Source organism: Streptomyces sp. NPDC005811, from assembly GCF_040630405.1.
Classification (GTDB): Bacteria; Actinomycetota; Actinomycetes; order Streptomycetales; family Streptomycetaceae; genus Streptomyces.
This window is the reverse complement of sequence record NZ_JBEXXK010000011.1, coordinates 1-57,671: the sequence shown is the minus strand read 5'-3', so window position 1 is coordinate 57,671 and position 57,671 is coordinate 1. Positions and strand designations below refer to the sequence as shown.

The 57,671-nt window shown below is 70.9% G+C and carries 45 protein-coding genes and 4 pseudogenes (1 of these 49 running past the window's edge); 29 read left to right on the top strand and 20 right to left on the bottom strand.

The features are described 5' to 3' along the window. Both ABZ490_RS14010 and ABZ490_RS14005 read left to right on the top strand, forming a co-directional pair. Positions 1–128, top strand: partial view of a M56 family metallopeptidase gene (locus ABZ490_RS14010; RefSeq protein WP_358988939.1) — the 3' end only. Its footprint begins 790 nt before the window's first position; only the last 128 of its 918 coding nucleotides appear in the window; its start codon lies off the left edge, out of view; it ends in the stop codon at positions 126–128. 275 nt (positions 129–403) lie between these two features. Next, positions 404–1,531, top strand: a complete 1,128-nt coding sequence (locus tag ABZ490_RS14005) for a HoxN/HupN/NixA family nickel/cobalt transporter (protein ID WP_358988937.1) — start codon at positions 404–406, stop codon at positions 1,529–1,531. 432 nt (positions 1,532–1,963) lie between these two features. Here the strand turns inward: ABZ490_RS14005 and ABZ490_RS14000 are convergent, their stop codons facing one another. Both ABZ490_RS14000 and ABZ490_RS13995 read right to left on the bottom strand, forming a co-directional pair. Beyond that, positions 1,964–3,559: a multicopper oxidase family protein gene (locus ABZ490_RS14000; protein WP_358988936.1), complete on the bottom strand. Its 1,596-nt coding sequence runs from the start codon at positions 3,557–3,559 to the stop codon at positions 1,964–1,966. Positions 3,560–3,633: 74 nt separating this feature from the next. After that, positions 3,634–4,101, bottom strand: coding sequence for a hypothetical protein (locus tag ABZ490_RS13995; RefSeq protein ID WP_358988934.1), 468 nt, complete (start codon positions 4,099–4,101; stop codon positions 3,634–3,636). A gap of 223 nt (positions 4,102–4,324) precedes the next feature. Here ABZ490_RS13995 and ABZ490_RS13990 point away from each other — a divergent pair, with 223 nt between their 5' ends. After that, positions 4,325–5,209 (top strand): DUF5134 domain-containing protein, encoded by an 885-nt coding sequence (locus tag ABZ490_RS13990; protein ID WP_358989198.1) that lies wholly within the window; start codon positions 4,325–4,327, stop codon positions 5,207–5,209. An 85-nt stretch (positions 5,210–5,294) separates the two neighbouring features. On the opposite strand, the gene ABZ490_RS13985 is transcribed toward ABZ490_RS13990, so the two are convergent. The 4 genes from ABZ490_RS13985 to ABZ490_RS13970 form a co-directional block, all read right to left on the bottom strand. Then, positions 5,295–7,892: a SpoIIE family protein phosphatase gene (locus ABZ490_RS13985; protein ID WP_358988932.1), complete on the bottom strand. Its 2,598-nt coding sequence runs from the start codon at positions 7,890–7,892 to the stop codon at positions 5,295–5,297. Between the two features lie 242 nt (positions 7,893–8,134). Then, positions 8,135–10,021 (bottom strand): tetratricopeptide repeat protein, encoded by a 1,887-nt coding sequence (locus ABZ490_RS13980; protein ID WP_358988930.1) that lies wholly within the window; start codon positions 10,019–10,021, stop codon positions 8,135–8,137. A 64-nt stretch (positions 10,022–10,085) separates the two neighbouring features. Further along, positions 10,086–10,313, bottom strand: a complete 228-nt coding sequence (locus ABZ490_RS13975; protein WP_358988928.1) for a hypothetical protein — start codon at positions 10,311–10,313, stop codon at positions 10,086–10,088. 139 nt (positions 10,314–10,452) lie between these two features. Beyond that, positions 10,453–13,365: an AAA family ATPase gene (locus ABZ490_RS13970; RefSeq protein WP_358988926.1), complete on the bottom strand. Its 2,913-nt coding sequence runs from the start codon at positions 13,363–13,365 to the stop codon at positions 10,453–10,455. Between the two features lie 240 nt (positions 13,366–13,605). On the opposite strand from ABZ490_RS13970, the gene ABZ490_RS13965 reads away from it, so the two are divergent. After that, positions 13,606–16,473 carry a LuxR family transcriptional regulator gene (locus ABZ490_RS13965; protein ID WP_358988924.1) on the top strand — a complete coding sequence of 956 codons (2,868 nt, stop codon included), beginning with the start codon at positions 13,606–13,608 and terminating at the stop codon, positions 16,471–16,473. Positions 16,474–16,592: 119 nt separating this feature from the next. Here the strand turns inward: ABZ490_RS13965 and ABZ490_RS13960 are convergent, their stop codons facing one another. Beyond that, the gene (locus tag ABZ490_RS13960) at positions 16,593–17,198 is read right to left on the bottom strand and encodes a Fic family protein (RefSeq protein WP_358988922.1); all 606 of its coding nucleotides are present in this window, start codon (positions 17,196–17,198) and stop codon (positions 16,593–16,595) included. Further along, positions 17,185–17,928: a hypothetical protein gene (locus tag ABZ490_RS13955; protein WP_358988920.1), complete on the bottom strand. Its 744-nt coding sequence runs from the start codon at positions 17,926–17,928 to the stop codon at positions 17,185–17,187. The genes ABZ490_RS13960 and ABZ490_RS13955 overlap by 14 nt, the downstream gene beginning before the upstream one ends. Before the next feature lie 169 nt (positions 17,929–18,097). Between ABZ490_RS13955 and ABZ490_RS13950 the strand changes: the two genes are divergently transcribed. Next, on the top strand, positions 18,098–18,583 hold the full coding sequence (locus ABZ490_RS13950; RefSeq protein WP_358988918.1) for a hypothetical protein: 486 nt from the start codon (positions 18,098–18,100) through the stop codon (positions 18,581–18,583). 85 nt (positions 18,584–18,668) lie between these two features. Here ABZ490_RS13950 and ABZ490_RS13945 read toward each other — a convergent pair whose 3' ends face one another. The 4 genes and pseudogenes from ABZ490_RS13945 to ABZ490_RS13930 all read right to left on the bottom strand — a co-directional run bounded on the left by ABZ490_RS13945 (position 18,669) and on the right by ABZ490_RS13930 (position 21,711). Continuing rightward, the gene (locus tag ABZ490_RS13945) at positions 18,669–19,370 is read right to left on the bottom strand and encodes a FadR/GntR family transcriptional regulator (RefSeq protein WP_358988917.1); all 702 of its coding nucleotides are present in this window, start codon (positions 19,368–19,370) and stop codon (positions 18,669–18,671) included. After that, positions 19,361–19,660: pseudogene (locus ABZ490_RS13940) on the bottom strand (aldo/keto reductase); the annotation flags it as partial. The pseudogene ABZ490_RS13940 and the gene ABZ490_RS13945, both read right to left, overlap by 10 nt. A gap of 176 nt (positions 19,661–19,836) precedes the next feature. Further along, positions 19,837–20,607 (bottom strand): annotated as a pseudogene (locus tag ABZ490_RS13935) (ATP-binding cassette domain-containing protein); the annotation flags it as partial. A gap of 39 nt (positions 20,608–20,646) precedes the next feature. Next, positions 20,647–21,711: a sugar ABC transporter substrate-binding protein gene (locus tag ABZ490_RS13930; protein ID WP_358988914.1), complete on the bottom strand. Its 1,065-nt coding sequence runs from the start codon at positions 21,709–21,711 to the stop codon at positions 20,647–20,649. Positions 21,712–22,033: 322 nt separating this feature from the next. Here ABZ490_RS13930 and ABZ490_RS13925 point away from each other — a divergent pair, with 322 nt between their 5' ends. From ABZ490_RS13925 to ABZ490_RS13875, 11 genes are all read left to right on the top strand, one after another. Next, positions 22,034–24,259, top strand: a complete 2,226-nt coding sequence (locus ABZ490_RS13925) for an alpha-L-fucosidase (protein ID WP_358988912.1) — start codon at positions 22,034–22,036, stop codon at positions 24,257–24,259. Next, on the top strand, positions 24,238–24,492 hold the full coding sequence (locus tag ABZ490_RS13920; RefSeq protein ID WP_358988910.1) for a hypothetical protein: 255 nt from the start codon (positions 24,238–24,240) through the stop codon (positions 24,490–24,492). Before ABZ490_RS13925 ends, ABZ490_RS13920 begins: the two co-directional genes overlap by 22 nt. A gap of 216 nt (positions 24,493–24,708) precedes the next feature. Beyond that, positions 24,709–25,722, top strand: a complete 1,014-nt coding sequence (locus tag ABZ490_RS13915; protein ID WP_358988908.1) for a LacI family DNA-binding transcriptional regulator — start codon at positions 24,709–24,711, stop codon at positions 25,720–25,722. Then, a complete protein-coding gene (locus ABZ490_RS13910; RefSeq protein ID WP_358988906.1) occupies positions 25,719–26,717 on the top strand; it encodes a 2-hydroxyacid dehydrogenase in 999 nt (332 codons plus the stop codon). Before ABZ490_RS13915 ends, ABZ490_RS13910 begins: the two co-directional genes overlap by 4 nt. Continuing rightward, the gene (manD, locus tag ABZ490_RS13905; protein WP_358988904.1) at positions 26,714–27,937 is read left to right on the top strand and encodes a D-mannonate dehydratase ManD; all 1,224 of its coding nucleotides are present in this window, start codon (positions 26,714–26,716) and stop codon (positions 27,935–27,937) included. The genes ABZ490_RS13910 and manD overlap by 4 nt, the downstream gene beginning before the upstream one ends. Before the next feature lies 1 nt (position 27,938). Beyond that, complete coding sequence (locus ABZ490_RS13900) at positions 27,939–29,459, top strand: mannitol dehydrogenase family protein (protein WP_358988902.1); 1,521 nt, start codon at positions 27,939–27,941, stop codon at positions 29,457–29,459. A gap of 45 nt (positions 29,460–29,504) precedes the next feature. Beyond that, complete coding sequence (locus tag ABZ490_RS13895; protein ID WP_358988900.1) at positions 29,505–30,551, top strand: NAD(P)-dependent alcohol dehydrogenase; 1,047 nt, start codon at positions 29,505–29,507, stop codon at positions 30,549–30,551. A 139-nt stretch (positions 30,552–30,690) separates the two neighbouring features. Beyond that, a complete protein-coding gene (locus tag ABZ490_RS13890) occupies positions 30,691–32,091 on the top strand; it encodes an MFS transporter (protein WP_358988898.1) in 1,401 nt (466 codons plus the stop codon). Next, positions 32,088–32,744: a bifunctional 4-hydroxy-2-oxoglutarate aldolase/2-dehydro-3-deoxy-phosphogluconate aldolase gene (locus tag ABZ490_RS13885; protein ID WP_358988895.1), complete on the top strand. Its 657-nt coding sequence runs from the start codon at positions 32,088–32,090 to the stop codon at positions 32,742–32,744. Before ABZ490_RS13890 ends, ABZ490_RS13885 begins: the two co-directional genes overlap by 4 nt. Further along, complete coding sequence (locus ABZ490_RS13880) at positions 32,741–33,700, top strand: sugar kinase (protein ID WP_358988893.1); 960 nt, start codon at positions 32,741–32,743, stop codon at positions 33,698–33,700. The genes ABZ490_RS13885 and ABZ490_RS13880 overlap by 4 nt, the downstream gene beginning before the upstream one ends. A gap of 453 nt (positions 33,701–34,153) precedes the next feature. Then, on the top strand, positions 34,154–34,903 hold the full coding sequence (locus ABZ490_RS13875; protein ID WP_358988891.1) for a methyltransferase domain-containing protein: 750 nt from the start codon (positions 34,154–34,156) through the stop codon (positions 34,901–34,903). Positions 34,904–34,953: 50 nt separating this feature from the next. Here ABZ490_RS13875 and ABZ490_RS13870 read toward each other — a convergent pair whose 3' ends face one another. After that, positions 34,954–35,091, bottom strand: coding sequence for a hypothetical protein (locus ABZ490_RS13870; RefSeq protein ID WP_358988889.1), 138 nt, complete (start codon positions 35,089–35,091; stop codon positions 34,954–34,956). A gap of 671 nt (positions 35,092–35,762) precedes the next feature. Here ABZ490_RS13870 and ABZ490_RS13865 point away from each other — a divergent pair. Continuing rightward, a complete protein-coding gene (locus ABZ490_RS13865) occupies positions 35,763–37,106 on the top strand; it encodes an MFS transporter (protein ID WP_358988887.1) in 1,344 nt (447 codons plus the stop codon). A gap of 141 nt (positions 37,107–37,247) precedes the next feature. Further along, positions 37,248–37,781 carry an NUDIX domain-containing protein gene (locus ABZ490_RS13860; RefSeq protein WP_358988885.1) on the top strand — a complete coding sequence of 178 codons (534 nt, stop codon included), beginning with the start codon at positions 37,248–37,250 and terminating at the stop codon, positions 37,779–37,781. Between the two features lie 15 nt (positions 37,782–37,796). Here the strand turns inward: ABZ490_RS13860 and ABZ490_RS13855 are convergent, their stop codons facing one another. After that, entirely contained in the window at positions 37,797–38,576 is a 780-nt protein-coding gene (locus ABZ490_RS13855) for a 2-keto-4-pentenoate hydratase (protein WP_358988883.1), read from the bottom strand. Between the two features lie 399 nt (positions 38,577–38,975). On the opposite strand from ABZ490_RS13855, the gene ABZ490_RS13850 reads away from it, so the two are divergent. The 5 genes and pseudogenes from ABZ490_RS13850 (at position 38,976) to ABZ490_RS13830 (ending at position 43,393) form a co-directional block, all read left to right on the top strand. Continuing rightward, a complete protein-coding gene (locus ABZ490_RS13850; RefSeq protein ID WP_358988881.1) occupies positions 38,976–40,367 on the top strand; it encodes an LLM class flavin-dependent oxidoreductase in 1,392 nt (463 codons plus the stop codon). A gap of 55 nt (positions 40,368–40,422) precedes the next feature. Continuing rightward, positions 40,423–40,971, top strand: coding sequence for a flavin reductase family protein (locus tag ABZ490_RS13845; protein ID WP_358988880.1), 549 nt, complete (start codon positions 40,423–40,425; stop codon positions 40,969–40,971). A gap of 29 nt (positions 40,972–41,000) precedes the next feature. Next, positions 41,001–41,330 (top strand): annotated as a pseudogene (locus tag ABZ490_RS13840) (aldehyde dehydrogenase family protein); the annotation flags it as partial. Positions 41,331–41,416: 86 nt separating this feature from the next. Next, positions 41,417–42,481, top strand: a complete 1,065-nt coding sequence (locus ABZ490_RS13835) for an aldehyde dehydrogenase family protein (protein ID WP_358988878.1) — start codon at positions 41,417–41,419, stop codon at positions 42,479–42,481. Between the two features lie 117 nt (positions 42,482–42,598). Beyond that, positions 42,599–43,393 (top strand): IclR family transcriptional regulator, encoded by a 795-nt coding sequence (locus ABZ490_RS13830; protein ID WP_358988876.1) that lies wholly within the window; start codon positions 42,599–42,601, stop codon positions 43,391–43,393. A 314-nt stretch (positions 43,394–43,707) separates the two neighbouring features. Here ABZ490_RS13830 and ABZ490_RS13825 read toward each other — a convergent pair whose 3' ends face one another. The 4 genes from ABZ490_RS13825 to ABZ490_RS13810 form a co-directional block, all read right to left on the bottom strand. Further along, positions 43,708–44,448, bottom strand: coding sequence for a cache domain-containing protein (locus ABZ490_RS13825; RefSeq protein WP_358988874.1), 741 nt, complete (start codon positions 44,446–44,448; stop codon positions 43,708–43,710). 24 nt (positions 44,449–44,472) lie between these two features. Next, positions 44,473–45,372, bottom strand: a complete 900-nt coding sequence (locus ABZ490_RS13820) for a dihydrodipicolinate synthase family protein (RefSeq protein WP_358988872.1) — start codon at positions 45,370–45,372, stop codon at positions 44,473–44,475. A gap of 66 nt (positions 45,373–45,438) precedes the next feature. Beyond that, on the bottom strand, positions 45,439–46,848 hold the full coding sequence (locus tag ABZ490_RS13815) for an LLM class flavin-dependent oxidoreductase (RefSeq protein ID WP_358988870.1): 1,410 nt from the start codon (positions 46,846–46,848) through the stop codon (positions 45,439–45,441). A 35-nt stretch (positions 46,849–46,883) separates the two neighbouring features. After that, a complete protein-coding gene (locus tag ABZ490_RS13810; protein ID WP_358988868.1) occupies positions 46,884–47,381 on the bottom strand; it encodes a flavin reductase family protein in 498 nt (165 codons plus the stop codon). A 366-nt stretch (positions 47,382–47,747) separates the two neighbouring features. Between ABZ490_RS13810 and ABZ490_RS13805 the strand changes: the two genes are divergently transcribed. The 4 genes from ABZ490_RS13805 to ABZ490_RS13790 all read left to right on the top strand — a co-directional run bounded on the left by ABZ490_RS13805 (position 47,748) and on the right by ABZ490_RS13790 (position 51,879). Then, entirely contained in the window at positions 47,748–48,995 is a 1,248-nt protein-coding gene (locus tag ABZ490_RS13805; RefSeq protein ID WP_358988866.1) for a glycine betaine/L-proline ABC transporter ATP-binding protein, read from the top strand. Then, positions 48,992–49,993, top strand: a complete 1,002-nt coding sequence (locus tag ABZ490_RS13800) for a proline/glycine betaine ABC transporter permease (RefSeq protein ID WP_358988864.1) — start codon at positions 48,992–48,994, stop codon at positions 49,991–49,993. Before ABZ490_RS13805 ends, ABZ490_RS13800 begins: the two co-directional genes overlap by 4 nt. A 14-nt stretch (positions 49,994–50,007) precedes the next feature. After that, positions 50,008–50,919, top strand: coding sequence for a glycine betaine ABC transporter substrate-binding protein (locus tag ABZ490_RS13795; RefSeq protein WP_358988862.1), 912 nt, complete (start codon positions 50,008–50,010; stop codon positions 50,917–50,919). A 162-nt stretch (positions 50,920–51,081) separates the two neighbouring features. Beyond that, entirely contained in the window at positions 51,082–51,879 is a 798-nt protein-coding gene (locus ABZ490_RS13790) for an IclR family transcriptional regulator (RefSeq protein ID WP_358988860.1), read from the top strand. Between the two features lie 95 nt (positions 51,880–51,974). Here ABZ490_RS13790 and ABZ490_RS13785 read toward each other — a convergent pair whose 3' ends face one another. Next, positions 51,975–53,483: an aminobutyraldehyde dehydrogenase gene (locus ABZ490_RS13785; RefSeq protein WP_358988857.1), complete on the bottom strand. Its 1,509-nt coding sequence runs from the start codon at positions 53,481–53,483 to the stop codon at positions 51,975–51,977. 99 nt (positions 53,484–53,582) lie between these two features. On the opposite strand from ABZ490_RS13785, the gene ABZ490_RS13780 reads away from it, so the two are divergent. Beyond that, positions 53,583–54,377: an FCD domain-containing protein gene (locus ABZ490_RS13780; protein ID WP_358988855.1), complete on the top strand. Its 795-nt coding sequence runs from the start codon at positions 53,583–53,585 to the stop codon at positions 54,375–54,377. Between the two features lie 214 nt (positions 54,378–54,591). Here ABZ490_RS13780 and ABZ490_RS13775 read toward each other — a convergent pair whose 3' ends face one another. After that, positions 54,592–57,042 (bottom strand): FAD-dependent oxidoreductase, encoded by a 2,451-nt coding sequence (locus tag ABZ490_RS13775; RefSeq protein WP_358988853.1) that lies wholly within the window; start codon positions 57,040–57,042, stop codon positions 54,592–54,594. Between the two features lie 154 nt (positions 57,043–57,196). Between ABZ490_RS13775 and purU the strand changes: the two are divergent. After that, positions 57,197–57,671: pseudogene (purU, locus tag ABZ490_RS13770) on the top strand (formyltetrahydrofolate deformylase); the annotation flags it as partial.

The following is a 57,671-nucleotide window of genomic DNA, read 5'->3' as shown; positions in this document are numbered from 1 at the left end:
TCCGTCTGAAGCGAGTGCTCGGTCCGCCCGCGGCTCCGCATCCCGCTCTGTGGGGGGCCATGGCCGCCCTGGCCATGGCCGCTCCTCTGCTTCCGCTGCTCGTCGCCTGCCCGCCCGGCCTCGGCTGACCGGATCCGTGCCCCTGCGTGCCGCAGAGAACCGGGCGGGCGAGGCATGGCAACTGGCACTGCCACCTTGCCAAGAGGCGGCACTGAGCCACGGCTCCCGCAGTACAGCGGCAGCCTCGAATCCACGGAACACCTCAATTCCTCTGTCCGTTCCGGACCTCCGCCTCCCCGACAGCAGCATGCCGGAAGTTATTGCAATCCTTTTGCACCTGAGTATCGAATGCCGGGGAGGATGGATCACGACATCGAGCACGACCCCGATCAAGGACACCACCATGACCGTTGCCTCCCAGCCGAAGCCCGGCCTTGTCCGGCGGATACGGGGAGCCCTCACACCCCGCGAATGGGCCCGGGCGGGCGGCCTCGCAGCGGCGATCCTCGCTCTGCACGTCATCGGCTGGGGCACGCTGCTGCTGGTCGTGGTGCCGCAGCATTTCGACCTGGGCGGAGGGCAAGGCGCTTTCGGGGTCGGCCTCGGCGTCACCGCGTACGTGCTGGGCATGCGGCACGCCTTCGACGCGGACCACATCGCCGCGATCGACAACACCACCCGCAAGCTCATCGCCGACGGCCAGCGCCCGCTCTCCGTCGGCTTCTTCTTCTCGCTCGGTCACTCCTCGGTCGTCTTCCTGCTCGCCCTGTTCTTCGCGCTCGGCGTGCGCTCGCTCGCCGGGCCGGTGCAGGACGGCGGCTCCGCGCTGCACCAGACCCTGGGCTTCATCGGTACGTCCGTATCCGGTGTGTTCCTCTACCTCATCGCGGCCTTCAACCTCGTCGCCCTCGCGGGAATCCTGAAGGTCTTCCGCCGGATGCGGTCCGGCGGCCACACCGAGGCCGACCTCGAGGCCCAGCTCAACGCCGGCGGGGGTGTGATGACCCGGATCCTCGGCCGGGCCACCCGCGCCGTGGGCAAGCCCTGGCACATGTACCCACTGGGCTTCCTGTTCGGCCTCGGCTTCGACACGGCCACCGAGGTCTCGCTGCTGTTCCTGGCGGCGGGCGCGGCAGGCGCCGGGATTCCCTGGTACGCGATCCTGTGCCTGCCGGTACTGTTCGCAGCCGGGATGAGCCTGCTGGACACGATCGACGGCTCGTTCATGAACTTCGCGTACTCCTGGGCCTTCTCCAACCCGGTCCGCAAGGTCTACTACAACATCACCATCACCGGCCTGTCGGTCGCCGCCGCGCTGATCATCGGCACGGTCGAACTCCTGTCGATCGCAGCGGAGAAGCTCTCCCTGCACGGCGCCTTCTGGGACTGGGTCGGGGGCATCGACCTCAACAGCGTCGGCTACGCCGTCGTCCTGCTGTTCGTCGTCACCTGGGCAGCCGCCCTCCTGATCTGGCGGTACGGCCGGATCGAGGAGAAGTGGGCGCTCGCCCCACAGGTCGCGGGCGACTGATCCACTCGCACGGGAGAGCTGGTGAGCCGCAGCCACTCCAGATGGCCTCGGCCTGATGAGCGCCGAACCGCCGTGCTGCACCGTTTTTCGCAAGGACGGCTTCGGCACTACCGACGACGAGGACGGCGGGAGTCGACCCCTTCGGCGGGGTTCGCGAGACGGGCCGGCAGGTACGTCCAGCGCGCTCAGCCGCTTGTCCCCTGATCGCCGTGCCAGCAGCAGTACGTCCGTCCGGAGTGGCCCGCTGTCGCCGCGATGACTTCGCGGCCATTGGCGCCGATGACCTCCCACGCGCTGGGCGTGCCCGCAGAGTTGGGCAAGGCAGCGGCCCGCTCATCGGGTGCCGAACATGATCGGCCAGCCGGCCTGGGCGGGCCGACCGGCGGCCGCGGGGCGCAGAGGCCGCGGACGCCGGACGGCGACGAGCGGCACTCAGGCCTGGTAGGCGACGTTCGCCATCATCCCGGCCTCGCCGTGGTAGGCGTTGTGGCAGTGCAGCATCCACTGGCCGGGGTTGTCGGCGTCGAAGAAGACGGACAGCCTCTTCTTGGGAAGCACGATCGCGGTGTCCTTGCGCGGCCCGGAGTCGCCGATCTGGTACGTGTGGCCGTGCAGGTGCATCGGATGCCACATGGTGGTGTCGTTCACGAAGTCGAGCCGTACACGCCGGCCCTTCTCGATGAGGATGGGGTTCGCCTCGGGGTCCGCCATGTCGAACGGCTTGCCGTTGATGGCCCAGTTGTACTTGTCCATGCCGCCGGTCAGCTTGATCTGGTGGGTGACGTCGGTCTTGGCGGACTCCAGGCGCACGTCGGCCGCGGCGCGCAGCTGGGACGCCGTCATGATCATGCCGTTGAGTTCCTTCGGACGGACCGTCGCGGACGGCCTGCCTCCCGATCCCGTGCGGACCAGGGCGAGGCCGTTCGCGTCCTTGCCCTCGGCCAGGGCGACGAGGGGGTAGACACCGTCGCCGAGGGTGACGAGGACGTCGTAGCGCTCCCCCATGCCGACCAGGAGGGCGTCGACCTCCTGGTGCTGGACCGGGAATCCGTCGGTGTGGGTGATGGTCAGCCTGTGGCCGCCGAGCGCGACCCGGTAGGCGGTGTCCCCGCCCGCGTTGATGATGCGCAGGCGCACCTTCTTGCCGGGCTTGCCGGTGTACACGTCCGGGTCGGTCGCGATCCGGCCGTTGATCAGGTGATGCGGGTATTTCACGTCGCCGGCGTCTCCGCCGAGCAGCTCGCTCTCGGCGCCCATGAGAATGAACTTCGTCGACATGCCGCCCGGCGATGAGGCGGAGGGGGACGTGGAGCCGCTCCCCATGTCCATCCCGCCCATGTCCATCCCGCCCATGTCCATGTCCCCCATGTCGTGGCCGTCCATGCCGCCCATGCCCTGCTCGAGCTCGGCGAAGACCTCGTCGGGGGTGCCGGTGACGCCGTCGACCCAGTCGTCGAGGAGGACGACCCACTCGTCGTCGTAGGCGAGGGTCTCCTTGGGGTCCTCGACGATCAGTGGGGCGTACAGGGCGCGATCGAGCTGGACGCCGACGTGGGGGTGGAAGAAGTACGTGCCCGGGGCGTCGGCGATGAACCGGTAGGTGAAGGTGGAACCGGCCCGGACGGCGGTCTGGGTGGCGGGCGGCACTCCGTCCATGTCATTGCGCAGGGCGATGCCGTGCCAGTGAATCGACGTGGCCGTCTTGCCGGGGAGCTGGTTGGACAGCTCGGCCACCAGGGTGTCGCCGACGGAGAGCCGTACCTCCCTGCCCGGGGCGTTTCCGTCGAAGGCCCAGGTCTTCGGCATGATGCCGCCGCCCAGGTCGATCATCGCGGATGCGGCTGTCAGGGTGACCTTCTGCCGTCGGCCGGTGCTGGTCCGCCTCTTCTCTGTGGCGGCGACCGCGGACCCGGCCGGGTCGACGAGGGCGCTTCCGCTGCCGGAGCCCCCGCTACAGGCGGTGAGCGCGCCGGCCCCGGCGACTCCGAGACCTGCGAGCAGGACGGAACGGCGGTTGATGCTGTTCATGATGTGGGTGTCCTCTGTGTCGTACTGCCGATGCGGTCGCGAAGGGACGGCACATCGCGCGCCGTCCGGCGCGGCTATATGCGCAGTTGCGAGAGGACGGTCAGGTCCGGCGGAGCCCGCCCGACCGCGGCACGAGGTGCGCTCACGGCCACCGCCGACCGGAGGCTGGTCAGCGGCTCGAACACGCCATGACCGGGTACGGCGAGCTGGACGGAGGAGAGGCTCCCCGACGAGCAGTGCTGCATGCCGGGCATGCAGCACCCGCCCATCGCGGCGTTGTCCGGGACGGCGTCCGAGATGGACGGCGCTGTGGCGTCCGGCGTCATGCCGGTGTCCTGACGGGCCCCCGGCATGGCATGCCCGCCGTGAACCGAACCCGGCATCATGGGGCCGGCCTGGGCGGCACGGGGCATGGACGACGAGGCTCCCGTCGCGGACGTCTCATGGTGGACGAGCACGGCCAGCGCGACGCACAGGATGAGGAACACCCCGTACGCCCACCGGACGGCCGAGCCGCCCTGAGCTGTCCGTCGTATCGCCATGAGCTCCATCCGTGTGCCGTGGTGGCCGATCACCGGAGTACCGCATCTTACCCCCTGGGGGTACCTGACCGCTCTCTTTCCCCGCACCTGAACAGCCTCCGACCCAGCAACGTACTAAGGACCCTAGGAGATGGCGCCCACGCGTCGCACCAGAGGGCACACCCTGCGACAGGCGGAGTCCGCGGCGCGGATCGGGCGTGCTCGGACGTTCGGGAAGGTGAAGATGGGAACTCTCGCGCTCAGTTGGGCCATTGCGTCAGTCGCCGCCCTCGTGGCCGCAGTCAGCGCGGTCCGGGTCGCCACCACCAGCGGCGAGGACCGCTTCGCGGCGGGGGGCGATCTACTGATGGGCCTGTGCATGGCCGCCATGACACTGCCCGCGACAGTCGCGTGGTACGCGGGCTACGGCATCTGGTGGGCGGTGGCGTTCGGCACGCTCGGACTCGGCGGCGTGGCGATGGCGGTCAAGCGCACCCGCACGCACGGGTGGAAGCACGGCCGCCACTGGGTGCACCTCATCATCGGGAGCGCAGGCATGGTGATCATGACGCTCGCCATGACGAGCACGTCATCCGGACCGGTGCTGGCCCTGGGCGGCTCGTCCATGGCCCACATGCCGGGGATGGAGAACATGGCGAGCACGACGGCCTCCGACCAGATGGCGGGCATGGAGTCCACGCGTGGAATGGAGGGGATGGAGTCCATGGAGGGGATGGGCTCCATGCGCGGGATGGACATGCCCGGCATGACGAAAGCCGCGGCCGACACCGGCTCGTCCTCGGTGTGGCGGTTCGTGCTCGTGGCGCTTGCCGTGTACTTCCTGCTGTCGATCGGCGCATCCGTGTGGGCGAGGGTGCGGGGCACCGACCGGGCCGGACGAAGCTCCGACTCACGATTCAGCTGGGGGCGCTGGCTGCTCGCGATGCCGGACACGGTGTTCGTCTTCCTGGCGTCACTGACGATCTCGGTGTGGGACCGGACCAGGATGGCGCAGCGGTCGGGCCATGGCCGGCGCCGCAAGCTCGGAGCCGCTCCCGACGCGGCCCTTGCCGCCCATCTCGGCATGGGCGGGACCATGTCCGCGATGCTGCTGATGATGGTTGCGTGAGAGCCGGACACGCCTGGGGGTGAAATGTCGACCTCGCCGTCGATGTCGTGGACATCACGCACGAGAACCCCGTGTCGGCCAGTGCTCAGTGTTGCGGCAGGGTCTGCTCCGCCCAGATCACCTTGCCCTGAGGCGTGTACCGGGTTCCCCAGCGCTCGGTCAGTTGCGACACCAGGAACAGTCCCCGGCCGCCTTCGTCGGTCGTGGCGGCGTAGCGCAGGTGGGGCGAGGTGCTGCTGCCGTCGGTCACCTCGCAGATCAGCGTGCGATCGTAGATCAGTCGCATGTGGATCGGCTCGCAGCCGTAGCGCACGGCGTTGGTGACGAGCTCGCTCAGGACGAGTTCCATGGTGAAGCCCAGCTCGGACAGCCCCCATGCGTCGAGTTTGCCGGTCGCCGCGGTGCGTACCCCCGCGACGGCTGCCGGATCGGCGGGCACGTCCCACTCGGCGATCCGGTCCGGCCGCACCGCGTGGGTGCGGGCGATGAGCAGAGCGACGTCATCCGTGGGGCGTTCGGGCAGCAGCGCTCCCAGCACGGCCTCGCAGCTCTCCTCCGGCGCGCGCTCGGGGTGACCCGCCAGGGCCTTGCGCAGGAGTTCCATTCCCTCGTCGAGGTCGCGGGTCCGGTCCTCGATGAGGCCGTCGGTGTACAGCACGAGCTGGGATCCTTCGGCGATGTCCAGGTCAGCGGCCTGGAAGGGCATGCCGCCGAGACCCAGGGGTGGCCCTGGTGGGAGCTCGGGGAAGGTGACGTCCCCGTCGGGATGGACCACCGCGGGAGCCGGATGTCCCGCGCGGGCCATGGTGCAGCGGCGCGTGGTGGGGTCGTAGATCGCGTACAGACAGCTGGCGCCCACGACGGCGGCGGGGCTCTCCGTGCACGCCTCGTCCTGGTCGATGCGCCCGACCAGGTCGTCCAGATGACCCAGGAGTTCGTCGGGGGGCAGATCGAGCGTGGAGAAGTTGTGCACCGCGGTCCGCAGCCGCCCCATGGTCGCGGCGGCGTGCAGACCGTGGCCGACGACGTCACCGACGACGAGGGCCACGCGGCTGCCCGGCAGGGGAATCACATCGAACCAGTCCCCGCTCACACCCGACTGGGCCGGGAGGTACCGGTAGCCGACGTCGAGGGCGCTCTGCTCGGGCAGGCCTCGCGGCAGCAGGCTGCGCTGGAGCGTGACCGCGAGGGCGTGCTCCCGCGTGTACCGGCGGGCGTTGTCGATGCTGACCGCGGCACGCGCCACCAGCTCCTCCGCCAGCGAGAGCTCCTCCTGGTCGAAGGGGTCGTGCTCCTCGGCGCGCCAGAAGTTGACCATGCCCAGGACGACACCGCGGGCCTGGATCGGAGCCGCGATGAGGGAATGGATGCCGTAGTCCATGATGAGGCCGGTGCGCTCCGGGTCCTGCAGATGCCATCCCGTCGCGGTGGACAGGTCGGTCACCAGTTCCGAGCGGCCGGTGCCGTAGCCGCGCGCCTGGGGCGTGGACGGGACGAAGTCGATCAGCCGGCCCTTCTCGTAGAGCGGCTGGTCGTCGCGGACACCGCAGACCGCGACGCGTCTCATGCCCTTCGCCGTGCTCGCCGGTTCCTCGCCGTGCAATACGGCGTCGGCCAGGTCCACGGTGACGAAGTCGGCGAAACGGGGGACGGCGATACGGGCGAGTTCGTCGGCCGTCCGGACCACGTCCAGGGTGGTGCCGATGCCCAGTCCGGCGTCGTAGAGGAGCTTCAGCCGCTCCCCCGTGATCGCCGCCCGGCCGGCCGCGGCCCGCAGCTCCGTGGAGTCGCGCAGCGTCACCACGGTGCCCTTGGGTCCTCCGCCGCCGTCCGTGGGCCTCTGGTTGACCACCAGCAGCCGTGGTCCGGCCACCTGCACCTCGTCATTCGCCTCGCGGCCGGACCGGAGCAGCGACATCATCTCCGGTTCGAGGGCCGGCATCCGGGACACATGCTGGCCCTCCGCGTCCGGGGGCAGCTCCAGGAGCCGCCTGGCCTCGTCGTTCGCCAGCAGCAGCCGTCCCTCGTCGTTGACGATGAGTACCCCTTCGCGCACGGAGTGCAGCACGGCGTCGTGGTGCTCGTACATGCGGGTCATCTCGTTCGGGGCGAGGCTGTGGGTCTGCCGTCGCAGCCGCCGGCTCACCAGCACCGTGGCGGCGGTGGCCGCGGCGAGGGCGACCGCCCCGGCGGTGAGGATGATCGGTATCTGCCGCTCCACCAGACCGGTCACGTTCTTGACCTTCAGCCCGGCGGAGACGAGGGCCACCACGTGGCTCCGGGTGTCCCGGATCGGCACCGTCGCCTGGACTTCCTCACCGAGGGGGCCGTGCACGCTCTCGGTGTAGACCTTGCCCGCCAGCGACGGCTCGATCTTTCCCACGAACCGCTTCCCGATCCGGTCCGGCAGGGGGTGGGTGTAGCGGATCCCCTTCGTGTCCATCACGACGACGAAGTCGACGCCCGCGGCCTTGCGTCCGGCCTCGGTCAGCGGCTGCAGGATCTTCGAGGGATCGGGCGCTCGCAGTGCCGACAGCACACCCGGGGAGTGCGCGAACGTCTGCGCCACGGCGATGGATCTCCGTTTGGCCTCGGCGTTCGTGTGCCGCTGCGACTGCAGGACCAGGGCGAAGACGGCGAAGGCCACGAGCAGCACCACCAGCGCCACCTGCATGAGGAACATCTGCCCCGCGACACTCCGCGTGTTCTTCCGTATCGGTGCCCATAGCCGCGATATGCGCCGGAATCGGGCAAAGCGGTCATCCATCCGGCATTTCTAGCACTGGTTACCCCCCTCCGTCACGGGCCCGCCTCCGAACCGTCCCTGTCCGCACCGCCGCTTCACCGCCCCTGGCACCCCACGAACCACTTGAGGCAACAAACGCCACGGAAGCACCAAGGGCTCCGTGAGCGGTCCGCCCCGTTCTACGCCCGGGCATGGGTGGCCTCGTCGACGAGGCCCTGGAGGCAGGCCGATCGACGGCGGCCCAGTTCGGCGTGATCGGCGTCGTCGTATCCCGCCGCCTGCTGGTAGTCGGCGAGAGCCTGCTGCCAGGAGCCGCGTGACTGGTGCAGCTGCCCCCGGTGGAGAAACGCGGCCGCGTCGGTCCGGACGGTCAGGTATCGGTCGGCGTCCCGGAGCGCCTGGGCCACGTCCTCCATGGCGAACAGGGTGGTACTGCGGTTCTTCAGAGCGGCGGGATGGGACGGGTCGCGCACCAGTGCCCTGGAGAAGTCCGCCAGGGCGGCCTCCAGATCGCCCGAGGACAGGTTCACCAGCCCGCGTATGCAGAGCAGGTCGGGATGGTCGGGTTCGGTGCGCAGCGCCGCGTCGGCATCCTGAGCCGCCTCGGCCGGCCTGCCCGACCGGTAGTGCAGCGCCGCACGGTTCAGCCTGGCGCGGGCGTACGCCGGGTCGAGTTCCAGTGCGAGCGTGTACTCGTCCAGGGCCCGCTCGCTGTCGTGCCCGGCCGCGCAGGCCAGCCCGGCGTTGAAGTGCATCTCCGGGGTGGGCGGGCCGACTTGGATCGCCATGCGGTAGTCCGCCAGGGCCGCGCGGTGGTCGCCGCGTGCGCGGTGGGCGTTGCCGCGCTCCATGTACAGATCGGCGCTGAACGGTTCCAGGGCGATCGCCTCGGTGTACGAGGCGACGGCGAGGTCCGCGCGCTTCGACGCCAGGTGCGCCTTGGACAGGTTCTGCAGGAGGATCGGGGCCTCGGCCCGGAAGCGCTCCGGGCACAGCCGGCGCAGGTCGGCCAGCCCTTCCTGTTCCAGGCGGATCGCCTCGTCCGTGCGCCCGGCGCGGGCGGCGAGCAGCGCCCGAAAGTTCTTGTCGACGAAGATGCGGTTGCAGGTCTCGCCGGGACCTTGCGGCGCGCTGTCCAGGAACGCGATGGCCTGTGCCATGTGCTGCGCGGCCTTCGCCAGATCACGCTGCTCCGGCGGGCGTAGCCGGGCTTGGATGACACCCAGCGCATAGCTGCAGATCATGCCCATGCGGGGGTCGTCGGTGGTGGAGAGCCTGACCGTGCAGAACGCCTCGGCGTCATCGAGGCGTCCGAGGTGCATCAGCGAGTAGACGGTGGTCGAGCAGAGGGTGCGTGCCGTGGCGAGGTCGCCGTGCGTCGCGTACCGGGCGGCGGTGCGTGCGGTGTGCAGCGAGGCCTCGTAGAACCCGACCGTCAGGTAGTGCTCCGCCGCCGCGGTGAACGCGCGCGCGACGACGTCGGGGGATGCCGTGCTGTGCTCGAGATGGTGCAGCACGCTGCCGAGGTCGAGGGAGCGCTGCTTCCTGGCCGTCAACTCCTCGGCCCGGACGAGGTGTTCCTCGGGCGTCAGGTCTGCCGCCGCCCGTTCGGAGCGGGCTTCGGCACCGTCGTTCTCGTCGTCCCGTACCACCTCCAGCAGGTCCGGGTCCGCTCGCAGACTCAGGATGTCCAGGAATTCCCGCTGGAGCGGATCCGCCGATGCCGTGTTGGTGAACTCCAGCTTCAGCGGCGGGGCGCCGTCCAGCCGCGACCGCCAGCGCAGGACGAGACTGGCCAGGCCGTGTGCCAGCCATGTGGTGCGGTTGAGCATGAACGGGATCGCGGCCGGCTTGCCCAGAGCTTCGGCGAGGTCGGGGCAGAGGTCCAGGACGTCGGTGTGGGTGTCCGGAGCCAGAGTCACGACACAGAGGGCGAATTCCCGCACCAGGTCGGGGCTGTCCCGGCAGATGTCGGGCAGCAGCTGCCGCATCAGGTTGTTGCAGCCCACGTAGGGGTAGCGCCCGAAGGCGTGGCAGTCGACGGCGACGGTGCGCGCGGCGGGCATAACTGTCTCCTGGTGAGAGACGTGATGCCGCCCCGAGTACGGAGGCGGCATCACGTCGGCGGGGTCAGATGACGCAGATCGAGGGCGTGAGGGTGGCCTCACCGGTCTGCTCCGGGACCGCCACGGCCAGGGTGGTGGTGCTGGCGGAGACGGCCTGCCCGCTCGACACGGCGGTCGTGGTGTACGGCGCTGTGGGCGCGTCGGCGGCAGCGGCGGGGTGGGTCGCACCCACGACGGCGGCGACCGATGCTCCGATGACTCCGGCGATGGCAGGTGACTTGACGCGGTTCATGCCGTGTTCCTTACAAGTGAACTGATCTGTGATCAGGGGCAGTTGGCTGTGCTGAGATCGTGTCAGGAGTGATCGGCCGTTTCGGCTGCTGCGGCCGGTGAGCGGCTAAGTACAGGGAAACGGGACGCGAACCGTCGTGTCAGAGGGAGCCGGTGAGTGAGGCGGTGACGAGTTCGGTGCGGGAGCGTTTACCGGTGCGGGCGAGCAGCCGCGACAGTCGTCGGGCGGCCGCGTCCTCGGTGAGGCGCAGGACGGCGGCGATCTGGGGAGTGGTGAGTTGCTCGGCGAGCAGGGTGGCGAGCAGGCGGTCGTTCTCCGTGGTGGCCTGCTTGCGGCTGGGGACGGTGAGTCCGGCCTCGCGTAGCGCGGTCCTGGTGTGGAAGCGCCACAGGGCGGCGCCGGTCAGGTCGAACAGTTCGTAGGCCTCGTGCAGGAGCGTGGCCGGGACCGCGCCCGCCGTGGCTGCGGCCACCAGGGTGGTCGCCGTCTCGAACGGCAGGCCCCGCAGGCGGGCGAGGTCCACCGCCTCGTGCAGGTCGCGGCGGGCGGTGTCGGGTGCTTCTCGTCGGCGGACGCGGGCCGAGGCCAGCAGGTACAACAGGTGGGAGCGGTCGGTTCCCGTCCGGTGGGCGATGTGCTCCAGATGTCGCAGGCAGGCCGTCGCCTCGCGGTCGCGACCCGTTCGGGCTGTCACCTCTGCCAGCTGGGCCCACAGTTCGTCGGTGCCGTAGATCTGGTCGTGCGCCTGTGCGCTGTCCAGCCCGCTGCACAGGGTCCTCTCCGCCTGGTCCGCACGGCCGAGAGTCATGAGCAGTTCGGCCTCCGAGGCGTGCAATGCGCACTGCGGCGGGCTGCCGTCAGGGCCGCGCAGGTCCTGCACGAGGTGAAGGGCGCTGGTGACGCGTCCCTGGGCGAGGAGGATGGCCGCTGTCCGCGCGGGAAGCAGGGAACTGTCCGCCACCGGGGTGGACTGGATGTCGTGGGCGGCGAGGAGCCGGCGGGCTGATTCGAGTGCCAGGTCCCACCTGCCCGTGAGGTGATGGTGGAGGAACTGGCTGAGCGGTGGCAGCACGTGCACGGTCAGGCCGGTGGTCTTCAGCAGGGTGTCGGCCGTGGTGAGGTCGTAGCGGGTGAGCAGGTTGTCGAACATGCCGCTCGCCAGCGAGTACACCTTGCCCGGCGGGAGTCGGGAGGCGTCGGACATGGCCAGTGCGCGCCGGTAGCGTTGCGGTCGGCCCAGCGCGAGTTCGGCCATGGCGTGGAAGATGTCAGGTGCCGCTCGGGCGCGGGGACCGGTGTTCCACACCGTCTCGGTCCTCTTGAGCAGGTCCGCTGTCTCCTGCCACTGCGAGAGGTGGCACAGGGCCAGAGCCTGGCCGGTCACCTTGGCCAGGTCGGGTACCGGCAGTGCGTCCCACCAGTGGGTGGTCGCGAGCCGGGACATCGTGGGCCAGTCGCGTTGGTTGGCCGTGACCGCCACGATCAGACAGGCCGCCTCCTGAAGGTCGAGGTCGCTCAGCAGCGGTCCCGGGTCGCGCAACAGGGATTCGGCGGAGGCCCGTGCGGTGGGGTAGTCGCAGGCCAGGTAGGCGGCTGTGCCGTACTGCTGGAGGACGAGATCGCGGGCGTCGGCGTGTTCGGTCAGGTCACGAGCGGCCCGCAGCCACCGCAGGACCCGCCCGTCATCGGTGCCGGGCCGCATCTTCCGGGCGGCGGCCGTCAGTTCACCGACCGCGCGTTCCCGGTCGACCAAGCTGCCTGCGTCCGCGAGCCGGTCGGCGTGGTAGGCCAGGGCGTCCGTCTCGTCGAGGAGGCCCGGCGCTGGGGGGACCGCTGGTCCGGTGCGCTCCGCGTCCGCTTCCTTCCAGAGGACCTCGACCGCGGCGGCGGACAGCCGGCTGCGGCGCACGGGGCTCATCCGCTCCCGGACGGTGTGCGCGGTCAGCGCGAGCCGGAAGGTCCAGCCCCGCACCGTGGTGGCGTCCGGTCCGGGCACCTCGTCGACGACGCCTGCCTCGATCAGGCGGCGGGCGCTGTCGTGGACGAGGTCGGTGGACAGGCCGGTGCAGGCCGCGGTCATCCGAAGGGCCGGCCGGCCCAGGGGCCCCAGGATGCTCAGTGCGGCGGCCACCGCGCGCTCGGGCTCGCCGAGTCGGTCCAGGGCCGTGACGAAGCGGTCGTCGTCGGGCAGCGTCGGTACCTCCGCCCTCGCGGGTATGAAGGCCCGGCCGTCGGCGATCCGGATCACGCCACGCTGCGTCCAGCCGGTGAGCAGGGCCTCGACAGCCCCCGGAAGGCCGCGCGTCAGCTCGCCCACCCGCCGCGCCAGGCCGGTGTCCGCTTCGGCGTGCAGCCACCGCGCCACCAGGGCGGTGGTGTCGTGCGGGTGCAGCGGGAGCAGGACCACGGTGCGAGCCGTCGTGGCATCGGCCGGATCACGGCGCGCGTCCTCGCGGGCGGGCGCAAGGGTGCTCGTTCTCGCGCCGGTCGCGGTCGGCGCGGTGTGCCAGGGAACCGACACCACCATCCGTACACCAGGGACGTCGATCCGGCCGAGTGCGGCCAGGGAGCCGGGATCGGCATGCTGGGCATCATCGACGAGGACCATCACCGGCGCGCGCCGGGTGAGAGCCGTGCGCAGCACCGCCTCCATCGCCACCTGGTCCTGCCGGTCCGCGGCCGACAGCGCCTGGGCGACCAGCCCTGCCGCCGGCTGACGGCCTTCCGGCTCGGACCGGCGCTCCTGCACCGCCATGACCAGTCGCAGCGCCAGCAGCAGCGGCCGGTCACCTTCGCCGGTGGCGCAGTCCACAGCGTGTACGGCGATGCCTTTCGCCCGCAGTCGCTCTCCCGTCGCGCGCAGGAACGCGCTGCGGCCCACACCGCGTTCGCCTCGTACGAGGACAAGGCGCGGGCCGCCGGAGTCGCTCAGGAGGTCATCGATCCTTCCCGACTCCTGCTCGCGACCGAGCAGGACGTCGCCGGGACAGTCCATGCGGGCGTGCCTGCCCCAGCGGACCAGTTCGTTGGTGTGCGGCCCCACAGTCACCATCCGGTTTCCGAGAAATGCCTGGTGGGTGAGGAAATGCGGCCGTGTCCGGCTGCGTACCCGTGCCCAGGTCTACGTCAGCTCACCGACCCTACGAGCCGCTCCGTCCCGCCCTGAACCGCCACGGCCCCTGCGGCCGTCTCCCGTGGCAGGGAGAGCAGTTCACCTCCGCCCGGACCAGGGAACGGAAAGTGGTGGAGCGCCGTCTCACCTCGGGTTGAGCAGAACGAACGAGGTGGCACCGTGCGGGAACGGCGTGGAGTGGTCATCGGCAGAGTCGACGAGGTCCGCGCGCTGGCAGACACCCTTCGCGCTTCGGGTGACACGGCACGTGTCCTGCTCGTCACCGCCGGGGCCGGGATGGGCAAGACCACCGTCCTGGAGCAGGCACGGCGTACGGCGGCCCAGGACGGCGCGACAGTGGTGCGGCTCGGTTGGGAAGACGAAGCCGACGGCCCTCCGCACACTGCCGACCCGGCCGTCGGCGCCGCCGGATGCGGTCTGGTCCTCGCCGGGCCCACCAGCGGCCTGGCGGCTGTGTCCCCCGCCACGAGGTCACGGTTGCGGACCGCCGAGCGAACGGGCGGGGTGAGCGGGCTGTCCGCGTTCTCCCGGGCGCTGGCCACGGCAGCCCGCCAGGTTCCGCTCGCCTTGGTCGTCGACGGCATCGACCGTATGCCGCGGCCTGCCGCCGACGCGTTGGGGCTGCTCCTGCGGGTCTTCCGCCCGCACGGCGTACCCGTGGTGATGACCGGCCGGCCCTGGCCCGCCGGGGATCCCGCCCGCGCTCAACTGTCGGCCGCGGCCGACGAGGTCCTCGCACTGCCCCCGCTGCGCCCGGCCGACGTCGCCGGGCTCGTCGACCTCCACATCACCCGGCGGTTCGGCCGCCCGGCCGACCACGCTCTGGCGGACGCCGTGTCACGGGCCCTGGGCACGCTGGCGGGCAACCCGCGCGCCGTGCTGTCGGTCCTCGACACCCTGGACGAACGGGACCTGCTGGAACTCGACGGCCGGATGTGCCTCCTGCACGGGGCGAAACACCTACGACTGGCCACCGAGGACGCCTTCCTCCTCGGCTTCGGCCGGCCCCACGCCACCCCGTACCCCGGGATCGTCGAGGCCGCGATCGTCACCGCGCGCGTGCTGGACCATGCCGAGGTTCACATCGACGACGCGTTCAGGATGACGCCGTCGGCCGGCGCCCGGGCCCTCGAGCGCCGACTGGACCGGCTGATCACGGACAGGATCCTGACCGCGGACCCGCACGGCCGCCTGTCGTTCGCCGTACCGGCGCTCGCGTCGGCCTTACGGACCCTGCCCCTCCAGCGCGACGTCCAGGCCCACTCCGCCCGGTACATCACCTCGCTGACGGACAGAATCGGTGCCGAGGCCACCGGCCGCGGCTACCCCAGGCTCGCCGATCGCGTCGCGGCCTCCGGCCCGCTCCTCGACGACGCCCTCGCGGTGCCGCTGCTGCTGGCCGCGGCCCGTGAGGACGCCAGGACCGACTGGCCCCGCGCCGCCCGCGCCTACTCGGCCGCACTCCACCGGCTCACACCGCACGATGCGCGCACCCCCGCCGTCCTCCACGAGGCGAACACCCTGAGCCTGCGGCACGGCGACCACGACGGGCTCCTCGCGCTCGGCGAGCCGCTGCGCGCCCTCCTGGAAACACCGCACACCGCAGACGCCGAGGACGCCGGGAAACCAGCCGACCTGGGGAGCGTCGCCGCCGCGTGGGCGTGGGCGGCCCTGCACGAACACCACGGCTCCCCCGATGACATCCAGCCCCGCTCCGGCACGACGGCCGACCGGTTTCCCACCGTGACCGGGCTGGCGGCACTCGGCGGCCTGTACGGCATCGGCACGCTCACGCCCGTGCGGACAACGGCCGCCGCCCACACCCCGGACGCCGAACCCGGGCACCACCGCACGCCGCTGCCCTCACCCGCCGAACTGCGTCTGGTGGCCGCCGCGGTGGGCAGCCACACCGAAGTGAGCCGAGCACGGCACCACCTGCCCCCTGAGGCCATCGACGACCAGGCCCTGGACCGACTGCGCCACGGCGCCGCCTACGGGGACCTGGCCGGCGCGCTCACCGCCGTCCTCGGCGACCGGTATGTCACGGCGGCGGACAGCATCGCGGCCCAGTACCGGGGCATGGTGCGTGACTACCTGGCGGGGAACTGGGAGGCCGCGCTGGTGGCCGCCCGCCGCATCGAGGTGCGCAGCCGCACCCGCGCCACGGCGGGCGTCCCCCATCTGCCACGGGCGCTGGCCGCGGAGATCCATTGCGCCCGAGGAGACGTCGCACGCGCCCGCTCCTGGCTCGACCTGGTCCCCGACACCCTCGCCCATCCCCTGACAGCGCGGGCACGGCTGGCGGTCAGGTACTGGTCCGGCCGAACGGAGGACGCGCTGGGGCAGGCCTGGCACGACGCGCAGCAGGCACGGAAGAACGGGCAGCTCGCAGGGGTCGAGCGGCTGCTGCTGCGTATCCTGTCGCTCGCCGCCCTCGACGACGGACCGCACCCGGTCCAGCAGGTCCTGGAGGAGCTGGAAACCCTCCACGCGGAGGCGGGCACACCGATGGCCCACGAGGCCCTCCTCATCGCCCGCGGCATCGCGCACCACGACACGGACAGCGCGCTGTCCGCCCATCGGCTGATCAAGAGCCGGGGCGACGTCCACCTGAACGTCATCTCCTGCATGGGCCTGACCCACATCGCCGACGATCCACGGCCCTGGCTGGCCGAGGCCGTACGCGACGCCCGCCGACTCGGCCTCGGACGGCCCTTCCGCACCGCCGTCAACCGCGCCGCACGTCGGCGTGACATCCCCCTCCCCAGACTCCGCGAAGCCAAGGAGATGCTGACCGCAGCCGACATCGGGCTGGTACGCATGATCAGTGACGGCGCGACCAACCGGCAGATCGCCGCGGAACTCGCTTGCAGCCACAAAACCGTGGAACAGCGCCTGGCACGGCTGTTCCAGCGCACAGGCTGCCGCTCCCGCAGGGAACTCGCCGCCTTCTGGCTGAACGAAAGCCTCCCCCTGCCCCGGACCGCGTCCGATCCCTCCGGCCCGCACAGCCCGGACGACCGCTGAACGGGCGAACGCCGAGTACGCCGACCGCCTCCCGGCCGTCGAGGACGCCTCCGGCCGGCGACCACTGGCCCTGCTCAAGCAACTGGACGCCACCGCCCGGGCCGCGGTGAGACGTCGATCTATCGGCGGTGGTTGAGCACCCCGATGAGAGTGGCGAGGTCGGCGGCGCCCACAGGGTCGTCCGCGTAGCGGGTGGTCTGCAGCGGGCCGACCTCCGGAAGGACGATGTCCTCCCGAGCCAGGACGTGGACCAGGGCCAGCAGGGCGGCGCGGGCGTTGCCGTCGGCGAAGGGGTGGAAGAACGCCACGTCCAGATAGACGCGGGCGGCGCGGGCCGCCAGTGGGAGGTCCTGGTCGGTCGTCTCGCGCAGGCAGGAGGCGAAGTCGGACTGGGTGTGCGAGGTCAGTGCGTAGCGCTCACGGCCGGCCTTCGCGTAGGCGTCGTTCACACGGAACGGTGCCGCTGCCGCACCGAGGACCTCGCGCTGCCAGCCGGCCAGCAGAGCGAAGTCCAACGGGGCCCGGCGTACGGCATCGGCGCGGGCCACGGCGTGGGCGGCGAGCAGACGCTCGGCGCGAACGGGGTCACGCCGGCGCACCGGCCCCTCGCACCACGTCCGGAACCCGTCGCGCGCAGGCGGAACCCGCCGTAGGGCCGGCGCGCTTCGCCAGTCGGTCTCACGGCGCACGCGCAGCCAGGCCGAAAGGCTGTCAGGAACGGTCATGGAGATCCTCCAGGGCCGCCCTGTCACGGTGGTCCTGGTAGGGGGCGTGGCCGGTGAGGGCAACGGCGAGGTCCTCACCGACGGATTCGATCAGGGCCGGTTCAGGGGTGACCCAGCTCCGGAACCGGCCACCGATCGCGTTCTGCACCGCTCGCCCGGCTGCGGCCCGGTCCATGCCGGTGGTGGTGAGGAACCAGGCCAGAACCATCGAGGCCTGTCCGTACCAGCCGCCCTCCGCCCCCGAGTCCAGCGCGTACGTCACGAGCCGGACGCAGGCCCGTTCCAGGTGCCAGCTGCGATCCTCGGGGGAGGCATCCGCCGGCGGCGCCAGTTCGGCGAAGCGCCGAGCCGTCCGCTCGAGCCACTCCCGCCACTCCAGCAGCGCGGCCACGGCGCGTGTTGCGGTCTCCTCCGGGGACGTCACTGAGCTCGGCCCGTCGGTCCAGCTGCCGATGGGCCCGCCGTGGCGGTAGCACCAGTTCCAGCCCCAGGCCCAGGTGCCGTACCGCTCCCGGATGATCGCTTCCACCTGGCTTTCACACCAGCGTTCGCCCGCCCACCAGCCGGCCATACCGGAGAGCACCGGTGGCACCCACTCACGGACCAGCAGACGCAGACGGGCTTCCTCGTCCTCGTCCCAGGCGAACGGGTGGCGGGCCGGGTCGAGTTCGTCCCAGTTCCACATGCCGTCATGGTTGATGCGGGGCACGCGGTTCTCGGGGAAGGGCAAGGTGTCACGGTTGTACGTCAGCTCCGGCCACTCTTCCTGTCCGATGCAGTCGGGCCATCAGTGTCGGCTCGAAGACCGTCGGGCGCGAACGGTTTTCCGGACCGGCCCCGGTGGACAGCAGGGTGGACGGGGCGTGCCGTGGTCCGGGCAGCCGTATAGGGTCCTCGCCATGACGGAGTCCTCCAGCAGCTCAACCCCACCGGGGGCGTCCGCCGACGGCGTCGTGGACGAGGCGCTCGGGGTCTTCGCCCGTGACGTGCTGGAGCTGTCCGACGGGACCATGCTGGACAGCGACTTCCACAGTCTGACGCTGCCGCTCGACGGACAGTCGGTGGACCTGCTGCTCCAGACCCAGGACCCCACCGAGGCACGGAGTCTGCTGCCCCGCCTGCGCCGGGCCGTCGAGCACCGGACGGAGCTGCGGCGCCGGGCCGTCGAGGCGGTCGTGACCACCTTCAGCACGGAGCCTCCCACGGCCGAGGACCTCGCCGAGGCGGCGGCGGACCTGCTGACGCAGGCGATCGTGGTCGACGGTACCGGTGAGGTGATCCTCCACTTCACCGACTCCTGCGGCCGGCACCTGCTGGACGGCTACTGGCCTGCGGTCCGTTTCGACGAGGCGGACGCGGTGATCGACGTGACGGTCGAGTCCTGACGACGGCTCCCGGGAGAGGGGCACGGCGGTCGGGGTGCGCCCGTGGCCCTGGGAGTTCCCGCGTGAGACACCCGGCCGTGGGCCGCTACCCGACTTTCTCACCGGACCGCAGGTGTTCCCGCAGCCACTGCTCGGTGTTGCTCACGTGCAGCAGGGCCGCCGCCTGGCTGAGGGCGGCGTCGCGCTGGGCCAGGGCCGCGAAGATCGCCTCGTGTTCGGCCAGGGTCCGGCCCGAGGCGTCGGAGTCGACCAGGCCGCGCCAGATGCGAGCGCGCAGGGTGCGGCCCGAGACGCCCTCCAGGAGGGTGAGCAGGGACTCGTTGCCGGTGGCCGAGACGACCGCGCGGTGGAAGGCGGCGTCGTGGGCGTTGAGCCGCTCCACGTCGTCGCGGGCCTCACGCATGGCCTCCAGGTGACTTTTGATCTCGGCGAGCTGCTCGTCCGTGATCCGGGTCGCGGCCAACGCGGTGGCGACCGGTTCGAGGAGCCGCCGTACCTCCATCAGGTCCCGCAGCGCGCCGGCGTCACCCTGGAGGAGTTCCACCGCCCCGCCCAGCCCCTCCAGGAGCAGGCTGGGCTGGAGGCTGGTGACGTACGTGCCGTCGCCCCGGCGTACCTCCAGGACCCGGGCGACGGCCAGCGCCTTGACGGCCTCGCGGGCGAGATTGCGGGAGAGGCCCAGCTGGGCCGCGAGATCCGGCTCCGGGGGCAGCTTCGAGCCCGGCGGCAGCGCGCCGGAGCGGATCAGCTCACGGATCTGCTCGATGGCCTTGTCCGTCAGGGACACCGCCCACTCCTTCCACCGTCGTGCTCCGTCGGCACGTCCGGCCTGATGAGGCCTCGGGCACGGAGATCGTCCCAGAGATCCTCGGGGGCGGGCCGACGGTGGAGTTCCGCGTTCCGCTCGACCTGCTGCGCGGTCCGCATGCCCAGGGTGACGTTGATGATACTGGGATGCGTGAAGGGGAAGGCGACCGCCGCCGCGGGGAGGGTGGTGCCGTGGTGTGCGCAGACGCGGGCGATCTCCAGGGCACGTGCCACCAGATCCGGCGGGGCCTCCTGGTAGTCGTACGTCAACGGTGGTGCTCTCGATCTTCCGGCGGCGCAAGGTGCCTCTCGTAGGGCCTCTCGTGGGGCCTCTCGTGGGAGGGGCCGATCAGTGTCTGAGCGATCACCCGCGGTACCCCTTCATCCGCGATCCCCTGTCATCCGCGGACCGGCGTTCACCTGCAGAGCCACCCGCCGTCGACGGGCAGGGTGCCGGCGCGCTCCTCGCTCCGGTCGGCCGCCGCCTCCCCGGTCATGGCGGCGACGAGGTCGGTGCGCGGGAGTTCGGCGACCGGTGCGGTCACGATGTGCCGGGCGTCGCGGAACACCGTGACCATGTCGCAGATCTCGTAGACCTCCTGGAGGTGGTGGCTGATGAACAGGAAGGTCACGCCCTGGCGTTGCAGGTCGCGGATCCGGTCGAAGAGCCGGTGGATCGCAGCACCGTCGAGCTGCGCGGTGGGCTCGTCGAGGACGATGAACCGGGCACCGAAGGACAGCGCGCGGGCGATCTCCACGAACTGGCCCTGTTCAACGTCGAGTTCGCCAGCCGGGGTCTGCGGGTCGACCTCCACCGACCAGGTCGCCAGGAGGTCCTGGGCGCGCCGGCGGGTGTTCCGCCAGCGGATCAGCGGGCCATGGGCCCGGTCGTGCCGGTTGAGGAAGAGGTTCTCCGCCACGGTCAGGGTGGCGATGATCGTGGACTTCTGGTAGACGCAGGCCACGCGTCGCCGCCAGCCGTCGCGGTCGGTGATCCGAGGGGCCGGACGGCCGCCGAAGGCGACCGTTCCCTCGTCCGGGGCCAGCAGTCCGGTGAGGACGGACACCAGGGTGGACTTGCCGGCGCCGTTGCGGCCGACGAGCGCGTGCGTCTCGCCCGGCCTGATGGTGATCCGGGCGCCGTCGAGGGCCACCGTGGATCCGAATCGTTTGACCAGGCCCGTCACCTCGACGACGGGCGGCTCCGCGTCTGTCATCCCCACCGCCTTGGATTCCCTACGAGTCGACATCTGCCGTCAGTCGAGGTTGTTGCCCCAGAGGGACGTGTCGTCGCTCTTGACGCTGGCGACCCCGCCGTAGGTGCCGCCGTCGGCGGTGACGAGCGGGGCGGAGAGCTGGTCCTCGAGCAGACCCGGACGGACCTGGATGATGGTGCTGTCGTGGTCGGTCCTGCCGGGCTTGAACGTCTTCCCGTCGATGGCGGCCTTGAGGTAGTACAGGGCGTACTTGGCGTAGAGGTCGGCCGGCTGGGAGACGGTGGCGTCGATCTTGCCCTCGGCGATGTCCTTGAGCTCCTCGGGGATGCCGTCGTTGGAGACCACGAACACGTGCTTCCTGTCCGTCGGACCGACCAGCAGGCCTTTCTGCTTGAGCACCTGGAGCGTGCCGGCCAGCGCGAAGCTGGACTGCATGTAGACGCCCTTGATGTCCGGGTGGGCGGTCAGGTCGGTCTGGAGCTTCTGCGCGGCCACGGCGCCGTCCCAGTTGGTGGCCTCGCCGAACACCTCGATGCCGGGGTAGTTCTTCTTCATGCACGCGTTGAACGCCTCGGTGCGGTCCCGGCCGTTGATGGAGGCCAGGTCGCCCTGGAGCATGACGACCTTGCCCTGGCCGCCGAGCTTGGTGCCGAGGTACTGGCAGGCCTTCTCGCCGTAGGCGCGGTTGTCGGCGCGGACGACCATGTAGACCTTGCCGCTGTCGGGGCGGGTGTCGACGGTGACGACCGGGATCTTCTTCGCCTCCAGCTGCGCCAGCGTCGGCGCGATGGCGGCGGTGTCCTGCGGAGCCATCGCGATGCCCCGGACGCCCTGGCTGATGAACGTCTGCGCGTCGGCGGTCAGCTTGGCGACGTCGTTCTGCGAGTTGGTGGTCTTCAGCGACAGGCCGAGCTGCTTGGCGTACTGCGGGGTGTACTTGATGTACGAGTTCCAGAAGTCGGTGTCGGACCGCGGGTAGTCGACGCCGACCAGCGGGTCGCCGCCGGACGTGGCCGCCGCGCCGGAGCCGCCGCCGCAGGCGCCGAGCAGCGTCATGGCGCTCAGTGCGGCGGCAGCGGAGATGAAGGCGTGTCTGAGTCTCATCGGTACTTCCTCACGCTGGTCCCATAGCGGGAGATGTGTCCTCTGGGCGACAACGGGCGCGTCACCTGACTCGGAGAGATGGGATGTATGTATACCGACGACCCGGGTGACCGTCCACCCCCCTCTCAGAAGATGGCTTCCAAACAGGCAATTTATCCGGTCACTCGTGGGTGTCGCGCATCCACACCCAGACAGCGACCGAAAATCCATCCCATTAATCAGGTGCAGGCCTGTTGACACCGGCGGGGCATGTGGACGAGCTTCGTCCGTAACATCCGGCGCCCGGATCTCCACCGTCCCCCCTCCTCACAGGGATGACTCCATGCCGAGTTCACTCAGCAGACGCCAGCTCCTGGCCGGTACGACGGCCGTCGTGGCGGCGGCCGTCGCCACCGATCTGTTCGCCGCCGACGGCGCCCTGGCAGCGGCGCGCGGCTACACCCCCACGTGGAGCTCCGTGAACCAGCACACCGCCTCGCCCGAGTGGTTCAAGGACGCGAAGTTCGGGATCTACTTCCACTGGGGCGTGTTCAGCGTCCCCGCGTACGACAGCGAGTGGTACCCGCGCAACATGTACGAGTCGGGCAGCAAGGCCAACCGGCACCACATCGCCACCTACGGCGACCCGGCGGCCTGGCCGTTCCACCACTTCATCGACGGCGCCGACGACCTGGCGGGCAACCACGTGGAGTTCGCGCCCAGGCTGAAGTCACAGGGCGGGAACTTCGACCCCGAGGAGTGGGCCCAGCTCTTCGTCGACGCCGGCGCCCGGTTCGCCGGCCCGGTCTCCGAGCACCACGACGGCTTCTCCATGTGGGACAGCAAGGTCAGCGAGTGGAACTCGGTGCGCAAGGGCCCCGGTCTGGACCTGCTGAAGCTGTTCCTCCACGCCATCCGGGCCAAGAACCTCAAGCTCCTGGTGGCGATGCACCACGCCTACAACTTCACCGGGTTCTACGAGTACGCGCCCGCCCAGAGCGATCCCAGCCTCCAGAAGCTGTACGGGCAGCTCGGCCCGGTCGCGGAGAACCAGCTCTGGTACGACAAACTGAAGGAGGTCATCGACCTCGCCGAGCCCGACATCCTGTGGCAGGACTGGCGGCTGGACCATGTCGACGAGACCCAGCGCCTCGCCTTCCTGTCGTACTACTACAACCAGGCGAAGAAGTGGGGCAAGGAGGTCGTCGCCACCTACAAGGACGGCTTCGACGAGCACGGCGAGGTCTACGACTTCGAGCGCGGCGGCCCGGCCGACATCACCGCGCCGTACTGGCTGACCGACGACAGCATCTCCAGCTCCAGCTGGTGCTACACCGCGGGCATCGGCTACTACTCGAAGCAGCAGATGCTGCACGCGCTGATCGACCGCGTCAGCAAGAACGGCAACATGCTGCTCAACATCGCGCCGATGGCCGACGGCACGATCCCCCAGGGCCAGCGGGACGTCCTGCTCGCCCTCGGCGACTACCTGAGGCGCCACGGCGAGTCGATCTACGACACACGGGCCTGGACGGCGTACGGCGAGGGCCCCACGAAGATGGGCGGAGGCTCCTTCACCACCCCGAGGGCCGGCACCTCGTCGGACGTCCGCTTCACCCGCGACAAGGCGAACACCACCCTGTACGCCACGGTGCTCGGCTGGCCCGGCGGCTCGCTGACGGTCAGGACCCTCGACTCCGACCGGTTCGACATCTCCTCGCTGAGGTCGGTCGAGCTGCTCGGCTCCGAGGCGGGCCGCTACATCAGCCTGGCGCCCCCCGGGCAGGACACCACCGGTCTGACGGTGACCCTGCCGCCCTCGGCGCCGTTCGACGCGGACGCCTACGTCCTGAAGCTGACCTTCGAGGGCGAGATCCCCGGTCTGCGGCCACTGGCCGGAGCCGTGGCGTTCGAGGGTGTCCACTACACACGCGGCGGTACCGTCCTGGAGGTCGGCGACTACACCGCGGACGCCCTGGCCCTGGCCGGCCTCGGCGGACGCGGCATGGCCTCGCTGCGGCCGGCCCCCGGCTACCAGGTCGTCGGCTACTCCGAGGACGGGTTCACCGGCACCTCGCGGACGTTCACCGCGGACACCGCCGACCTCGCGACCCGCACGAACCAGGTGCGGTCCCTGAAGGTGCAGTTCACCCCGGCCACGTACGTCAAGCTCCTCAACGTCACCGACGGTCTGGCCCTGGACAGCGGCGGTGACGTCGACTCCGGCTCCCCGCTCAAGCAGTGGTCCTACGACGGCAGCACCAACCTCCAGTGGCAGGCGATCGAGGTCGGCGAGGGCTACTACAAGCTGGTCAACCGCACCAACGGCATGGTCGTCGACGGCTGGGGCGCCACCTCCGACGGCTCACCCGCCCGCCAGGCCGCCTGGAACGGCGGCACCAACCAGCAGTGGCGCATCACGCACCGCGGTGACGGCCGCTACTCCCTCGCCAACCGCACGAGCGGCCTCGTCCTGGACGGCGGCGGCAACGTGCCCTCCGGCTCCGTCACCAAGCAGTGGACCTACGGCAGCAGCACCAACCTGCTGTGGACGTTCACCACGGTCTGACCTCCACCGACGAGCCCTCCGCCCGCTCAACCGCGCGCAGAGGGCTCGTCCTCGGCCCCGGCTTCCTCCCGCCGGCCCACCAAAGGCCCCCGGAGGAGGACGGCCAGGGCCTCTACGACCGGCTGATCAGCCGCAAGCCACGGCTCGTCGAGTTCGTCACGGTCGTCTCCCGCGTCGGCAACCACCTGCTCACCCTCGGCCCCAAGGCCGCGTCCTGCCGATCCCGGCCCTGAGGAACACCGTGTGCCGCGTCCATCTGCTCGACGGCTGACGCGCCCGCAACCGGCGGCACCAGGTCTTCGCGGCACGGCGCGGCAACGCATTTCATCGTTGCGCAAGCATTGACAAGCTTGCGCAACATTGCCAACCATAGGGTCACACCGTTCAGGTTTCGCCGACGTTGCGCCGACGAAGCCGCCCCAGCACCACCAAGGAAACGGAGTGGCGGCGTGGCCCCCACCTTGACCGATGTCGCGAAACGCGCGAAGGTCGCTCTCTCCACAGCCTCCCGGGCTTTCAGTGACCCGACGAGACTGGGTCCGGAGACCTTGCGCAAGGTCCTGGAAGCAGCCCGGGAGCTGGGCTACGAACCACCTCCCCCGCGGCCGGCCGAGTCGGCGTCGGACGCCCAGACCGTCGCCGTGGTCGTTCCCGACATCGCCAACCCGGTCTTCGGCACGTTCGTCAAGGCTGCCCAGACACAGGGCTGGCACAGCCGGCAGACGATCGTGCTCGCCGACACCGACTTCGACCCCGACCGGGAACGGGAGGTGATCACCCAGCTCAGCGCACGGTCGGCCGGGATCGTCGTGTGCTCACCGCGCCTGGATGCCGAGGACGTGCTGGACCTCTGCGGCGACACCCCGGTCGTCCTCGTCAACCGGGAGACGACGACAGCCGACTGCGTCCTCGCCGACGCGGGCGACGGACTGCGTCAGACCGCCGAGTACCTGGCCGCCCTGGGACACCGCCACGTCGCGTACGTGCAGGGCTCGCAGCACTCCTGGTCCAACAGCCACCGCGTCGACGTGGCCCGGGAACAGGCCGAGCGCGCCGGTCTGCGGCTGGACGTGCTCGGCTGGCAGTCCGAGACGGTGGCCGGCGGCACCGCGGCCGCCGCGGGGGTGATCGCGTCCGGCGCCACCGCCGTCATCGCGCACAACGACCTCGTCGCCCTCGGTGTCATCGCCGGAGCACGCCAACTGGGTGTGCGGGTCCCGGAGGACCTGAGTGTCGTCGGCATCGACGACATGCCGCTCGCCGCCACCGCCCACCCCGCCCTGACCACCATCGCGGTACCGATGGACCGGGCCGGCTCGCTGAGTCTGGAGCTGCTCGCCCAGTCCGCCGCCGACGACCGCCACCAGCCGCGCACCCTTCGCCTGGCCACCCAGCTCGTCGTCCGCGGCTCCACCGCCCAGGTGCCCGCCCGGACCGGCTCCGCCCTGCGGGAGCACGCATGACACGGCCGTCCGCCCCGCCCGCCGAGGAACTGACCGTCGTCGTCAGCGACCCGCACCTGCGGCGGCTGCGCGAGAGGTTCGAGGCCGCTCTGCCCGGCGGAACCGTCGTACGGTGGCCCGACCCGGCCGACACGGAAGCGGTGAAGGCGGCCGTGCGCGATGCCGACGTCCTCGTGTCGGGGGCGTGCCCGGCCGAGATCGCCGCGGCGGGCCAGGGTCTGCGTCTGGTGCACGCCGCCGGCGCGGGCGTCGACGGGATCGACGTCGGCGCGCTCGCGCCGGGCACGCTCGTCGCCAACACCCACCACCACGAGGACGCGATCGCCGAGTACGCCGTGGCCGCCGCGATCCTGCTCCGGCGCGGCTTCCTGCGCCAGGACGCGGCACTGCGCCGAGGCACCTGGGGGGAGCCCTCGTATCCGGGCCTGCTGGGCGAGGCCGTGGTCGGCTTCGTCGGCTTCGGGCACATCGGGGCCCGCGCCTGGCAGCGCTTCCGGGCCTTCGGGGCGCGGGGCGTGGCCGTCACCCGCCGGGGCGGCGTCGACGCCGTGGCCGAGCGGCTGGCCTGGGCCGGCGGCATGGACGACCTGGACGCCCTGCTGGAGACCTCCGACGTGGTCGTCGTCTCGGTACCGCTCACCGGCACGACCACCTCACTGATCGCATCGAAGGAGCTGAAGCGGATGGGAGAGTCGGCCGTACTGATCAACGTCGGCCGGGGTCCTGTCGTCGACGAGGACGCCCTGTACGCCGCCCTCCGGGACGGCGTGATCGCGGGCGCGGCCCTCGACGTCTGGTACGACTATCCGGCCGACGGGCGGACCGGCCGGCCCGGCCGGCACCCGTTCCACGAGCTGCCGAACACCCTGATGACACCGCACTCCTCGGGACTGGCCGGGCAGACCTTCGCCCGCCGCAGCGAGGACATCACCGCCAACATCCGCCGGCTGGCCGCCGGACAGAGCGTCGACAACGTGGTGGCGGTGGCCCGATGAGCGAGCACGACACCATCGTCGCCGCGGACGTCCTCGTCACCAGCCCGGGGCGCAACTTCGTCACCCTGAAGATCACCACCGCCGAGGGCCTGGTCGGCTGGGGCGACGCCACCCTCAACGGCCGTGAACTCGCCGTGGCCTCCTACCTCCGCGACCACGTCGCCCCGCTGCTCGTCGGGCGTGACCCGGCCCGTATCGAGGACACCTGGCAGTACCTGTACCGCGGCGTGTACTGGCGGCGCGGGCCGGTGACCATGACCGCGATCGGCGCGGTGGACCTGGCCCTGTGGGACATCAAGGGCAAGGCCACCGGCCAGCCCGTCTACCAACTGCTCGGCGGCGCCGTCCGGGACCGTGTCCTGACGTACACCCACGCCACCGGCTGGGACGTTCCGCGCCTGCTCGACTCCGTCGACGCCCAGCGCGAGCGCGGCTTCCTGGCGGTCCGTGCCCAGATGGGTGTCCCGGGCCTCGACACGGTCTACGGCGTCTCCGAGAAGGGCGCGGGCTACGAGCCGGCCGGCCGGGGCACCGCTCCCGCCGAGGAGGTGTGGGACACCGCCGCGTACCTGCGGCACGCCCCGGGCGCCCTCGCGGCGGTCCGCGACCACGTGGGCCCCGGCCTGCACCTCCTGCACGACTCCCACCACCGGCTCACCCCGAACGAGGCGGCCCGGCTGGGCCGTGCCGTGGAGGAGGTGGACCTGTTCTGGCTGGAGGACGTCACCCCGGCCGAGAACCAGGAGGTCCTGCGCCATGTGCGCCGGCACACCACCACCCCGCTCGCGATCGGAGAGGTCTTCAACACCGTCTGGGAGTGCCAGTCCCTCATCACCGAGCAGCTGATCGACTACGTCCGCACCTGTGTCACGCACGCGGGCGGCATCAGCAGTCTGCGGCGGATCGCCGCGCTCGCCGACGTGTGGCAGGTCAAGCTCGGCCCGCACGGCCCCTCCGACGTCTCGCCGGTGGCGCTCGCCGCGTCCCTGCATGTCGGCCTCTCCACGCCGAACTTCGCCATCCAGGAGTACATGGGCTACGAGCCACTGGTCCACGAGGTGTTCCGGCACGACTGGAGCTACGCCGACGGCCATCTGCACCCGGGGGACGCGCCGGGTCTCGGTGTCGACGTCGACGAGTCACTGGCCGCCCGGTTCCCGTACGAAGCCGCCTACCTGCCGGTCGCCCGGCGCCGCGACGGCTCGATGACGGACTGGTGAGATGACGACCACCTGCCTTCCCCGCCTGAACGCCCGGGCCACCCCCGCGAGTTCGCTGATGCACGGGCGTACGCTCACCGAGACCGGGATCGTCCATCTGGGCCTGGGCAACTTCCACCGCGCCCACCAGGCGGTCTACACCGCCACCGCGCTGGACCACGCCGACGGCCCGTGGGGGATCCTCGGCGTGGCGAGCCGCTCGGCCGCGGTGGCCGACGCCCTGCGCGCCCAGGACTTCCGCTACTCCGTGGTGGAGATCGCACCGGGCGGCGCACGGGTCGTCGTACCCGCCGTGCACACCGGCGCGCTCGTCGCCGCGCACCACCCCGAGGCCGTCGTCGACGCCCTCGCCGCCCCGGCCACCCGGATCGTCTCCCTCACCGTCACCGAGCACGGCTACACCTTCTCGCCCCGCACCGGCCACCTCGAACTCGACCACCCGGGTGTGCGGGCCGACCTGCGGGGGAACGCCCCGCCGCGGACCGTGATCGGGCAGATCGTCCGCGGGTTGCAGCGGCGCGTGCGCCGGCACCCGACGCCCGTGACCGTGCTCAGTTGCGACAACCTCGCCGGCAACGGGCACCAGACGGCCCGGCTGGTCCGTGAGTTCGTGGCGGCCCTGCCCTCCGGTGAGGGCGACGAACTCGCCGCCTGGCTGGACGAGGCGGTGGCCTTCCCCAACACCATGGTCGACCGGATCGTCCCGGCCACCACGGACGCCGAGCGGGCGGCCGTGGCCGACCGGCTCGGGCTGCGCGACGACGTCCCCGTCCCGGCGGAACCGTTCACCATGTGGGTGCTGGAAGACCGCTTCCCGGCGGGCCGGCCCGCCTGGGAGCACGCGGGAGCTCTGTTCACCGGGGACGTCGAGCCGTACGAACTGCTCAAGCTGCGGCTGCTGAACGGCACCCACTCGCTCATCGCCTACCTCGGCGCGCTCGACGGCCGGGCCACCATCCCCGACGCGATCGCCCGGCCCTTCGTCGCCGACGCCGCACGCCGTGTGCTGCACGACGAGTACCTGCCGAGTCTGACCGTGCCCGAGGACATCGACCTCGACGCGTACGTGGCACAGCTCTTCGAGCGCTGGGCCAACTCCGCGCTGGGTCATCGCACGCAACAGGTCGGCTCGGACGGCTCCGTCAAACTCCGCCAGCGTGTTCCGGAGCCCGCGCTGCGGCAGCTGCGCGCCGGACGGGTTCCCCACCATCTCGCCCTCACCGTCGCCGCGTACCTGTGCTGCATGGCCCCGCCGTCCGGCTTCGACGCCGGACCGCACGCGGCCGCCATGTCCGACCCGGCCCGCGGCGAACTGCGGGAGGCGGCCCGACGCACCCCGTCGGTACGGGACTTCGTGGCCACCGTCCTCGACGGCGGTCTGCTCGGGGACCGGCTCGCCGAACACCCCGTCTTCACCGACCGGGTCGCCGAACTCATCGGCCTCCTCACCCGGCACGGCACCGCCGCCGCGGTCACCGACGCGGCCCGGGCCGCCGACGCGGAGGCGCCGCCCGCCACCTGACACCCCCAGCCCGCACCCGGCACACCTCACAAGGATGTGAGACCCATGAGCATCCCCCTCCCCCTCCCCGCCCTCACCAGAGCCGCCGTCCTGCACGGCCCCGAGGACCTCCGCATCGAGGAGATACCGCTGCGGCCGCCCGGCCCCGGCGAGGTGCTCGTCGAAGTCGACGCCGTGGGCGTCTGCGGCTCGGACATGCACTACTACGCCCAGGGCCGCAACGGCGCCAACCAGCTCCGCGCACCGACCGTCCTCGGCCACGAAGCCTCCGGTACGGTCGTGGCGGCCGGCCCGGGGACGGACCTGGAGGCCGGCACACGGGTCGCGATCGAGCCCGCCGTCGGCTGCGGCGCCTGCGCCACCTGCCGCTCGGGCCGGTACAACCTCTGTCCGGCCGGCACCTGCCTCGGCTCGCCCCCGACCCACGGCGTGCTCGCCAGCCATGTCGTCGTACCCGCCCGTGCGCTCCACCGGCTGCCCGCCGCCGTACCCCTCGAACTGGGCGCGCTCATCGAGCCGCTGGCCGTCGCGGTGTGGGCCGTGCAGCGGGCCGAGATCGCCGTCGGACACCGGGTCCTGGTCACCGGGGCGGGGCCGATCGGCATCCTGGTGGCGCAGGTGGCGCGAGCCGCGGGCGCCGCCGAGGTGATCGTGACGGACGTCAACGACGCCCGCCTGGCGCAGGCCCGCAAGCTGGGCGCCACGCAGGTCGTCAACACCGCCGCGCAGGACCTCGCCCTCGCCGACGTGGACCGTCTGGTGGAGTGTTCGGCCCACCCCGCCGCCCTGTGGCAGGGCATCCGCACCCTCAAACCCGCCGCCCGGGCGACCGTGGTCGGCCAGGCCGCGCCCGCCGTCGACGGGCTGCCGCTGGCGCATCTCCAGCGCTGGGAGATCGACCTGGTCACCGCCTTCCGCTACGCCCACGCCTTCCCCACGGCGCTGGCCCTGGCCGCCGACGGCCGCGTCGATCTGACGACGCTGCTCACCGGCCGCTTCCCGCTCGACCGCGCCGCCGAGGCGCTGCGCGCCCCCGTTCTGGACCCGGCCCACCTCAAGGTCGTGATCCGCCCCGCCGACGCGTCGCTCTGACCGCGCCGACGCCTTCTCTCGCCGCCCCAGCGAGATCCACGCGCCGCCAACTCGGCGTTTTCTCCCCCTACTTCCGCTTCGCCGTACCTCTACGTCCCCCACCGTGCAGAGGACCATCCCGTTCAAGGAGGCATGGCCGATGGACACTCCCACCGGATCCCTGACGAGTGACACCACCCCACCCGCTCCCACCGAGGCCGCCCCCGCCGACCCCCGCGCCGTCCGCCGCGCGGCCTGGGCGGGCCTCATCGGCACGGCTCTCGAGCAGTACGACTTCGTCATCTACGGCACCGCGTCGGCGCTCGTCTTCGGCGAGCTGTTCTTCCCCGGCGCCACACCCGCGGTCGCCCTGCTGGCCAGCTTCGCCGCCTACGCCGTGGGCTTCGCGGCCCGGCCCCTCGGCGGACTGTTCTTCTCCCGCTTCGGCGACCGGCTCGGCCGCAAGTGGATCCTCATCACCACCCTGTTCCTGATGGGCGGTTCCACCTTCGCCATCGGGCTGCTGCCCACGTACACCCAGGTCGGCGTCCTGGCCCCCGCGCTGCTCGTGCTGTGCCGGTTCTTCCAGGGCTTCGGCGCCGGAGCCGAACAGTCCGGCGGAGCCACCCTCCTCACCGAGACCGCCGTGACCGGACGACGGGGCCGGCTCGCCGCCCTGGTGATGACCGGCGCCGCACTCGGCACCGTGCTGGGCGCGGTCGCCTGGATCCTCGTCCAGACCCTGCCCGACGAGCAGTTGATGAGCTGGGGCTGGCGCCTGGTGTTCGCCAGCAGTCTGCTGGTCACCGTCGCCGCCGTGGTCATCCGGCGCAAGCTCGCCGAGAGCCCGGTCTTCCAGGACCTCAAGCGCCGCCAGGAGATGCCCGAGTCCCCGGTGGGCGAGGTGTTCCGGCACGGCCGCAAGCCGATGCTGCTGGTCCTGTTCATGAACGTCGGCATCAGCGCCCAGTCGTACACCTACCAGGTCTTCATGGCCTCGTACCTGGTCACCACGGTCGGGGTAGACGCCTCCTTCGTGCCGAAGGTCCTGATGATCGGAGCCGCCTGCGGCGGTCTCGCCGCCATCGGGTTCGGCATCCTGTCCGACCGCGTCGGCCGCAAGCCCGTCTACACCTCGATCCTCACGGCTCTCGTGCTGCTGCCCGGCCCCTCCTTCATCGCCCTGAACACCGGGTCGCCGGTGGCCATCGTGGTGACCATGATCCTCGGCTTCGTGCTGGCCGGGCAGGGCGCGGTCGGCGTCCAGATGAGCTACTTCCCGGAGCTGTTCGGCACCCGCTACCGCTACGCCGGCGTCACCCTGGGCCGGGAGTTCTCCTCCGTGCTCGGCGGTGGTGTCGCCCCGCTGATCTGCGCCTCCCTGCTCACCGCGTTCTCCGGCTCCTGGCTCCCGGTGGCGGCCTACATGACCCTGATGATGGTCATCAGCCTGATCGCGGCCCTGATGGCCCCGGAGACCCGCAACCGCGACCTGACCGACCCCGCCGACGCGACCGCCCCGGCCCTCGCCCCGGCCAGGGCCTCCGGGAGCACCTCGTGACGAGCCCCTCGACCGAGCGGATCCCGCTCTCCGACGCGCTGCGGCGCACGGCCGTGGTGGCCGTGCTCAGAGCCGACTCCCCACGGCATGTCGGCTCCGTGGCCCGGACTCTCGCCGAGGCGGGCGTCGTCTGCCTCGAACTGACCCTCACCACGCCGGGCGCCCTGGACGCGCTGGAGTCGCTGCGCAAGGACCTCGGTGACGCGGTGGACGTCGGGATGGGCAGCGTACGGTCCGCCGAGGAGGCGCGCCGCAGCCTCGACGCCGGCGCCGGGTTCCTCGTCTCGCCGGGCTTCCAGGCCGATGTCGTGGCTCTGGCCCTGGCCGCGGGGGTGCCCGTCTGTCCGGGCGGGCTCACTCCGACCGAGCTCGCCTCGGCCTGGGACGCCGGCGCGTCGGCGGTCAAGCTGTTCCCCGCCTCCACCGTCGGCCCCGCCCATCTGGCGGCGTTCCGCGGACCGTATCCGGAGGTGGCGGTGATGCCCACGGGCGGTATCGCCATCGACGACATCCCGGCCTGGATCCGCGCGGGCGCGCAGGCGGTCGGCCTCGGCGGTCCGCTGATCCGGGACGCCCTGTCCGGCGGCGACCTGACGGACCTGGCAGGCCGGGCCCGGCGGGCCCTGGAGGCGGTCGCGGGAGCCCGCTCATGAGCGACGGCCGGGTCGTCACCCTGGGCGAGACGATGGGCCTGCTGGCCGCCACGACCGTCGGGCATCTCCCGCACGTGCCGTACATGGCGCTGGGCATCGGCGGCGCGGAGAGCAACGTCGCCGTCGCCCTGGCCCGGCTGGGCACCCCGGTGACCTGGCTCGGCCGGGTCGGCGCGGACTCCGTGGGCGACCGGGTGGTGCGCGAGCTGACCGCCGAGGGGATCGACGTCCGTGCCGTACGCGACGCGGGCGCCCCGACGGGCCTCATGCTCAAGGAGCGGCTGCCCGGCGGGGCGGTCAAGGTCTGGTACTACCGGGCCGGCGCGGCCGGTTCCCGGCTGGCTCCGGCGGACGTCGACGTCCCGCTCGTCGCCGGGGCGCGGCTGCTGCACGTCACCGGCATCACCCCGGCGCTGGGCGAGTCGGCCGCGGCGGCGGTCTCGTACGCCGTGGACGTGGCCCGCTCGCACGGGGTGACGGTGTCGGTCGACGTCAACCACCGGTCCGCGCTGTGGCCGCCCGAACGGGCGGCTCCGGCCCTGCGTGACCTGGTCGCCCGGGCTGATCTGGTGTTCGCGGGCGACGACGAGGCCGCCCTCGTCACCGGCGGCGAACCCACCGGCCGGACACCGGAGGAACTCGCCGCGTCCCTCACCGCCCTGGGCCCCGCCACCGCGGTGATCAAGCTCGGCGCCGAGGGAGCACTGGCCCTGGTGGACGGTGTCGCGCACCGCCGGGCCGCCGTCCCGGTACAGGTGCTCGACCCGGTCGGTGCGGGGGACGCGTTCGTCGGCGCGTACCTGAGCGAACTCGTCGCGGGCGCCGACGCCCGGCGATGCCTCGACACGGCCGCACTCGCCGGGGCCCTGCTGTGCACGGTCCCCGGCGACTGGGAGGGCATGCCGACGCGGGCGGTGCTCGACGGGTGGACGGAGGGGAGGGACGTGGTGCGCTGAGGAGCAGGGCAGCCCCGGCTCGTCAGGGGGGAGACTCCGTCGGCCACTTGGCCTCCGGAGTACGAGGACGAGCAAGGGGCGGCTGCGTGATCATTCCACTGCTTCGGGGATCACCGCCACCACGAAGGCAGTTCCAGGCAAGTGGGTCACTGCGCGGGGAATCTCGTCGGAGTCTCGGGTAACCGCCCAGCACCTGGCGCCGCCGACCCATGTCGGCTCGGACGTCACGTTCCGAGCGGTGCCCGAGGCCGGGGACAGGCCGCCGTCCAGCCAGTTGGGCGGCCGCGCCGCCCAACGATCAGGAAAGAACGCGATGTAGTCCGAAGAACTACTATTCGGCGTAGAGTTCCGGGGTGAGTGGGCGATGTAGTAAATGTCGCCTTCACCACCGCACGCCCACGCCCGCGTTCCCACGGCCTGAGGGCATGCCGGATGAGCGCAGCAGGGGGCGGAATGTCAGTGGTGAAGTCGGGGATCAGGCGACTCCTTTCCCGTACGGGATTCGACATCGTGCGCAGCACCAACAGCCGGGACGGCGTGGACGACTTCATCCCGTTCGAGGCAACGATGCGGGCGGCACGGGCGGCTGGACTGTCGGTCGGCGACTACATCGACGAGGTCATGAACGGGACGCCCGGCGCCACCCAGTCCACCATCGACGAACTGCGCGCGCTCGGCGTCTTCGCCGCCGGGCCGAACACGGTGCTGGAGATCGGCCCCGGCTCCGGACGGTATCTGGAGAAGACGCTGAAGGAGTGCTCACCCGACCGCTACGAGATCTACGAGACCGCGACACCCTGGGCCGACCACCTCGTGAGCACATTCGGCGTGGTGGCCCGACCGACCGCGGGATGCAGTCTCGCGCCGACCCCCGACGCCAGTGTCGACCTCGTCCAGGCCCACAAGGTCTTCAACACCGTGACCTTCCTCTTCGCCTCCCGCTACTTCTTCGAGATGGCCCGCGTCACGCGCCCCGGTGGCCGGATCGTCTTCGACGTCATGACGGAGACCTGCCTGGACCCGGACACGATGCGCACCTGGGCGACCAAGGGCGGCGAGGGACACGGCTCCTACCCGGCCGCCATGCCTCGCCGCACCTGCGTGGACCTCTTCGAGTCCCTCGGCTGCAGCCTGGAGGCCGGCTTCCTCGCCCCCATGGGCGTCGCCTCCACCGAGGTCCTCGTCTTCAGGAAGAGGGCCTGACCCCGCGATGACCGGGTTCGGCGAGGGGTGATCACCGAGGGAACTCAGCCCTACTTCTGTTTGTAGAGTTCGAGGTCCTTGTTGACGAACAGCTGCACATAGCCGCAGTTCCAGCAGATCAGGCCGGTTGCCGACTCGTTCGCCCACCCCAGGCTCATGAACTCCATGCCGGAGCTGTTGAGCTTCACCTCACGGTCCCTGAACAGGTCGCCCTGACAGAAGGTGCATGTGATCCATACACCTCCGACAGCCGCGCGAACAGGCTTGGCCATACTTCCACCTTTCCTATGAACCGCCGCGATAGAGGGCCGACGGCACAGTGACCCGTCGGCAGGCTCTCGCCCCGCCGCCACACGGAGCCGACGATGTCATCGGTGAGCAACGTGGTGAAGCCCAGATCCCCCCCCACACACCGTATTGCTCCGCGGCGGCGAGCGTGGCCGTGAAGATCTCCCCGAGCATCGCGAACACAGTGCGGGGCGACCCGGACACCCCCTCTACCGGCTCATCTCCCGAGGAGAGGTCGATCTGGACCTGACGCCGACGGTGAGGCATGCGCACCCTGCCCTCCCGCTCGCCCACCAGGGCCATCAGCGAGCAAGCAACGTTCACATTACGAACATGCCGTTCATGGATCCAGCTCAGCGACGGCGGCCCGCCACACCTCTCTCCATCGAGAAAACTGAATGATCGCAACGGCCTTGATCTGCCATGCCTGAGCCTTGACGGCCCCTTGGGCCCGTGTCACACTTCAAAAAATTCGGGCATGGCGTTCATTATGCGAACACTCTGCGTGTGTTACCCTCGCTGTTCTTGTCCAGCGTTCCTCCCGGGGTGTTCGTCCAGGAAGGACCCTGTGGTGACGACTGTAAGTAATCCCAACGCCGTACGGGAGCAGGTCCCCGGCGGGGTCGACAAGAGGCGCTTCCTCCTCAAGCTGACCGGCGTCACCGCGGGCGGCATGTTCATCGACGGATATGTGCTCGGCATCATCGGCGCCGCCATCGGTGCCGCCACCGACGAGTTCCGGATGTCGCTGCTGTGGGAGGGCCTGATCGGGGCAGCCGCCCTGATCGGCATCTTCGTCGGGGGTCCGCTCGGCGGCTGGCTCGCCGACAAGTTCGGCCGCAAACCACTGTTCACGTTCGACCTGGCGCTCTTCCTGGTCGCGTCGGCCCTCCAGTTCTTCGTCGACTCCTCCTGGCAGCTCTTCGCGGTACGGCTGCTGATGGGCCTCGCGGTCGGAGCCGAGTACTCGGTGGGCTGGCCCCTGCTCTCCGAGTTCGCCCCGGCCCGTCTGCGCGGGAGGATCATGTCCTTCTCGGAGGTCGCCTGGTACGTCGGCTTCATGGTCGCCTTCATCGTCGGCTACGTTCTGAGCACCGTGTTCTCTCTCGACTGGCGCCTCGTCCTCGGATCGAGCACGGTGCCGGCGGTGATCCTTTTCATCGCCCGGCTGGGCATGCCCGAGTCGCCGCGCTGGCTGATGAACCAGGGCCGGACCGACGAGGCCCGGCAGATCGCCGAGACCTATCTCGAGGAGCCGGCCGACACCCTCGACACCACCCGGGAACCCGCCCGCAAGGGCACCTTCGGGATGCTGTTCTCGCCGGACTACCGGCGCGCCACGATCTTCATCTGCGTGTTCTGGTTCTGTGCCGTCACGCCGTACTTCGCCATCGCCACCTTTGCTGCCGACGTGCTTTCCGCCTACGGTCTCGGCGACGGATTCGGCGGGGCCATCGGCGTGAACGGGCTCGCCGTCGCGGGGGTCGTGGTCTCGCTCGTGCTCATCGACCGGATCGGCCGCCGCAGGCTCACCGTCCCTGGGCAGTGGTTCTGTGCCGCCGTCCTCGCGATCATCGGACTGTGGAGCGGTGCCCCGGCCGCCGTCGCGCTGACCTGCTTCCTCGTCTTCGCCTTCGCCAACTCCATGTACACGGCTCTGACCGGCGTGTACCCGGGCGAGATCTTCCCCACCGAGATCCGCGGCATCGGCACCGGGTTCGCCACCGCCTTCAGTCGGGTCGGCGCCGCCCTGGGTACCTTCGCCCTCCCCTGGTCGATGGAACACCTCGGTTCCGGGCCGAGCATGCTCATCGCCGCGGGTGTCTGCGTCGTGGGCGCCGCGGTGTCCCAGGTGCTGGCACCGGAGACCATGGGCCTCAGTCTGAGCGAGACCTCCGCCCCGCACCGGGCATAGCCCCGCCCTCCTGAGCCGACGCGGTGCCTCCGTCGGCGGTGGCACGTGCCTCTCCCCTCGCGCGTCGCCGCCGGGAGGGGCACCACAGCCGTGTCCGGAGGCCGTCGGAGCGATCGGCCGTCGCGGACCGAGGGGATCACCATGAGTGAGTCGTACGCCGAAACGCTCGCGCGGCCCGCGGCACGGGTGGTCGAGCCCGGCGCCGTCGTGGCCGTCGTCCTGACCTGGCGCGGGCGCGTCGGCCTGTTCAAGCGCAGCCGGCGCGTCGGACATGACGCGGGCCTGTGGCACTGCGTCACGGGCTACGTCGAGCACGGGCGACCGACGCAGGCCGAGGCGCTGCGTGAACTGTTCGAGGAGACCGGGCTGTCGGTTGCCGAGCTCACCGGCTTCCGGGTCGGGCCGGTCCTGGCGCTCGCGGATACGCGGGGCGGCGTGTGGCGCGTGCACACCTTCCACGCACGGACCGAACGGCGCAGGCTACGGCTGAACTGGGAACACGACGCCTACCGGTGGGTGCGCGGCCGGTACGTGGCCCGTTTCGACGGACAGGTGCCCTGGCTCGGCCAGGTGCTGAGCGCGGTGCTCACCCCCGCCCCGCGCATCCGGCCGGAAGCCGGCGGACAGCACGAGGCCCCCTCCGGCGCCGAAGGCGTCGAAGGGGGCCCGGAGTGATCCGCGAGCCGTCGCTCAGACGGCCTCGAAGCAGACCGTGCCCAGGCCGGTGAACTCCGCGGTGACGGTGGCTGCCCGCCGCAGCGGCACGGCTTCCAGGCAGCTGCCCGGCAGGATGACCTGGCCCGGCTCGAAGGAGATGCCGTAGCGGGAGAATTCGTTGCAGACCCAGGCCACGGCGGCGATCGGGTTGCCCAGGACGGCGGAGGTCGGGCCGGAGCCCACCCGCTCACTGTCATAACGGAGTTCGCCGCGCATGGTGGAGAAGTCGATCTCCCGCAGGGTCCTGGGCGTGGTGCCGAGGACGATACCGCCGACGGAACCATTGTCGGCGAGGGTGTCGGCGATCCGGATCCGCCAGTCGGTGAACCGGGAGTCGATGATCTCGATGGCCGGTACGACGTACTCGGTGGCCAGGATGACGTCGGCGACGGTGACGTTCGGGCCCTCCAGTCGGCGGTTGAGCAGGAAGGCCGGCTCCACCTCGGCGAACGGCTCGATGAACCGGTCCAGCCGGACCGGAAGGTTCTCCAAGTGGAAGTCGCCGGCCAACAGGTGGCCGTAGTCGGGCTGGTCGACGCCGAATGCCTCCTGCATGGCCTTCGCGATGTTTCCCAGCTTGTACCCGACCAGTCGGTCCCCCTCCGCGATGCGGCGCCGGACGTTGTGCTTCTGCACGGCGACGGAGTCGGCGAGCCGCAGGTCGGGGTGCTTGTCCATGAGCGGGGCGATCGAGTACGTGCCGCGCCGGGCCGCTTCGATGGCATCGGCGATCTCCACGAGGTGCTGCTGCATACGCGTGCTTCCTTGTACGGGGGGGGCCGACGGTGCGCGCCGGAGCGGGTGCGAGGGGGGAGAGCGGGGGCGGGAGCACCATAAATCAAACGCCATGTTCGTTTTCCGGACTCCTCCTGATGTGAAAGCTCGCACGGGGGGACAGCCACGTCAAGAGTGCGCTCACGGTGAGCACCATCGACCCATGGGCCCCGGGAGGACCTGCAGAGATCGTCAAAGTTCTCTTCGAACAGGGAGTTTCAGGTGGCCACCCGGTGCGACCGCCATGCCCGGGCGGGGTCGTCGGCACCGAGAATCGCTTCCCGGACCTCTTGACACCGCCCTGTCTCGAAAAGAATATGAACGTGACGTTCGAATGTTGAACGCTTTCGCCAACCGCCTCTGCTCCGGGAGGACCGCATGAGCACCCAGCCCCTGAAGATCTTCGCGTTCGACGTCTGCGCGCCGGCCCATCTGACCGCGGGATCCTGGCGCGACGCCGCCGACCAGGGTTTCCGCTACACCGACGTGTCGTACTGGACCGACACGGCCAAGATGCTCGAAGCGGCCCGGTTCGACGGCCTGTTCTTCGCCGACACCGTCGGCTACCACGACGTCTACGACGGCTCCCCGGACGCCGCCATGCGCGACGCCGCCCAGTTCCCGATCAACGACCCGACGCTGCTCGTCTCGGCCATGGCCTCGCACACCCGCCATCTGGGCTTCGGCGTCACAGCCTCCCTCACGTACGAGCAGCCGTACGCCATGGCCCGCAGGTTCTCCACGCTGGACCATCTGACGGCGGGCCGCGTCGGCTGGAACATCGTGACCTCCTACAGCGAGTCCGCCGCCCGCAACCTGGGCCTGGGCAAGCAGATCGCCCACGACGAGCGCTACGACCTGGCCGACGAGTACATGGAGGTCGTCTACAAGCTCTGGGAGAGCTCCTGGGAGCACGGCGCGGTCGTGCGGGACGCCGAGGCCGGTGTCTATGTCGACCCGCGCCGCGTCCACCCCATCCGGCATCGGGGCCCCTACTTCGACGTGCCGGGCCTGCACCTGTGCGAGCCCTCTCCGCAGCGCACCCCGATGCTCTTCCAGGCCGGTGCCTCCTCGCGCGGCATGCGGTTCGCCGCCCACAACGCCGAGGCCGTCTTCGTCAACACCATGACGCCCGGGATGACCCGGCGCAGCGTCGACAAGATCCGGGCCGCCGTCACGGAGGCCGGCCGAGACCCGCGCTCGGTGAAGGTGCTCGCCCTGATGACTGTGATCGTCGCGCCGACCGACGCGCAGGCGCAGGAGAAGTACGAGCGGCACATCCGCAACGTCTCCTACGAGGGCGCCCTCGCCCGGTTCGCCGGCTGGACCGGCATCGACCTCAGCGGCGTCGACCCCGACACCCCGCTGGAGTACATCGACGTGGATGCCTCGCGCTCGATGGTGGAGATGTTCTCCAAGGCCGACCCCAACCGGAAGTGGACCACCCGGCAGATCGCGGAGTTCATCGGTCTCGGCGGCAGCGGCGCCGTGATCGTCGGCTCCCCGCAGACCGTCGCCGACGAGATGCGCCGCTGGCGGGAGACCGCCGACATCGACGGCTTCAACCTCAGCTACGGCGTCAAGCCCGGCAGCTGGGAGGACTTCATCGAGCTGGTCCTCCCCCTCCTGCAGGAGCAGGGCCTGGCCCGCGATGCCTACGACGACGGCGTCGCCACCCTGCGCGAGAGCTTCTACGGCGTGGGACAGCGCCACACCCTCGACGACCACCCGGCCTCGCGGATCCGGGCCGCCGCCCACAGCACCCTCTGACCGCCTTCACCCCTTGTCCTGCTTCTCACACGACGACGTCGAAGGGATCGATGTCATGAGCGCCACCACCTTCGCCCCCACCGCCTTCGCCCCCACCGCCGAGGCCGAATCCGCCGTCGACCAGCGACTGTTCCGGGACGTGATGGGACACCTGCCGACCGGCGTCGCCGCCGTCACCGGCATCGAGACGGAGACCGGCAAGCCCGCGGGCATGATCGTCGGGACCTTCCAGTCGCTCTCGCTCGCCCCGGCCCTGGTCACCTTCAGCGTGGACCGGTCCTCCACGAGCTGGCCCAGGATCCGTACGTCCGGTCGGTTCAGCATCAGCGTGCTCGCCGAGCACCAGACCGATGTGTGCAGGGCGCTGTCCCGCAAGGGCGACGACAAGTTCGCCGGCGTCGACTGGGTCCCCTCGCCCGAGAACGCCGCCCCGCACTTCCGGGGTGCCGCCGCCTGGCTCGACTGCGAGACCGTCCAGGAACTCGACGGCGGCGACCACGTCATCGTCGTCGGCCGCGTCCTGTACATGGAGGCGGGCTCCACCGAGCCCCTCGTCTTCCACCGGGGCAGGCTCGGCGGCTACCGCGCTCCGGCCGCCGCCTGACCATCGTCCAGCACGACCCGCACCCACAGGTGAACTCCGTGACCCACCCCGCCCCCACCGACGCCGAACCCGAGACCCCGGCCCGGGAGCTCGACACCCTGCTCGCCCGGGCCGCCGCGGCGGCCCCCGTATGGGCGGCGCTCACCCCGCGCAAGCGGGCCACCGCGCTCGGCGCCGTCGCCGACGCCCTCGACGCCCACTCCGAGCACCAGCTCCGCACGGCGGCCGAGGAGACCGGTCTCGGCGAGGTCCGGCTGTCCGGCGAGCTCCGGCGCACCACCGGCCAGCTGCGTCTGTACGGCGCGTACGCCGCCACCGGCGGCCCGTTCGGTGTGACGATCGACCACGCCGACCCCACCTCCGCTCCGCCCCGCCCCGAACTACGGCGCCACCATGTGCCGTTGGGCCCGGTCGTGGTGTTCGCCGGCTCGCCGCCGGCTGCCCGGTGCTGCTCAAGGCCCACCCCGGGCACCCCCGCACCTCGGCCACGACCGCGGCCCTGGTCCAGGAGGCCCTCGCCGAGGCAGGTGCGCCGCTGGGCACCTTCGCCCTCTTCACCGGTCACGAGTCGGGCGTGACCGTGCTGCGCGACCCGCGGGTGAAGGCCGCCGCCTTCACCGGATCCGTCCGCGGCGGCCGCGCCCTGTTCGACATCGCCGCCTCCCGCCCGGTGCCGATCCCCTTCCACGGCGAACTCGGCAGCGTCAACCCGGTCGTCGTCACCCCGGGCGCGCTCGCCGAGCGGCGGGCCGAGATCGTCTCCGGCTTCGTCGGCTCCTTCACACTGGGCTCCGGCCAGTTCTGCACCAAGCCCGGCATCCTGCCGCTGCCCCGGGACCCGGAGGCGGTCGAGGAGATCGCCGCCGAGGTCCGCGCGGCCGCCCCCGCGCCGCTGCTGTCCCCGCAGATCGCCGAGGGCTTCCGGCGGCGCCTGGCCGAGCTGGCCGAGCTGGCCGACGGCCCACGGGCCCGCACCCTGGTCGAGAGCACCATCACCGTCGACGCCGACGGCCGCCCGCAGGCCGGTCCCGGCCTCTTTCTGGTGCCCACCGTCGAGGAGTTCCTCAAGGACGCGGCGAACCTGCTGGAAGAGTGCTTCGGCCCGTCCGCCGTGATCGTCGAGCACGACGGCGAGGACGAAGTGTCCCGGATCCTCGACCGACTCGAAGGCAGCCTCACCGTCACCTTCCACACCGCCCGCGACGGGCAGTCCGCCGCGGGCCTGGGCGCGCTGGTCGAACAGGCCGTCGCAAAGGCCGGGCGCGTCCTGTTCGGCTCCTGGCCCACCGGCGTCGCCGTCGCCCTGGCCCAGCAGCACGGTGGCCCCTACCCCGCGTCGACCTCCGCGCACACGTCTGTGGGCCCGCACGCGATCGAGCGGTTCCTGCGACCGGTCGTCTACCAGGACGCGCCGGCCGAACTGCTCCCGCCGGCCCTGCGCGAGGAGAACCCGCTGCGGTTCGTCCGCACGGTGGACGGCACCGTCGAGGACACGACGCCCGTGCCGTGAGCCGGTGAACCCAAGCCGCCCCTTCTCGTTCACTATCCGAACACATTGGCGTTATAGTGAACGATCGGGGAGCCGTGCACGCCGCGCAGCGCCCCGGAGCAACGAGAAGGGGAACGCATGAGCGAGGCATCGGCGGCATCGGACCTGGGCAACAAGTCGGTGACCAAGGCCATGCGGTTGCTCCGCGAACTCGCCGCGCAGCCCAGGAGCGGGGCCACCGTCAGCACGCTCGCGAAAGCCGTCGGCATCTCCCGGCCGACGGCGTTCCGCCTCCTGTCCAGCCTGGAGCGGAACGGTTTCGTCGACCGCGTCGACACCCACTACATCCTCGGCTGGGAACTCGCCCGGATCGGTCGGCACGCCGACCCGCACGCGGGGCTCGTGGCCCGGGCCCACCCGCTGCTCCAGGAACTGGCGGACAGCTTCGACGAAACGGCGACGTTGTCGGTGCCGGACTCCGCGGACGGACTCGACCTGATCGCCGAGGCCACCGGCTCCCGGGTCGTCGGCATCAGGGCCCGGCACATGGTCGGGCAGCACTGGCCGCTGCACGCCAGCTCCACCGGGAAGGTGCTGCTCGCCGAGATGCCCGTGGAGCGCGTGCTGGCCCTGCTGCCCGGGACGCTCGAGGCCTACGCGTCCCGCACGATCACCGACCGGGTGGTCCTGCTGAGGGAACTGGAGCAGATCCGCGAACAGGGCTTCGGAATCATCGACAACGAACTCGAGGAGGAACTGCTCTCCCTGTCCCGGCCGGTTCGCGACCCGTCCGGGAACCTGGTCGCCATCCTGACCCTCAACGGCCCCCGGTACCGCTTCAGCCGGGACCGCATACCCGAGGCGCTCCAGCAGATGCAGGCGATCGTCGACCGCCTGGCCGCCGTGTTCTGGCAGGACTCGGCGGCCGACTAGGTGTGCAGCCGCCGGAGGTCCGGGGCCCGGTTTCCGAGCAGCGGGCGGATCGTCGTCTCGCACCCCTCCATGTGCTCGGCGGCCGGACTCGCCGCGCGCTCACCGTCTCCCGCAAGCACCAGCGGCCCGTGCTCGCGCACAAGGCCGGCCAGACCCGGCGGACGGTCGACCAGACGCGCGTGGCCGGGGCGTCGTAGCGCAGCGTGCCCCGGCGGAGGGGGTTGGCCGTGCTGGCGTACAGCGCGCGGCGCAGTCCGCGCCGCCCCGCCGATCCCGAACTGACATACCGGTTGAGGTGCATGGGTGCTCAGCGGTCATGTGTCGCGCAGGGTGACCAGGCGCCAGGGGATGCGCTCGGGGTCCGCCGACGGCAGGGGATGGCTGCGCTCGATGAGAGTGCGGTCGCCGACGCGCACCCGGCTGCCGACGACATGGCGGGCGGTGTTGGAGGCGACGACCCTGCCGTTCGCGGCGAGGAGGGCGATCCGGGGGGAACGGGTGGCGAGCGTGCGCAGCAGCAGCGCCTCCACTCCCGGGATCGACAGGTCCCCGCCCACGACGCTCACGGCCCCGGAGGGAAACACCACGGGCACGCACAGGGTGACGGTGGAGACCTCGATGCCCCCGGCGTCCACGTAGGGGCCGACGGCACAGGTCCGCACGGTGCTGGTGGGCAGCCGGAACCAGTCCCGCGACTGGTAGTCGTAGAAACCGATGGAGTCCGGGTTGAGGACGTGCCGGATGAAGTACGCCTGCCCCGTGGCGTCCCGGCGCCACCACTCCGACCACTGTGATGTGTCGCTGAGACTGTCCTCCCCGACGGCGACACCCAGGCCTTCGAGCAACGTCGGCCTCCGGTCGAGCAGTTCGCGCACGAGGGCGCGGATGCCGGTCAGGGCCGCGCGGTCCAGCGGCTTGCGCTCGCCCGCGGCCCGGTCGGCGATATCGCTGACCAGGCGGCGGACGGTCACCACGTCCTCGAACGCCGCGTCGATCCGCTCGGCGATGACACCGGCGGTCCCGGCCAGCAGGACATCCAACTCATCGAGGCTCATGACGTCGTCCACGGGTACGGCTCTTCAGACGCGGGAGAGGTGGGGCAGCGCGGCAAGGGCCTCGGCGAGCCGGGCCCTGGTCGCCTCGTCCACGGGGAACTGCGGCCGGCGCGGGGCCCCGGCGGGAAGGCCGATCTCCTGCAGGGCGGCCTTGACGGCCGGGATGAAGGAGGGGGCGGAGATCACCGCGTCCATGAACGGGTGGATCCGGTGCCACCGCTCGCGGGCGAGCGCGAGATCACCGTCGCGCACCGCGTGCCAGACGGAGACCAGTTCGGCGGGAACGACGTTGGCGGTGCCCGCCATGACCCCGGCCGCGCCTTCGACCAGCGCGGCAAACGCCAGGGTGTCCCAGCCCACGAAGGTGGAGACGGTGTCGCCGTACTGGTGTATCAGCCGGCTCGCCTGGCTCATGTCGCCTCCGCTGTCCTTGACGTAGCGGATGTTCCCGTGCTGACCGGCCAGCGTACCGACGGTGTCCGGGTCGAGATTCACCCCGGTCGCGCCCGGCATGTTGTAGAGCATGACCGGGATGCCGACGGCGTCGGCGACGGTACGGAAGTACGTCAGCGTCTCGTCCATGGTCAGGGTCTCGTAGTAGGGCGCGATGACCATGGCCACGGAGGCGCCGGCCGCTTCGGCGTGCCGGGACAGGGCGACGGCCTCGCGGGTGGTGACGGCGCCGGTCTGCGCGACGACGGGGACCCGGCCGGCGGTGTGCTCGACGACGGTCTCGACGAGCGCGCGCCGCTCGTCGCCGGTCATCGCCGCGAACTCACCGGTGGAGCCGCCGACGGCGAGGCCGTCGACACCGCCGTCCACGCTGCGGTCGATGAGGCGGCACAGCTGCTTGCGGTCGAGGGCGCCGTCGGGCCCGAAGGGCGTCGCGAGCGCGGTGAGGACGCCGCTCAGGCGTACGGTCATGGTCAGTCTCCCTGTGCGGTGGTGCAGTTCGGGGGTTTCTACGGCGTGGGTCCTGCGGCGTCGGTCCTACGGCGTGGGGGCGAGGTCGGCGCGGTGGTGGTGGGGGTGATGGTGGCGGTAACCGCAGCCGGGGTGGTCGTCCCGCAGACGTGTGACGCCGGGGCCGTAGAGCTTCTCCCGCAGCGTCGAGCCCTCGTACTCGCTCCACATCGTGCCGCGACGCTGCAGTTCGGGGACCACGAGTTCGATGAAGTCGGCGACGTCCTGGTACTTCACGGCGTGCGCCAGGTTGAAGCCGTCGACGCCGGTCTCGTCCATCCACCGGGTCAGCTCGTCGGCGACCGTCGTCGGCGAGCCCACGATCGTCGGCCCGGTGCCGCCGATGCCGACGTACTCGGCGATGTCACGAGGAGTCCATTCCTTGTCGGGGTCCATCCTGGAGAACAGATCGACCATGGTCTGGCCCGCGTTGGTCCTGACGTGCCGGAGCGGGACGTCAGGATCGAACTGGGACATGTCCAGGCCGCTCCAGCCGCTGTAGCGGGCCATCGCCCCCGTGTAGCTCACCAGTCGGCGATAGGAGTCGTTCTTCTCCCGGGCCAGTTCGTCGGTGGGCGCGCACACGACGTTCAGCAGTTGCAGCACCTTCACGCTCCGCGGGTCCCGGCCGGCCTCCGCCGCCAGCGACCGCAGGGTGTCGACCTGCCGCTTCAGCGCCCCTTCGGACAGGGCGTTGACGAACACGCCCTCCGCGCTCGCCGCGGCGAGCCGGAGCCCCTTGGCGGAGCCGCCCGCCTGGAAGATCACCGGGGTGCGCTGGGGAGAGGGCTCGAACATGGCGAGGCCCGGTACGTCGAAGTAGCGGCCGTGGTGGTCGATGGCATGGACCCGAGAGGGATCGACGTACACACCCCGCTCGAGGTCGCGCACCACGGCGTCGTCCTGCCAGGAGCCCTCCCACAGCTTGAGACACACCTCGAGATGCTCCGCCGCCATGTCGTACCGCTCGTCGTGCGGCGCCTGCCGGCCGGTTCCGAGATTGCGGGCGGCGCTCTCGGCGTACGACGTCACCAGGTTCCACCCCACCCGACCGCCGGTGAGATGGTCGAGGGTGGCGAATCTGCGGGCCAGCGCGTAGGGGTGCTCGTACGCCGTCGAACCCGTCAGCCCGAACCCGATGTGCTCGGTGACGCTCGCCATCGCCGACACGACCAGGAACGGATCGTTCGCCGGAATCTGTGCGACGTCGGCCAGCGCCGCGTCGGGGCTGCCCTCGAAGATGTCGTGGTACCCGGCGTTGTCCGCGAAGAAGATCCCGTCGAACCGGGCTTCCTCGATCAGCCGCGCGTAGTCCGTCCAGTACGTCAGGTCCTTGTAGCGCGCGCCCTGATCCTGCGGATGCCGCCACAGGCCCGCCGACAAGTGCGCCGGTCCCTGGAAGTCGAAGGCGAACAACCGCATGCGTCGAGAAGACATCGTCCATCTCCCTTGTCGTAGTGACGGACCGGCTCTCAGGCGGCGCTGGGTTCCCGGTGGCCGCCGAGGCGGCCCTTGTGGAACACCAGGGGATCACCCAGCCCGATGTCCATCCGCAGCACCCGCGCGACGACGATGACATGGTCACCGCCGTCGAACTCCTGCGTGAGATCACAGTCGATCCAGGCGTGCGCGCCCGCGATCCGGGGGGTGCCGACGTCGGAGAGCTCCCACGCGACCTCGGCGAACTTGTCGGGCTCCTTGCTCGACAGGGCCCGGCACACCGGCTCCTGCCCGGCGGCCAGGACGCTCGCGCACACCCGGCCCGCCGCACGCAGCTTGGGCCAGCTGATCGACGACCGCGCCACGCTGAAAGTGACCAGTGGCGGCTCCAGCGACAGCGACTGAAACGTTCCGACCACCAGACCGTGGGGGTGCGGCGCGCCCTGGGCCAGGCCGGCCAGGGCGACGACACCGGTCGGCAGATGACCCATGACGTTGCGGAAGTGCGCCTGGTCGATCATCGCGGCCATATCAGGCTCCTCAGACAAGAGAGCGACCGTTCATATAATGAACACTTAGTTCACTAGTTTTGACTCATGGTGGGGCGGGTGGGCACCCCTGTCAAGAGAGGGGGTACCCACGGCACGACCGGCGATACCGCAATCACACCCCGCCCACCTGCCCTGCCAGCACTGGGAACCATCCGGGAAAGACCGTGCACAGGGGCGTGGAATCAGTTTCGACACGCACCTTGACGCCCCCTGAGGCCCGTGCCACACTTCGGAAAATTCGATCGAGACGTTCACTATCTGAACACCTCATAGGGCTGGTTCTGAAGTCTCGACCATCAATGGGAGGTGTCCCATGAACTTCACGACCGGCGACGGGAGTCCCGTATGAACGCGATCGTTGCCCGTGAGACGTACAAGGTCTTCGGCAAACGCGCCGACCGTGGGGTCGCACGACTGCGCGAGGGCGCGACGCGCGAGGAACTCCGCGCGGACGGCATCACCGCGGCCGTGATCGACGCGTCCTTCGAGGTGCGGGAGGGCGAGATCTTCGTCGTCATGGGGCTGTCCGGCTCCGGCAAGTCGACGCTGATCCGCATGGTCAACGGCCTGCTGGAGCCGACCGCGGGCGAACTGCTCGTGTACGGCGAGGACGTCGTCACGATGAACCAGCAGCAGTTGCGCCGCATGCGCCGCGAAAAGGTCAGCATGGTCTTCCAGCACTTCGCGCTGTTCCCGCACCGCACGGTGGGCGAGAACGCCGCCTACGGTCTGGCGGTCCAGGGGACCGCGAAGGACGAGCAGGAGCGGCGCGCCAAGGAAGCGCTGCGCCTGGTGGGGCTGAAGGGATGGGAGGACTCGCTCCCGGGACAGCTGTCCGGCGGTATGCGCCAGCGCGTCGGCCTGGCGAGGGCGCTCGCAGCGGGTACCGACATCCTGCTGATGGACGAGGCGTTCAGCGCCCTCGACCCCCTGATCAAGCGGGAGATGCAGGACCAGCTGATTGAGCTCCAGCACAAGCTGGGCAAGACCATCCTCTTCATCACGCACGACCTGAACGAGGCGATGCGCCTCGGGGACCGGATCGCGATGATGCGCGACGGCCGGATCGTCCAGGTCGGCACGGCGGAACAGATCCTCAACAACCCGGCCAACGAGTTCGTCGCCCAGTTCGTCCTGGACGTCGACCGCACACGGGTACTGACCGCCGGCGCGGTCATGACCCCGCCGGTGGCCCTCGTCGGTTCCGAGCAGGGCCCCCGGTCCGTCCAGAAACTGATGAGTGATCACCAGACCGCGCGGCTCTTCGTGGTCGACCGCGAGAAGCGGCTGTGCGGCGCGGTCGACGAAGAGGCGATCGTACGGGCCGTCCGGGACGGCGACGAGACCCTCGACGGCGCGCTGGACGACCAGGTGGTCAGCGTGCCCGAGAACGCCCGCCTCTCCGACCTGCTGGCGCTGAGCGCGGACACCCCCAAGGCGCTGGCCGTCGTGGACGACGAACGCCGGGTGGTGGGCGTCCTGGCCAGAGTCACGCTGCTGAACGCGCTGAGCCGGCGCGGCGGCGAGAGCCGTGCCCCCGAAACACAGAACCTCCCGACCGATCACGCCCGAGCCGAGGTGGGTGCGCGATGACCTCGCTGTCACTGATCGACGTCCCCAAGATCCCCGTAGGGGACGCGCTCCAGGACTTCTTCGACTGGCTCACCGCCCATGGCGGAGGGTTCTTCGACTCGGTGAGCAATGTCGTCGGCTCCGCCGTCGACGGCATCGTCAATCTGCTCGAAGCTCCCGACCCCGTCGTGCTCGCGCTCGTCTTCGCTCTGACCGGGTGGCTGCTGAAGGGCTGGAGGTTCGCCGGAGTCGCGCTGCTCGGGCTGCTGCTCGTCATCAGCATGGGCCAGTGGGAAGCGGCGATGCAGACGCTGGGGCTCGTGCTGGTCTCCACCCTGGTGGCCGTGGTGATCGCGATCCCCACCGGGGTGCTGGCGGCGCGGAAGCGGTGGGCGAGCGCGGCGCTCAGGCCGGTCATGGACCTGATGCAGACGATGCCCGCGTTCGTCTGGCTGGTGCCCGTCGTCACGCTCTTCAGCATCGGCGTCGTCCCTGCCGTCATCGCGACGATCATCTTCGCGCTGCCGCCTGGCGTCCGGCTCACCGAGCTGGGGATCCGGAACGTGGACGAGGAGGTCGTCGAGGCGGCCCACGCGTTCGGTTCCACGCCCCGCCAGACCCTGTTCGGCGTGCAACTGCCGCTGGCGCTCCCGACGATCATGGCGGGCGTCAACCAGGTCATCATGATGTCCCTCTCCATGGCCGTGATCTCCGGTCTCGTCGGAGCCGAGGGCCTGGGCGGTCAGGTGACCACCGCCATCTCGACGCTGAACCTCGGTCTCGGCTTCGAGGCAGGTATCTCGGTGGTGATCCTCGCCATCTACCTGGACCGGGTCACCGCCGCCATCAGCCAGGGCAACGGCGGCAGGAGGCGCGGTCTCCGGATCCGCAGGCCGCGGCCGCCGGCTCCGGAACAAGAGGACCACGAGGAACACGGGGGCTCCGGCCCCGAGGCCTCCCCTCTCGACGGCTCCACCCCGGCGGACTCCACCCCCGCTCTTCAGCGATCCGGCACGTGAAAGGAACGAAGGACATGGCAAAGCGACCCAGAGCCCTCTCGATGCGGCTCGGTATCGCCGTGACGGCGCTGTCCCTGGCCGCCGCCGGCTGTGCGGGCAGCAGCAGCGCCGCCGGTGGCGACGACAAGACCATCACCATCGGGGTGATCCCGGGCTGGACCGACGAGACGGGCACCGCGGCGCTGCTCGAGAACGTCCTGGAGGCCAAGGGCTACACCGTCAAGATCACGAAACTCAGCGACGCCGCCCCGATGTACACGGCCCTCGGGAACGGGGACATCGACCTGATCTCCTCCGCCTGGCCGGAGCGCACGCACAAGGCCTACATGGACAAGTACGGCGCCAAGATCGAGGACATCGGCACGTACTACAACGACGCGGGGCTCTTCCTCGCGGTGCCCACGTACTCCGACACCAAGTCCCTCGCCGACCTGTCGAGCCACGCCTCGGAGTTCGGCGGCAAGATCACCGGTATCGAGCCGGGCGCCGGACTGACGAAGACGACCCAGGACGCCGTCATGCCCGCGTACGGGCTCGACGGGAAGTTCAAGCTGGTGACCTCCTCGACGACCGCGATGCTCACCGAGCTGAAGAAGGCGACGACGGCGAAGAAGCCCATCGTGGTGACGCTGTGGAAGCCGTACTGGGCCAACCAGGCCTTCCCGGTGCGGCCCCTGGAGGACCCGAAGGGGGCGTTCGGGCAGCCGGAGGGTCTGCACACCCTCGCCCGCGACGGATTCTCCGAGGACTTCCCGCAGGTCGCCGAAATGATCAAAAACTTCAAGCTGGACGACGCCCAGTACGGCAGCCTGGAGGACACCGTGGTCAACGAGTTCGGCGAGGGCAAGGAGCCGGAGGCCGTCAAGGCATGGCTCACGAAGAACCCGACGTACGCCCCGGCCCTGGAGAAGTACCTGACCAAGTGACCCGGCGGCTCCCGTACGACAGGCCCCGGAAGGCCCCGTGCGGCGCCCCTCCTCACGGCTCACACCGCCTGGGCGTTCACTATCTGAACGCCCAGGCGGTAAAGTCGTGGGTGAGGTCGCGCCGCATGCGCACGCGCGGCGCCACAGAGACGAAGGGGCCGCATGACCGACGCATCCTCACCGACGGAGCTGACCAACAAGTCGGTGACCAAAGCCGTCCGCCTGCTGCGCGAACTGGCCGCCCAGCCGCGCTCCGGCGCCACCGTCAGCGCCCTGGCGAAGGCCGCGGAGATCTCCCGGCCCACGGCGTTCCGCCTGCTGAACAGTCTGGAGCGGAACGGCTTCGTCGACCGTGTCGACCACAACTACATCCTCGGCTGGGAGCTGGCCCGGCTCGGTCGTCTCGCGGACCCGTACGCGGGTCTGGTGGCCCGGGTGCAGCCGCTGCTCCAGGAACTGGCCGACAAGTGCAACGAGACGGTCACCCTGTCGGTGCCGAACCTCCAGGACGGCATCGACCTCATCGCCGAGGCGGCCGGATCGCAGCTGATCGGCCTCTCGGCGCAGAACATGATCGGTCAGCGCTGGCCGCTGCACGCGAGCTCCACCGGCAAGATCCTGCTCGCGGAGATGCCGGCGGAGAAGGTGAAGGCGCTGCTGCCGGAGAAGCTGGAGTCCTACGCCTCGAACACCATCACCGATCGCGCGGCCCTGCTGAAGGAACTCCAGCAGGTGCGTGAGCAGGGCTTCAGCGTCATCGACAACGAGCTCGAGGAAGGGCTGCTGTCGCTCTCGCGTCCGATCCGGGACTCGTCCGGGGTGCTGGTCGCGGTCATGTCCCTCAACGGGCCCCGCTATCGGTTCGGCCGGGTCCGGATCCCCGAGGCGCTCCAGCAGATGCAGGCGACCGTCGACCGTATCGTCGAAGTGTTCTGGCAGGACTCCGCCGGCGACGACTGAGCAGGCCGACCAGCTCCTCCCCCAGACGGCCGACGCGCCGCGTGCCTGTTCCTTCAGGCACGCGGCGCGTCGGTGTCACTGCCCCGCCGACCGCCTCAGCGGGCGTGGTGATGCATGACGTGCTTGGTCCGCGAGTAGTCGTCGAGCGCGTAGACGGACAGGTCGCGGCCGTAGCCGGAGCCCTTGAAGCCGGCCCAGGGCATCTCGTTGGCGAGCACGAGGTGGGCGTTCACCCAGACCGTGCCGAAGTCGAGGCGGTCGGGGAGGTCCAGGCCGCGTCGGGAGTTCTCCGTCCAGACGGAGGCCGACAGGCCGTACGGCGTGTCGTTGGCCCGGGTGATGGCGGCGGCCTCGTCGCTGAAGGTCTCGACGGTGACGACCGGGCCGAAGATCTCCTCACGGGCACACTCGGCGCCCTCCGGTACGTCGACCAGGACGGTGGGCGCCACGAAGAAGCCGGGGCCCTCGGCCGGGGCTCCTCCGACGGCCGCCCGGATGCCCTCGGCGCGGGCCCGCTCCAGGTAGCCGGTGACCCGGTCGAAGTGCGCCTTCGAGACGAGCGGACCGATCTCCACCTCCTCCCCGGCGGTCGGTTCACCGACGACGAAGGTCTCGACCTGCTCGACCAGGAGCCGTACGAACTCCTCCGCGACGGACTCGTGCACCAGAACACGGCAGCCGGCCCCGCACTCCTGGCCCGAGTTCCAGTAGCCCGCCACCCGCAGCGACTCCGCGGCCCCGGCCAGATCCGCGTCCTCGAAGATGACGACGGGTGCCTTGCCGCCCAGTTCGAGGTGGACGCGCTTGAGGGAGTCCGCGGCGGTGCGGGCGACCGCGCGGCCGCTGCCGACGCTTCCGGTGAGCGCGATCATGTCGACATCGGGGTGTTCGGCGAGGCGCTGGCCGACGGTCGGGCCGTCGCCGGTGACGACGTTGAAGACGCCCGCGGGGAGCAGGTCGGCGACAAGTTCGGCGAACTTGAGGGTCGTCAGGGGAGTCTGCTCCGACGGCTTGAGCACACAGGTGTTGCCGGCGGCGAGGATGGGGGCGATCTTCCAGACCGCCATCAGCAGCGGGTAGTTCCACGGTGTCACGACGCCGATCACGCCCAGGGGTTCGCGGCGGATGACCGACAGGTGGTCGGCGGCGTAGTCCCCGGACGCGGCCGCGGTGAGGGAGCGGCAGGCGCCCGCCATGAAGCGGAAGGTGTCGACGCTCTGCGCGACGTCGTCGCGGGAGACCATGAGCGGCTTGCCGGTGTTCGCCGACTCCAGCCGGGCGAGCGTCTCCGCATGCTCCTCGATCCGGTCGGCGATGCGGTGGAGGACTTCGGAGCGCTCCTTGGGGACGGTGCGGCCCCAGGTCGCCCGGGCGGCGAGGGCCGCCGCGACCGCGAGGTCCACGTCCTCCGCGGAGCCCTCGGAGACCTGCGCGAACAGCGTGCCGTCGCAGGGGTTGACGACGTCCATCGTCCGACCGGACTTGCCGGGCCGGAAGCCGCCGTCGATGAAGTGTTCCGAGGGGGCCAGATCGCCCGTGGTGACGACGGGGGAGCCGTCGCCGCGGCGGATCCGGGCCTGGATCGGGGATTCTGAGTGGGCCATCTGTGCCTCCGCAGCCGCTAAAAGATTTACACTTAATTTTTATAGTTTGGTGATGCGATACGGGCCTGTCAAGCACGCTCCACCCCGTAACCTTGGGGCGTGGCACAAGAGACCGAAGACGCGGAAACCGCTCCGAGCACCGGATCCCTCGGGTTCGCCGCTCTCCTGGGCTCTGCCGAACCCGAGGGGTTCAGCCGTGCCGACCAGGCGGCGCACCAGCTCGAGACGGCCATCACGGTCGGCCTGCTCAGGGGCGGCGAACGCCTGCCGTCCGAACCCGAGCTCGCGAGCCGGCTCGGGATCTCCACGATCACGCTGCGGCAGGCGCTGGCCTCGCTGCGCTCCCGGGGCATCATCACGACCAAACGCGGCCGGGGCGGCGGGAGCATCGTGTCGGACGGCGCCGTCCGGTCGCCGGAGGACCTCGTGCGGCGGCTGCGCGCCACGAGCACGGAGGAGCTGCGCGACCTCGGTGACGTCTCCGGGGCCGTGGCGTCCGCGTCGGCCCGGCTGGCCGCCCTGCGCGCCGACGAGCAGGACGTGCAACGGCTGCTCAGTCTCGCCGAGGAGTTCCGCGGCGCCTCGGACCTGGCCGCCCTGCGACGGACCGACAGCCGCTTCCACATCGCGCTCGGCGTCGCGGCGCAGTCGCGCCGGCTCACCTCGGCGACCGTCCAGGTCCAGGGAGAGTTCGCGCCGCTGCTGTGGGCCCCCGCCGCGCATCTCGCGCACGCGCGCACGGCCGCCGACGAACACGAGCGCATCGTGGAGGCCATCGCCGCGGGCGACGCCGAGCGCGCCCACGCCCTCGCCATCGTCCACAGCGAGCGGGACACCGAGGCCGTCGTGGACGCCCACCTGGACCTGCTGCTGACGGAACCGGCCGACCGCTGAGGAGGACGCGGCCGGCCGGGCCCCGAGCGGTCCCGGCAGGGTCTGTTGGGCGAGGTGCTGGCGGTGGCCGCCGCCCACCCGCACTCGGCGGAGCGAGAGGTGCCCCGGCGGCAACCTGGTCGACCGCCACCGCACCCCGGTGAGGTCCACGTCCGTCACATCCGCTCCGGCTGCGCCACGGCGACGTTCCCGCGCCTTGCCATGGCACAGGCTCTCACCGGCGGATACGGGTCATCCTGGGGTCGAACAGCGGCTCTTCGGCGACCGTGGCGGGCAGCCGCTCGCCGAAGTAGCCGACCTCCACGGCCGTACCGGGCGAGGCCGCGGCCCGGGGCAGCCATGCGTAGGCGAGGGAGCGGCCGATCGTGTAGCCGTAGGCCGCGCTGGTGACGTACCCGACGGGCTCGCCGTCGACGAACACCGGCTCCTTGCCCATGACCACGGCCCGCGCGTCGTCCAGCAGCAACGGCACGAGCCGGCGCGTCACGGTCTCCTCGCTGATTCCGGCCAGGGCCTCGCGGCCGAGGAAGTCTCCCTTCTGCATGCGCACCGCGAAACCCAGCCCCGCCTCGTACGGGTTGTGCTCCGCCGTCAGGTCGGCGCCCCAGGAGCGGTACCCCTTCTCCAGCCGCAGGCTGTTGAAGGCGCTGCGCCCCGCGGCGATGACGCCGAGCCCCTGGCCCGCCTGCCAGAGGGTGTCCCACAGCTTCGCGCCCTGGTCTGCCGTGGTGTAGAGCTCCCAGCCGAGTTCACCGACGTAGGACAGGCGCATCGCGGTGACGGGGACCTCGCCGAGGTGGGCGTGCCTGGCCTTGAAGTATCCGAATCCCCGGTGGGAGAAGTCGGTTGCGGTGAGGGGCTGGACGAGGTCGCGGGCGAGCGGGCCCCAGACGCCGATGCAGCAGGTTCCTGCGGTGATGTCGCGTACCTGCACCGAACCGTCGGCGGGCAGGTGACGGGTCAGCCAGTCCAGGTCCAGCGGGCCGTTCGCGCCGATCTGGAAGCGCCGGTCGCCGACGATGGCGACGGTGAGGTCGCTGCGCACTCCGCCGGTCTCGTCCAGCAGCAGGGTGTAGACGACTGTGCCGACCGGCTTGTCGAGCTGGTTCGTCGTCAGGTACTGGAGGAAGTCCAGGGCGCCCGGGCCCGTGACCTCCAATCTCTTGAGCGCGGTCATGTCGTAGAGCGCGACTCGTTCGCGCGTCACGAGGGCTTCGGCACCGGCGATCGGGGACCAGTGGCGAGAGGCCCACTCGCCCCGGCCCGGAACGCCCTCGACCTGCGGCAGGTCCCGGTTGGCCTCGTACCAGTGCGGGCGCTCCCAGCCGGACGCCTCCAAGAAGACCGCGCCCAGCTCGCGCTGGCGCTCGTGGAAGGGGCTCAGCCGGAGCCGGCGGGGCGCCTCCACCGGCTGGAGGGGGTGCAGGATGTCGTAGACCTCGACGAAGTTCCGGCATGAGCGTTGCTGGACGTACGACGGCGTCAGCTGGTGCTCCTCGAACCGGTTGAGGTCGCACTCGTGGACGTCGGTGCGCGGAGTGCCCTCGATCAGCCACTCGGCCATCGCCCGCGCCACCCCGGCGGAGTGGGTCACCCACACCGCCTCGGCAACCCAGAAGCCCTTCAGCCCGGCGGCCTCGCCCATGAGCGGCATACCGTCGGCGGTGAAGGAGAAGATGCCGTTGAAGCCCTCCTCCACCTTGGTCTCGTTCAGCGCGGGCAGCAGCTGCCGGGAGTCGGCCCAGGCCGCGGTGAAGTCCTCCTCGGTGAAGGCGAGTTTGGAGGGCTGGTCCGCCGAGTCGCGGGGGTGCTCGACCTCGTCCACGCGGACCGGCATCGGCCGGTGCGCATAGGAGCCGATGCCGATGCGGTCCACGTGCTCGCGGAAGTAGAGGTCGCGGTCCTGGTGGCGCAGGATGGGCCGGGAGGCCTCCAGAGCCTCGGAGTTGAGGCCGACCAGGGCCGGCACGGGCGTGGTCCGCACGTACTGGTGGGCCAGCGGGACCAGCGGGATGCTCACCCCGGCCATCCGGCCGATCTTCGGCCCCCAGAAACCGGCGCAGGAGACCACGACGTCGGCGGGGAAGGTTCCCTGGTCGGTGACGACGCCGGTGACCCGGTCGCCCGCGGTCTCGATACCGGTGACGGTGTGGTGCGGCAGGAACCGCGCGCCTCGCTCCCCTGCCCGCCGGGCCTGGGCCTCGGCGGCGCGCAGGGCCTTCGCCAGGCCGTCGCTCGGGATGTGGAAGCCACCGAGGATCCGCTCCCGGTCGAGCAGCGGATGCGTCTCGACCGCCTCCTCGGGCGTCAGCAGCCGGCCGGCGACGCCCCACGAGGTGAGCCAGCCGTGCCGGCGTTCCAGCTCGGCCAGGCGCTCGGGCGTGGTGGCCACTTCCAGGCCGCCGATCTGGCGGAAGCACCACTGCCCGTCGAGGGTCAGCCCGGTGTACTTGCGGACCGTGTAGGAGGCGAACTCCGTCATCGTCTTCGACGGGCTCGCCTGGAAGACGAGTCCGGGGGCGTGCGAGCTGGACCCGCCGGTGGCGAAGAGGGGGCCCTGCTCCAGCACGGTGACATCGGTCCATCCTCGTTCAGTGAGTTCGTCGCTGAGCGCGCACCCGACGATGCCTGCTCCGATGACGACCACTCTGGGCTGCGCTGCCATGGCAGGTTCTCCAGTTCCTCGCGGCGGCGGTCCAACGAGGGTTTAACATATAGAATTAAATGTTAATCATCAAGACCTCTTGACGGCCGACCCAGCCACACCTACAACTGATATACCAGTCGTAGGCTCAAGGCCGAGTGCTGAGGAGACAGCCATGAGCACCCCGTTCGTCCTGACCCTGAGCTGCCCCCAGCGCCCGGGCATCGTCAACGCCGTGACGGGCTTCCTCGTCCGCCACGGCTGCGACATCACCGAGCACCAGCAGTTCGACGACCCCGACCACGGCCGGGTCTTCCTGCGCACCGGCTTCACGAGCACCGACGCGACGATCACCCTGAACGGGCTGAAGGAGGAGTTCGGGGCGATCGCGGACACCTACGGGATGCAGTGGGAGCTGCGGGACGCCACGGCGAAGGTCCGTGTCCTGGTGATGGTGTCGAAGTTCGACCACTGCCTGGCGGATCTGCTCTACCGCTGGCGCAGCGGCACGCTCGACGCCGAGCTCGCCCTCGTCGTCTCCAACCACCCCGATCTGAAGCCCCTGGCGGACGCGGCCGGCCTCCCCTTCGTGCACGTCCCGGTCACCGCCGCGACCAAGCAGCAGGCGGAGGCCCGGCTGCTGGAACTCG

Coding starts and splice junctions, on each gene's coding strand:
- ABZ490_RS13900 (WP_358988902.1), top strand. CDS start 27,939: ATGACGACCACCTGCCTTCCCCGCCTGAACGCCCGGGCCACCCCCGCG.
- ABZ490_RS13910 (WP_358988906.1), top strand. CDS start 25,719: ATGACACGGCCGTCCGCCCCGCCCGCCGAGGAACTGACCGTCGTCGTC.
- ABZ490_RS13875 (WP_358988891.1), top strand. CDS start 34,154: ATGTCAGTGGTGAAGTCGGGGATCAGGCGACTCCTTTCCCGTACGGGA.
- ABZ490_RS13925 (WP_358988912.1), top strand. CDS start 22,034: ATGCCGAGTTCACTCAGCAGACGCCAGCTCCTGGCCGGTACGACGGCC.
- ABZ490_RS13880 (WP_358988893.1), top strand. CDS start 32,741: ATGAGCGACGGCCGGGTCGTCACCCTGGGCGAGACGATGGGCCTGCTG.
- ABZ490_RS14000 (WP_358988936.1), bottom strand. CDS start 3,559: ATGAACAGCATCAACCGCCGTTCCGTCCTGCTCGCAGGTCTCGGAGTC.
- ABZ490_RS13830 (WP_358988876.1), top strand. CDS start 42,599: ATGAGCGAGGCATCGGCGGCATCGGACCTGGGCAACAAGTCGGTGACC.
- ABZ490_RS13810 (WP_358988868.1), bottom strand. CDS start 47,381: ATGGCCGCGATGATCGACCAGGCGCACTTCCGCAACGTCATGGGTCAT.
- ABZ490_RS13785 (WP_358988857.1), bottom strand. CDS start 53,483: ATGGCCCACTCAGAATCCCCGATCCAGGCCCGGATCCGCCGCGGCGAC.
- ABZ490_RS13815 (WP_358988870.1), bottom strand. CDS start 46,848: ATGTCTTCTCGACGCATGCGGTTGTTCGCCTTCGACTTCCAGGGACCG.
- ABZ490_RS13985 (WP_358988932.1), bottom strand. CDS start 7,892: ATGTTCCTCATGCAGGTGGCGCTGGTGGTGCTGCTCGTGGCCTTCGCC.
- ABZ490_RS13930 (WP_358988914.1), bottom strand. CDS start 21,711: ATGAGACTCAGACACGCCTTCATCTCCGCTGCCGCCGCACTGAGCGCC.
- ABZ490_RS13890 (WP_358988898.1), top strand. CDS start 30,691: ATGGACACTCCCACCGGATCCCTGACGAGTGACACCACCCCACCCGCT.
- ABZ490_RS13775 (WP_358988853.1), bottom strand. CDS start 57,042: ATGGCAGCGCAGCCCAGAGTGGTCGTCATCGGAGCAGGCATCGTCGGG.
- manD (WP_358988904.1), top strand. CDS start 26,714: ATGAGCGAGCACGACACCATCGTCGCCGCGGACGTCCTCGTCACCAGC.
- ABZ490_RS13970 (WP_358988926.1), bottom strand. CDS start 13,365: ATGGTGACTGTGGGGCCGCACACCAACGAACTGGTCCGCTGGGGCAGG.
- ABZ490_RS13805 (WP_358988866.1), top strand. CDS start 47,748: ATGAACGCGATCGTTGCCCGTGAGACGTACAAGGTCTTCGGCAAACGC.
- ABZ490_RS13950 (WP_358988918.1), top strand. CDS start 18,098: ATGACGGAGTCCTCCAGCAGCTCAACCCCACCGGGGGCGTCCGCCGAC.
- ABZ490_RS13960 (WP_358988922.1), bottom strand. CDS start 17,198: ATGACCGTTCCTGACAGCCTTTCGGCCTGGCTGCGCGTGCGCCGTGAG.
- ABZ490_RS13895 (WP_358988900.1), top strand. CDS start 29,505: ATGAGCATCCCCCTCCCCCTCCCCGCCCTCACCAGAGCCGCCGTCCTG.
- ABZ490_RS13845 (WP_358988880.1), top strand. CDS start 40,423: ATGAGCGCCACCACCTTCGCCCCCACCGCCTTCGCCCCCACCGCCGAG.
- ABZ490_RS13790 (WP_358988860.1), top strand. CDS start 51,082: ATGACCGACGCATCCTCACCGACGGAGCTGACCAACAAGTCGGTGACC.
- ABZ490_RS13855 (WP_358988883.1), bottom strand. CDS start 38,576: ATGCAGCAGCACCTCGTGGAGATCGCCGATGCCATCGAAGCGGCCCGG.
- ABZ490_RS13825 (WP_358988874.1), bottom strand. CDS start 44,448: ATGAGCCTCGATGAGTTGGATGTCCTGCTGGCCGGGACCGCCGGTGTC.
- ABZ490_RS13995 (WP_358988934.1), bottom strand. CDS start 4,101: ATGGCGATACGACGGACAGCTCAGGGCGGCTCGGCCGTCCGGTGGGCG.
- ABZ490_RS13980 (WP_358988930.1), bottom strand. CDS start 10,021: ATGCCCGCCGCGCGCACCGTCGCCGTCGACTGCCACGCCTTCGGGCGC.
- ABZ490_RS13975 (WP_358988928.1), bottom strand. CDS start 10,313: ATGAACCGCGTCAAGTCACCTGCCATCGCCGGAGTCATCGGAGCATCG.
- ABZ490_RS14005 (WP_358988937.1), top strand. CDS start 404: ATGACCGTTGCCTCCCAGCCGAAGCCCGGCCTTGTCCGGCGGATACGG.
- ABZ490_RS13800 (WP_358988864.1), top strand. CDS start 48,992: ATGACCTCGCTGTCACTGATCGACGTCCCCAAGATCCCCGTAGGGGAC.
- ABZ490_RS13860 (WP_358988885.1), top strand. CDS start 37,248: ATGAGTGAGTCGTACGCCGAAACGCTCGCGCGGCCCGCGGCACGGGTG.
- ABZ490_RS13990 (WP_358989198.1), top strand. CDS start 4,325: ATGGGAACTCTCGCGCTCAGTTGGGCCATTGCGTCAGTCGCCGCCCTC.
- ABZ490_RS13795 (WP_358988862.1), top strand. CDS start 50,008: ATGGCAAAGCGACCCAGAGCCCTCTCGATGCGGCTCGGTATCGCCGTG.
- ABZ490_RS13850 (WP_358988881.1), top strand. CDS start 38,976: ATGAGCACCCAGCCCCTGAAGATCTTCGCGTTCGACGTCTGCGCGCCG.
- ABZ490_RS13820 (WP_358988872.1), bottom strand. CDS start 45,372: ATGACCGTACGCCTGAGCGGCGTCCTCACCGCGCTCGCGACGCCCTTC.